We start from the raw sequence: 46,649 nt of genomic DNA on the forward strand, positions 1-46,649 counted from the left end.
GCCACCGGCGGCATGGAGCTCGGCGCCACCACGATCATGATCTACGGATTCCGTGATCGTGAACTCATTCTCGACATCTACGAACTGATCACCGGCCTGCGGATGAACCACGCGTACATCCGGCCGGGCGGACTCGCCCAGGACCTGCCCCCGGGCGCGGTCGACCAGATCCGCGAGTTCGTCAAGAAGATGTGGAAGAACCTTCCCGAGTACGACAAGCTCGCCACCGGGAACCCCATCTTCAAGGCCCGTATGCAGGACGTCGGCCACCTCGACCTGACCGGCTGCATGGCCCTCGGGGCGACCGGCCCGATCCTGCGCTCGGCCGGCCTCCCGCACGACCTGCGCAAGGCGCAGCCGTACTGCGGCTACGAGACGTACGACTTCGACGTCCCGACCGCCGACACCTGCGACTCCTACGGGCGGTTCCTGATCCGCCTGGAGGAGATGCGCCAGTCGCTGCGGATCGTCGAGCAGTGCCTGGACCGGCTCGCCCCCGGCCCGGTCATGGTCGAGGACAAGAAGATCGCCTGGCCCGCCCAGCTCGCGCTCGGCCCCGACGGCCTCGGCAACTCCCTCGACCACATCAAGAAGATCATGGGCACCTCCATGGAGGCCCTGATCCACCACTTCAAGCTGGTGACCGAGGGCTTCCGCGTCCCGCCCGGCCAGGCGTACGCGGCGGTCGAGTCACCCAAGGGCGAGCTGGGGGTGCACGTCGTGTCCGACGGCGGCACCCGGCCCTACCGGGTCCACTTCCGCGACCCGTCCTTCACCAACCTTCAGGCCATGGCGGCGATGTGCGAGGGCGGCCAGGTCGCCGACGTCATCGTCGCCGTCGCGTCCATCGACCCCGTGATGGGAGGCGTCGACCGGTGACCACCACCCCCTCCGAGGGCGTCAGCCTGGGCATGCCGCAACTGCCCGCGCCCGCCTATCCGGACGACGTCCGGGCCCGGCTCGAGGCCGACGCCCGCGAGATCATCGCCCGCTACCCGGACTCCCGCTCCGCCCTGCTGCCGATGCTGCACCTCACGCAGGCGGAAGAAGGGCACGTCACGCGCACGGGCATGCAGTTCTGCGCCGAGATCCTGGGCCTCACCACGGCCGAGGTCACCGCGGTCGCCACCTTCTACACCATGTACCGGCGCAAGCCGAGCGGTGACTACCAGGTCGGCGTCTGCACCAACACCCTGTGCGCGGTCATGGGCGGCGACGCCATCTTCGAGGCCCTCCAGGACCACCTCGGTGTCGGCAACGGCGAGACCACCGGCGACGGCAAGGTCACGCTGGAGCACATCGAGTGCAACGCGGCCTGCGACTTCGCCCCGGTCGTGATGGTCAACTGGGAGTTCTTCGACAACCAGACCGTGCAGTCCGCGAAGCGCCTGGTCGACGACCTGCGCGCGGGGACACAGGTCGAGCCGACCCGCGGCGCCCCCCTGTGCACCTTCAAGGACACCGCCCGCATCCTGGCCGGCTTCCCCGACGAGCGGCCCGGAGCCGTCGAGGCGACCGGCGGCGCCGGCCCCGCCTCCCTGATCGGGCTGCGGCTGGCCAAGGGCGAGACGTCCCCCGCGCGCGTGGTGCACCCGCGGGGCGCGGGCACCGCCCAGGACGCGGCGCACGACGCGCCCGCGCACGAGCCGTCGCCGACCGAGCACCTGAGCTCGCACGACGCGCCGCAGGACACATCGGCCTCCGACCCGTCCCACCCGGCGGGTCCTGTCGCCGAGGAGGGGGAGTGATGACCGTGTCCACCCAATACGGGGGTGCCTCCGGGCCGGAGGCCGGGGGCGGAAACAGCCCCGAGAAGCTGCTCGCGCCCGTGCTGTCGGCCTTCTGGGACGAGGACGAGTCCTGGACGCTGGACGTCTACCGCAGACACGACGGCTACGAGGGTCTGCGCAAGGCCCTCGCCATGTCGCCGGACGACCTCATCGCCTATGTGAAGGAGTCCGGGCTGCGCGGCCGGGGCGGCGCCGGATTCCCCACCGGAATGAAGTGGCAGTTCATTCCGCAGGGCGACGGCAAGCCCCACTACCTCGTGGTCAACGCCGACGAGTCGGAGCCGGGAACCTGCAAGGACATCCCGCTCCTCTTCGCGAACCCGCACAGCCTCATCGAGGGCATCGTGATCGCCTGCTACGCGATCCGGTCGTCGCACGCCTTCATCTACCTGCGCGGCGAGGTCGTCCCCGTACTGCGCCGGCTGCACGAGGCCGTCCGCGAGGCCTACGCGGCGGGCTACCTCGGCGAGAACATCCTGGGCAGCGGACTCGACCTCCAGCTCACCGTGCACGCGGGCGCGGGCGCGTACATCTGCGGCGAGGAGACCGCGCTGCTCGACTCGCTCGAAGGGCGCCGCGGCCAGCCGCGCCTGCGTCCCCCCTTCCCCGCCGTCGCGGGTCTCTACGCGTGCCCCACCGTGGTGAACAACGTCGAATCGATCGCCTCGGTTCCCGCCATCCTGCACAAGGGCAAGGAATGGTTCCGGTCGATGGGCAGCGAGAAGTCCCCGGGCTTCACGCTCTACTCGCTCAGCGGCCACGTCACCAACCCCGGCCAGTACGAGGCCCCGCTCGGCATCACGCTGCGCCAGCTGCTCGACATGAGCGGCGGGATGCGGCCCGGCCACCGGCTCAAGTTCTGGACGCCCGGCGGCTCCTCGACCCCGATGTTCACCGACGAGCACCTCGACGTCCCACTGGACTACGAGGGCGTCGGCGCCGCCGGATCGATGCTCGGCACCAAGGCCCTGCAGTGCTTCGACGAGACCACCTGCGTCGTCCGGGCCGTCACCCGGTGGACCGAGTTCTACGCCCACGAGTCCTGCGGCAAGTGCACGCCCTGCCGCGAGGGGACGTACTGGCTGGTGCAGCTGATGCGCGACATCGAGGCGGGCAAGGGCGTCATGTCCGACCTCGACAAGCTGAACGACATCGCCGACAACATCAACGGCAAGGCGTTCTGCGCCCTCGGTGACGGCGCCGCCTCACCGATCTTCTCCTCGCTCAAGTACTTCCGCGAGGAGTACGAGCAGCACATCACCGGCCGCGGCTGCCCCTTCGACCCGGCCAAGTCGACCGCCTGGGCGGACAAGCACACGGAGGTGAACGCATGACGGCCCCCACCAGCGCTCCTTCCGGGGGCGGCGAAGCCGCGGCCGCGCAGGAGGACCTCGTCTCGCTGACGATCGACGGCGCCGGGATCAGCGTGCCCAAGGGCACCCTGGTCATCCGGGCCGCCGAGCAGCTCGGCATCGAGATCCCTCGGTTCTGCGACCACCCGCTCCTCGACCCGGCCGGCGCCTGCCGCCAGTGCATCGTCGAGGTCGAGGGCCAGCGCAAGCCCATGGCGTCCTGCACGATCACCTGCACGGACGGGATGGTGGTGAAGACCCACCTCACCTCGCCCGTGGCCGAGAAGGCCCAGCACGGCGTGATGGAGCTGCTGCTCATCAACCACCCGCTGGACTGCCCGGTCTGCGACAAGGGCGGCGAGTGCCCCCTGCAGAACCAGGCGATGTCGCACGGCAACGCCGAATCCCGCTTCGACGGGAAGAAGCGGACGTACGAGAAGCCGGTCCCGATCTCCACCCAGGTCCTGCTCGACCGCGAGCGCTGCGTGCTGTGCGCCCGCTGCACGCGGTTCAGCAACCAGATCGCCGGCGACCCGATGATCGAGATGGTGGAGCGGGGCGCCCTCCAGCAGATCGGCACCGGCGAGGGCGACCCCTTCGAGTCGTACTTCTCCGGAAACACCATCCAGATCTGCCCCGTCGGCGCGCTGACATCGGCCGCCTACCGCTTCCGCTCCCGCCCCTTCGACCTCGTCTCCTCGCACTCCGTGTGCGAGCACTGCTCCGGCGGCTGCGCCACCCGCACCGACCACCGGCGCGGCAAGGTCATGCGGCGGCTGGCCTCCCCGGACCCCGAGGTCAACGAGGAGTGGCTGTGCGACAAGGGGCGGTTCGGCTTCCGCTACGCCCAGCGGCCCGACCGGCTGACGACGCCGCTGGTGCGCGGCGCGTCGGGTGAGCTGGAGCCCGCCTCCTGGCCGGAGGCCCTGCGGGCGGCGGCCGAGGGTCTGCTCGCGGCCCGCGGACGGACCGGTGTGCTCACCGGCGGCCGTCTCACCGTCGAGGACGCCTACGCGTACAGCAAGTTCGCGCGGGTGGCCCTCGACACCAACGACATCGACTTCCGCGCGCGCGTGCACAGCGCCGAGGAGGCCGAGTTCCTGGCCGCCCAAGTCGCCGGACGCGGACGGGACCTCGACGGGACGGGGGTCACCTACTCCTCGCTGGAGCAGGCGCCCGCCGTGCTGCTCGCCGGTCTGGAGTCCGAGGAGGAGGCGCCCGGCGTCTTCCTGCGGCTGCGCAAGGCCTGGCGCGGACACGGCCAGCGGTCGTTCGCGCTGGCCACCCACGCCACCCGGGGTCTGGAGAAGGCCGGAGGCACCCTGCTGCCCGCCGCGCCGGGCACCGAGACCGAGTGGCTGGACGCGCTCGCGAGCGGCGTCGGGCTGGACGGCGACGGGGCGAAGGCGTCCGAGGCGCTGCGCGCCGAGGGCGCCGTGATCGCCGTCGGCGAGCGGCTGGCCGCCGTGCGGGGCGGGTTCACCGCCGCCGTACGGGCGTCGGCCGCGACCGGCGCCCGGCTGGTGTGGATCCCGCGCCGGGCCGGTGAGCGGGGCGCGGTCGAGGCGGGCGCCCTGCCCGCGCTGCTGCCCGGCGGCCGTCCGGCCACCGACCCGCGCGCGCGGGACGAGGTCGCCGTCGCCTGGGGCGTCGCCGCGCTGCCCCACCGCTACGGCCGCGACACCGGCGAGATCGTCGAGGCCGCCGCCACGGGCGAACTGCGGGCCCTGGTGGTGGCGGGCGTGGAGGTCGCCGACCTTCCCGACCCGGCACGCGCGCGTACGGCCCTGTCCGAGGTCGGCTTCCTGGTGTCGCTGGAACTGCGCCCCGGTGACGTCACCGAGCACGCCGACGTCGTCCTGCCGGTCGCCGCGGTCGTCGAGAAGGCCGGAACGTTCCTCGACTGGGAGGGCAGGGCGCGGTCGTTCGAGGCCGCGCTGAAGCCCGACCAGATGACCCGCAGGCTCGCGCCGCCCGACATGCGGGTGCTGCAGATGCTCGCGGACGCCATGGACGTCCACCTCGGTCTGCCCGACCTGCGCACCGCGCGCGCCGAGCTGGACCGCCTCGGCGGCTGGGACGGGCCGCGCGCCACCGGGCCGCTGGAGACCGCGGAGCCGCTGCCGCGGCCCGCCGCCGGAGAGGCCGTCCTCGCGGGCCACCGGCTGCTGCTCGACCAGGGCCGCCTCCAGGAGGGCGACGAGGCGCTGGCCGGCACGCGGCACGCCGCACACGCGCGCGTGTCGCCCGCCACGGCCGCCGAGGCGGGCGTCAAGGACGGCGACGTCCTCGAGGTCACCGGCCCCACCGGGACGGTGGCGCTCCCGCTCCAGGTCACCGAGATGCCCGACCGCGTGGTCTGGCTCCCGCTGAACTCCGCCGGGGGAGGCGTCGCCTCGGACACGGGGGCGCTGCCCGGCGCCCTCGTCCGCATCGGCCCGGCGACGCTCGCCTCCGAGGCCCTCAAGGAGGTGGAGGCATGACTGCGAACCTCGCCGCGGAAGACCTCTCGCTGTTCGGCACCGACCCGTGGTGGCTGGTCGTCGTCAAGGCCGTCTTCTGCTTCGCCTTCCTGATGGTGACCGTGCTCTTCTCCATCGTGTGGGAGCGCAAGGTCGTCGCCTGGATGCAGCTGCGCATCGGCCCCAACCGGCACGGCCCCTGGGGCATGCTCCAGTCGCTCGCCGACGGCATCAAGCTGATGCTCAAGGAAGACGTCATCGTCAAGCGCGCGGACAAGGTCGTCTACGTCCTCGCGCCGATCGTCGCCGCGATCCCCGCGTTCATGGCGATCGCCGTGATCCCCTTCGGGCCCGCGGGCAACGAGGTCTCGATCTTCGGGCAGCGCACCACGATGCAGCTCACCGACCTGCCGATCGCGATGCTCTACATCCTCGCGGTCGCCTCGGTCGGCATCTACGGCATCGTGCTGGCCGGCTGGAGCTCCGGGTCGACGTACCCGCTGCTCGGCGGCCTGCGCTCGTGCGCGCAGATGATCTCGTACGAGATCGCCATGGGCGCCGCCTTCGCCTCGGTGTTCCTGTACTCGGGGTCGATGTCGACGTCCACGATCGTCGAGCAGCAGCACGACCGCTGGTACATCGTGCTGCTGCCGGTGTCGTTCCTGATCTACATCGTGACGATGGTCGGCGAGACCAACCGCGCGCCCTTCGACATGCCGGAGTCCGAGGGAGACCTCGTCGGCGGCTTCAACACCGAGTACTCGTCCATCAAGTTCGCGCTCTTCATGCTCGCCGAGTACGTGAACATGGTGACGGTCTCGGCGGTCTCCACGACCCTCTTCCTGGGCGGCTGGCGGGCCCCGTGGCCCATCAGCACCTTCTGGGAGGGCGCCAACCACGGCTGGTGGCCGATGCTCTGGTTCGTGGTGAAGGTCCAGCTGCTGCTGTTCTTCTTCATCTGGCTGCGCGGCACGCTCCCGCGCGTGCGCTACGACCAGCTGATGAAGCTCGGCTGGAAGGTCCTGATCCCGGTCTCCGTGGTCTGGCTGATGCTCGTCGCGACCGTGCGGACCCTGCAGAACGAGAACTACGACTTCGCCGACATCGCGCTCTACATCGGCGGCGGTGTCCTCGTCCTGCTGCTGCTCTCCTACGTCGCGGACGTGTTCCGCGACCGCGGCCGCAAGGACGGCCCCGAGCAGGAGGAGCCCGCCGCGTTCGACCCGATGGCGGGCGGATTCCCCGTACCGCCGCTGCCGGGACAGACGCTGCCACCGGTGCCCCGGCGGACCCCGCGTCGGGAGCGGGAGCTGATTGTCAGTGGTGGGTCCGATACTGAGAGTGACGGATCGCTTGGCGGATCTCGCGACGGAAAGGAGGGGTCCGATGGCTGAGGAGCCGAAGGACACCACACCCGGTTTCCTGAATCCGGTCGCCGGCTTCGGCGTGACCTTCAAGGCCATGTTCAAGAAGCGGCTGACCGAGCAGTACCCGGAGCAGCCGAAGACCACCGCCCCCCGGTTCCACGGCCGGCACCAGCTCAACCGTCACCCCGACGGTCTGGAGAAGTGCATCGGCTGCGAGCTGTGCGCCTGGGCCTGTCCCGCGGACGCCATCTACGTGGAGGGCGCGGACAACACCGACGAGGAGCGCTACTCGCCGGGCGAGCGGTACGGCCGCGTCTACCAGATCAACTACGCCCGCTGCATCCTGTGCGGGCTGTGCATCGAGGCGTGCCCCACGCGCGCGCTCACGATGACCAACGAGTTCGAGCTGGCCGACAGCAGCCGCGCCAACCTCATCTACACCAAGGAGCAGCTGCTCGCCGGTCTCGACGAGGGCATGGTCGACAGCCCGCACTCGATCTTCCCCGGCATGGACGAGCAGGACTACTACCGGGGCCTGGTGACCGAGGCCGCACCGGGTACGGAGCGGCAGGTGGCCCTCTCCAAGGGCGAGGTGCCGCAGGAGGCCTCCTCGACCTTCGGTGAGGACGAACCGGCGTCGGAGAAGGTGAACGGCCGATGACGCAGCTCGCCGCCTACGCGACCTCGACGGGCGAGGCCGTCCAGTTCTGGGTCCTCGGCACCGTCGCCGTGATCGGCGCCCTGTGCACCGTCTTCATGAAGAAGGCCGTGCACAGCGCGCTCTGCCTGGCCGGGACCATGATCGTCCTGGCCGTGTTCTACCTCGCCAACGGCGCCTACTTCCTGGGCATCGTCCAGGTCGTCGTCTACACCGGCGCGATCATGATGCTGTTCCTCTTCGTGGTCATGCTCGTCGGTGTCACCGCCGCCGACTCCCTGAAGGAGACCATCAAGGGCCAGCGCTGGCTGGCCCTGCTGTGCGGGCTCGGCTTCGGCATCCTGCTCTTCGCGGGCATCGGCAACGCCTCCGTCAGCGAGTTCAACGGCCTGAGCAAAGCCAACGCCGGCGGCAACGTGGAGGGCCTCGCGGCCCTCCTCTTCACGAAGTACGTGTTCGCCTTCGAGATCACCGGCGCCCTGCTCATCACGGCCACCGTCGGTGCCATGGTGCTCACCCACCGGGAGCGCACCGAGCGCGCCAAGACCCAGCGCGAGCTGGCCGAGCAGCGCGTGCGCGAGGGCAAGCACCTGCCGCCGCTGCCTGCGCCCGGCGTCTACGCCCGGCACAACGCGGTGGACATCGCGGGCCTCCTCCCGGACGGCACCCCGTCCGAGCTCACCGTCAACAAGACGCTGCGCCGCCGCGGGCAGATCCGTGACGTGTCGAGCGAGGCGCTGAACGACCTGAAGGCCCTGGAGCAGAGCGCGACCGACCGCCTCGGCCGGACCGAGGAGGCGAAGAAGTGAATCCCGTCAACTACCTCTACCTCGCCGCCCTGTTGTTCACGATCGGCGCCACCGGGGTGCTGATCAGGCGGAACGCGATCGTGGTGTTCATGTGCATCGAGCTCATGCTCAACGCGTGCAACCTCGCGTTCGTCGCCTTCTCCCGGATGCACGGCAATCTCGACGGCCAGATCATCGCCTTCTTCACGATGGTCGTCGCCGCCGCGGAGGTCGTGGTCGGGCTCGCGATCATCGTGTCGCTGTTCCGTTCCCGCCACTCGGCCTCGGTCGACGACGCCGGCCTGATGAAGCTGTAGGGGGTCGCTAGATCGTGGAGAATCTGATTGCGCTGCTGGTGGCGGCGCCTCTGCTCGGAGCGGCCGTACTGCTGTGCGGCGGCCGGCGGCTCGACGCCGTCGGCCACTGGATCGGTACCGCGCTGGCGGCCGCCTCCTTCGTGATCGGCGCGGTCCTCTTCGCCGACATGCTCGGCAAGGACGCGGCCGACCGGGCCCTCGGCCAGCACCTGTTCAGCTGGGTACCGGTCGAGAGCTTCCAGGCGGACGTCGCCTTCCACCTGGACCAGCTGTCGATGACGTTCGTCCTGCTGATCTCCGGGGTCGGCACGCTCATCCACGTGTACTCGATCGGGTACATGGAGCACGACGAGCGCCGGCGCCGTTTCTTCGGTTATCTCAACCTGTTCCTCGCGGCGATGCTGCTCCTCGTGCTCGCCGACAACTACCTGCTGCTGTACGTCGGCTGGGAGGGCGTCGGCCTCGCCTCGTACCTCCTGATCGGCTTCTGGCAGCACAAGCCCAGCGCCGCGACGGCCGCGAAGAAGGCCTTCCTGGTCAACCGCGTCGGTGACGTGGGCCTGTCCATCGCCATCATGCTGATGTTCACCACCTTCGGGACCTTCGCGTTCGGGCCGCTGCTCGGAACCCACGAGGACCCGGGCCTGGCCGCGGGCGCGAGCGAGGGCAAGCTCACCGCCGTCGCCCTGATGCTGCTGCTCGCCGCCTGCGGCAAGTCCGCCCAGGTGCCGCTGCAGTCCTGGCTCGGCGACGCGATGGAGGGCCCGACCCCGGTCTCGGCCCTCATCCACGCGGCGACGATGGTGACGGCGGGCGTGTACCTGATCGTCCGCTCCGGCACGATCTTCAACGCCGCCCCGGACGCCCAGCTGGTCGTCACGGTGGTCGGCGCGGTCACGCTCCTGTTCGGTGCGATCGTCGGTTGCGCCAAGGACGACATCAAGAAGGCGCTCGCCGGATCGACGATGTCGCAGATCGGCTACATGGTGCTCGCCGCGGGTCTCGGCCCCATCGGCTACGTCTTCGCGATCATGCACCTGGTGACGCACGGCTTCTTCAAGGCCGGGCTCTTCCTCGGTGCCGGTTCGGTCATGCACGGCATGAACGACGAGGTCGACATGCGCAGGTACGGCGGCCTCAGGAAGTACATGCCGGTCACCTTCGTGACGTTCGGGCTCGGCTACCTCGCGATCATCGGCTTCCCCGGACTGTCCGGCTTCTTCTCCAAGGACAAGATCATCGAGGCGGCCTTCGCCAAGGGCGGCACCGAGGGCTGGATCCTCGGCGGCGCGGCCCTGCTCGGCGCGGCCATCACCGCGTACTACATGACCCGCGTGATGCTGATGACCTTCTTCGGCGAGGAGCGCTGGCGCAACGCGCCGACGCCGTCACCGGCCGAGCCGAGCGTGGAGCCCGCGGCGGAGGCCGGCGGCGAGCACGCCGAGCCGCACCCGCACGAGTCGCCGAAGTCCATGACGATCCCCATGATCGTGCTGGCCTTCGGATCGGTCTTCGCCGGCGGTCTGTTCAGCGTCGGCGACCGGTTCCTGCACTGGCTGGAGCCCGTCACCGGACACGACCACGGCGACGCGCCGATCAGCGCGCTCACGGTCACCCTGGCCACCATGGCGGTCCTGGTCGTCGGCGTCGCCATCGCCTACGCCCAGTACGGCCGCAGGCCCGTCCCGGCCGTCGCCCCGCGCGGCTCCCTGCTCACCCGGGCCGCCCGGCGCGACCTGCTCCAGGACGACTTCAACCACGTCGTGCTGGTGCGCGGCGGGGAGCACCTCACCCGCTCCCTGGTCTACGTCGACCACACCCTGGTCGACGGCGTCGTCAACGGCACGGCGGCGTCGATGGGCGGGCTCTCCGGACGGCTGCGCACCCTGCAGAACGGCTACGTCCGTTCGTACGCGGTCTCGATGTTCGGCGGTGCGGCGGTCCTCGTCGCCGCGACCCTGCTGATGAGGGCGGTCTGATACCGATGTCCTTTCCTCTGCTGACAGCGACGGCGGTGCTCCCGGCTCTCGGGGCCATCGCCACGGCCGCCGTGCCGGCCGCGCGGCGCACCGTCGCCAAGTGGCTGGCGCTGCTCGTCTCGCTCGCCACGCTGGCGCTCGCCGGGATCGTCCTGGTCCGTTTCGAGCCCGGCGGCGACCGCTACCAGCTCACCGAATCGCAATCCTGGATCAAGGACTTCGGGGTGCGCTACGAGCTGGGTGTGGACGGCATCGGGGTGGCGCTCGTCGCGCTCACCGCGCTGCTGATCCCGTTCATCATCCTCGCGGGCTGGCACGACGCCGACCCCCACGAGACCGGAAGCAGGCGCTGGCGGCCGACTCAGGGCTACTTCGCCCTGATCCTGGTCGTCGAGGCGATGGTGATCCTCTCCTTCGAGGCCACCGACGTCTTCCTCTTCTACATCTTCTTCGAAGCCATGCTCATCCCGATGTACTTCCTCATCGGCGGCTTCGGGGACAAGGCGCACGAGCACGGAGAGGGCACGGCGGCGACCCAGCGTTCCTACGCGGCCGTGAAGTTCCTCCTCTACAACCTCGCCGGCGGTCTGATCATGCTGGCCGCCGTGATCGGCCTCTACGTGGTCGCCGGGAACTTCTCGCTCCAGGAGATCGCCGAGGCCCGCGCCAACGGCTCGCTGCACATGGCGCAGAGCACGGAGCGGTGGCTGTTCCTCGGCTTCTTCTTCGCCTTCGCTGTGAAGGCCCCGCTGTGGCCGCTGCACACCTGGCTGCCGAACGCGATGGGCGAGTCCACCACCCCGGTGGCGGTGCTGATCACGACGGTGATGGACAAGGTCGGCACCTTCGCGATGCTGCGCTACTGCCTCCAGCTCTTCCCGGAGGCCTCGAAGTGGGCCACCCCGGTGGTCATGGTGCTCGCCACGGTCAGCATCATCTACGGCGCGCTGCTCGCGGTCGGCCAGCGTGACATCAAGCGGCTGGTGGCGTACGCGTCGGTCTCGCACTTCGGGTTCATCATCCTGGGCATCTTCGCGATGACCAGCCGCGGCCAGTCCGGCGCGACGCTGTACATGGTCAACCACGGGCTGTCGACCGCCGCGCTGCTGCTGGTGGCGGGCTTCCTGATCTCGCGGCGCGGCTCGCGTCTGATCGCCGACTACGGAGGGGTGCAGAAGGTCGCCCCGGTGCTCGCGGGCACCTTCCTGATCGGGGTCCTCGCGACCCTGTCCCTGCCGGGACTGGCCCCGTTCGTCAGTGAGTTCCTGGTGCTGGTCGGCGCGTTCGAGCGTTATCCGGCGATCGGCATCGTCGCCACCGTGGGCATCGTCCTCGCCGCTCTCTACGCGCTCGTCCTCTACCAACGGACGATGACGGGCCCGGTGAAGCCCGAGGTTGCACGGATGCCCGACCTCAGGGTGCGTGAGCTCCTGGTCGTCACCCCGCTGATCGCACTGCTGATCTTCCTGGGTGTCTACCCGAAGCCGGTCACCGACATCGTCAACCCGGCGGTCAAGCAGACCATGTCAGACGTACACAAGACGGACCCCAAGCCCGAGGTGGAGGCGGCCAAGTGAGCGCATCAGCCGTCCACAGCCTGTGGACAACGGCGGCCACCGCGGCCGATCCGATCTCCAAGATCGACGCTCCGAAGATCGAGTACGGGCAGCTGTCGCCCACCTTGATCGTCATCGGCGCGGCGGTCGTCGGGGTGCTCGTCGAGGCGTTCGTGCCGCGCAAGCACCGCTACTACACCCAGCTGTTCGTGTCCGTCGTCGCGCTCGCCGCCGCCTTCGCGGCGGTGGTCGGCCTGGCGGCCGGCGGGTACGGCACGACCAAGGCGCACATCGCCGCGATGGGCGCCGTCGCCGTCGACGGACCCGCCCTGTTCCTCCAGGGCACGATCCTGCTCGCGGGACTGCTCGGCGTCTTCACCTTCGCCGAGCGGCGGCTGGACCCGGCGGCGCACGGCAACCGCGTGGACTCCTTCGCCGCGCAGGCCGCGTCCGTGCCCGGCAGCGACAGCGAGAAGGCCGCGGTCAAGGCGGGCTTCACCACCACCGAGGTGTTCCCGCTCCTGCTCTTCGCCATCGGCGGCATGCTGGTCTTCCCGTCGGCCAACGACCTGCTGACCCTGTTCATCGCCCTGGAAGTCTTCTCGCTCCCGCTGTACCTGCTGTGCGCCGTGGCCCGCCGCAAGCGGCTCATGTCGCAGGAGGCCGCGGTCAAGTACTTCCTGCTCGGCGCCTTCGCCTCCGCGTTCACCCTCTTCGGCATCGCCCTGCTGTACGGGTACGCCGGATCGGTGTCGTACGCGCGGATCGCCCAGGTCGTCGACGGCACCGTGCAGAACGTCGACCCGGCCCTCGCCGACACCATGGGCAACGACGCGCTGCTGCTCATCGGCGCCGCCATGGTCGTCATGGGTCTGCTCTTCAAGGTCGGCGCGGTGCCGTTCCACATGTGGACCCCCGACGTCTACCAGGGCGCGCCCACCCCGGTCACCGGCTTCATGGCGTCGGCGACCAAGGTGGCCGCCTTCGGCGCGCTGCTCCGGCTGCTGTACGTCGTCCTGCCGGGCCTGCGCTGGGACTGGCGCCCGGTCATGTGGGGCGTCGCCATCGTCACCATGCTGGGCGGCGCGATCGTCGCGATCACCCAGACGGACATCAAGCGGCTGCTGGCGTACTCGTCGATCGCGCACGCGGGCTTCATCCTGGCCGGTGTCATCGCGACGACACCCGACGGCGTCTCCTCGGTGCTCTTCTACCTGGCCGCGTACTCGTTCGTCACGATCGGCGCCTTCGCCGTGGTGACCCTGGTACGCGACGCGGGCGGTGAGGCGACCCACCTCTCCAAGTGGGCGGGGCTCGGGCGCCGCTCGCCGATGGTGGCGGCCGTCTTCGCCGTCTTCCTGCTGGCCTTCGCGGGCATCCCGCTGACCTCCGGCTTCACCGGCAAGTTCGCGGTGTTCAAGGCGGCGGCGGAGGGCGGCGCGGCCCCGCTGGTCGTGGTCGGTGTGATCTCCTCGGCGATCGCGGCGTTCTTCTACATCCGGGTGATCGTGCTGATGTTCTTCAGCGAGCCCCGGCCGGAGGGCCCGACGGTGGCCGTGCCGTCCCCCCTGACCACGACGGCGATCGCGGTCGGCGTCGCGGTCACGGTGGTCCTGGGTGTGGCGCCGCAGTACTTCCTGGACCTGGCGGGCCAGGCGGGAGTCTTCGTGCGCTGAGACGTCCGTCTCACACAACCGGCCCGGCACCCCACCTGGGGCGCCGGGCCGGTTGTGTTGTCACACGGGTGACCTGTGGACAACTCCGTGGCTGTCGGTGCGGGGCCCTATCGTTGCAGTCGTGGGCGGGTGCGACGGAGCACGCGGCCCGCGGCACGGGGCAGGGGGTCGGGCGATGGACGGGACAGGCGAGACGATGGTGATGGCCGGAGAAGGCGGAGTGGGCACGGCGGCCCCGGGACCGGCCGAGAGCGAGGCGCTGGCGACGCTGCGCCGGGTCTTCGGCTACGAGGCGTTCCGGGGCGACCAGGAAGCCGTCATCGACCATGTGGTGGCGGGCGGCGACGCCGTCGTGCTGATGCCGACCGGTGCCGGGAAGTCCCTCTGCTACCAGATCCCGTCCCTGGTCAGACCGGGCACGGGCATCGTGCTCTCCCCGCTCATCGCGCTCATGCAGGACCAGGTGGACGCGCTGCGCGCGCTGGGCGTGCGCGCCGGGTTCATGAACTCGACGCAGGACTTCGACGAGCGGCGGACGGTCGAGGCGGAGTTCCTCGCCGGCGAGCTGGACCTGCTCTACCTGGCGCCGGAGCGGCTGCGTCTGGACGCCACGCGGGATTTGCTCGCGCGCGGCAAGATCGCGGTCTTCGCGATCGACGAGGCGCACTGCGTGTCCCAGTGGGGCCACGACTTCCGCCCCGACTACCTGGCCCTGTCCGTGCTGGGGGAGCGCTGGCCGGACGTGCCGCGGGTCGCGCTGACCGCGACGGCCACCCGGGCGACGCACCGGGAGCTCACCGAGCGCCTCGGCATGCCGGACGCCCGCCACTTCGAGGCCAGCTTCGACCGGCCCAACATCCAGTACCGGATCGTGCCCAAGGCCGACCCCAAGAAGCAGCTGCTGGCCTTCCTCCGCGAGGAGCACGCGGGCGACGCGGGCATCGTGTACTGCCTCTCCCGCAACTCGGTGGAGAAGACCGCCGAGTTCCTGACGCGGGGCGGCATCGAGGCGGTGCCCTACCACGCGGGCCTGGACGCGGGCACGCGCGCGGCCCACCAGTCGCGGTTCCTGCGGGAGGACGGCCTTGTCGTGGTGGCGACGATCGCCTTCGGCATGGGCATCGACAAGCCGGACGTGCGCTTCGTCGCCCACCTCGACCTGCCGAAGTCGGTCGAGGGCTACTACCAGGAGACGGGCCGCGCCGGCCGGGACGGCCTGCCGTCCACGGCCTGGATGGCGTACGGGCTGCAGGACGTGGTCCAGCAGCGCAAGCTCATCCAGAGCGGAGAGGGCGACGAGGCCTTCCGCCGCCGTGCCGCCGCCCACCTGGACTCGATGCTCGCCCTGTGCGAGACGGCCCGGTGCCGCCGGGGACAGCTCCTCGCCTACTTCGGCCAGGACCCCTCCACACCGGCGTGCGGCAACTGCGACACCTGCCTGACCCCGCCCGAGACCTGGGACGGCACCGTCGCGGCGCAGAAGCTGCTGTCCACGGTGGTGCGGCTGCAGCGGGAGCGGGGGCAGAAGTTCGGCGCGGTCCAGATCGTCGACATCCTGCTGGGGCGCCGCACCGCCAAGGTGATCCAGTTCGACCACGACCAGCTGTCCGTGTTCGGCATCGGCGAGGATCTGTCCGAGGCCGACTGGCGTGGCGTCATACGGCAATTGCTGGCACAGCGGCTGCTCGCGGTCGAGGGCGAGTACGGGACGCTGGTGCTGACCGAGGAGAGCGGGACGGTGCTGCGGCGCGAGCGGGAGGTGTTGCTGCGCAAGGAGCCGCCGAAGCCGGTGGTCTCCCGCTCCTCGTCCGGCTCCGGGAAGGGCGAGCGCAAGACGAAGGCCGCGGCGGCGGAGCTGCCCGCCGGACTGCTTCCCGCCTTCGAGGCCCTGCGCGCGTGGCGGGCCGAGCAGGCGAAGGAGCAGGGCGTCCCGGCGTACGTCATCTTCCACGACGCGACGCTGCGGGAGATCGCCACGGTGTGGCCGGCGTCGGTGGCGGAGCTGGGCGGGATCAGCGGGGTGGGTGAGAAGAAGCGCGCGACCTACGGGGAGGGCGTGGTCGCGGTCCTCGCCTCCCTGGAGCGGCCCACCGAGGCGGGCACGGACGCCGGCACGGGCACGGGCACGGACGCCGGCACGGGCACGGACGCGGCGGGTGCCGGGCGCGGTGCCACAGGGGCCTTCGGTGGCCGGAGCACGCGCGGGCCCGCTCCGGCCGGCGCCCGCGCCGACGACGTACCGCCTCTGGACTGGTCAGGCACGGAGCCCGAGCCCGAGCCGGACGACTGGATGTAGCCGCCCGGCGCGGGGGCCGTGGGCGGGTCAGCGGGCCGGGGTGATCCGGCCCGTCACCTCGCCCAGGCCGACGCGGCTGCCGTGCGGGCCGGGCGCCCACGCCGTCAGGGTGACCTCGTCGCCGTCCTTCAGGAAGGTGCGCTTGCCGTCCGGGAGTTCGAGGGCGTCGCGGCCGTTCCAGGTGAGTTCCAGGAGGGAGCCGCGTTCGCCCTCGGTGGGGCCGCTCACGGTGCCGGAGCCGTACAGGTCGCCGGTGCGCAGCGACGCGCCGTTCACCGTCATGTGGGCCAGCTGCTGCGCGGCCGTCCAGTACATGGTGGAGAAGGGCGGCTCGGAGACGACGTGGCCGTTGATGGCGACGGAGATCCGCAGGTCGTAGCCGCCCGGTTCCTCGGTGGCGTCGTCCAGGTAGGGGAGCAGGGGGTGGGTGCGGTCCGGGGGCGCGACCCGGGCGTCGTCCAGCGCGTCGAGCGGGGTGATCCAGGCGGACACCGACGTGGCGAAGGACTTGCCGAGGAAGGGGCCGAGCGGCACGTACTCCCAGGCCTGGATGTCCCGCGCCGACCAGTCGTTGAGGAGGCAGAGGCCGAAGACGTGGTCGCGGAAGTCGCCGAGCGGCACCGGCGTGCCCATGGCCGTGGGCGTGCCCACGACGAAGCCGACCTCCGCCTCGATGTCCAGGCGGACGGAGGGACCGTAGGCGGGCGCCGTCTCGGCCGGGGCCTTGCGCTGGCCCGAGGGGCGGACGACGTCGGTCCCCGAGACCACCACGGTCCCGGCCCGGCCGTGGTAACCGATGGGGAGGTGCTTCCAGTTGGGGGTGAGCGAGTCGGCGGCGTCGGGGCGGAAGATCTGCCCGACGTTGCGGGCGTGGTTCTCGGACGCGTAGAAGTCGACGTAGTCGGCGACCGCGAAGGGGAGGTGCAGGGTCACCTCGGAGAGCGGGATCAGCAGCGGCTCGACGGTCGCGCGGTGGGAGGGGACGGTCACCCAGGCCGTGAGGGCACGCCGTACGTCCGACCAGGCGGTGCGGCCCGCGGCGAGCAGCGCGTCGAGCGACGGCCGGGCGAGCAGGGAGACGTACGGGGAGCCGAGGGCGGCCGCCGCCGCACCGGCGTCGAGCACGTGGTCGCCGAGCCGGACACCGACGGTCCGCTCATCGGAGCCGGTACGGGAGAACACGCCGTACGGAAGATTGTGCGGACCGAAGGGATCGCCCTCGGGGACATCGAAGGGGGGCATCGGGTACTGCCTCGCTTTCCGTGTGGTTGCGGCACACGTTACGTGGGAGGACCCGCCTCGCGGCAGTGCCTGAAGAGTTCGTAATGTCCGTTCGGTACTGTTCGAAGCCGCTGGTTCGGTCCGGTCGGTCCGGGTCAACCGGGCGGCCCGGGACGCGACTTCGCGCGGTGGACGGCGATGCGGGCGGGATACCGGACGACGACCGGTTCACGCCGGGCCGCTGGGGCGTGGGATCCGTATTCTTCGGATCATGGCCGCTCCGACTGCATATTCACTCATCGCCACTGACCTGGACGGAACGCTGCTGCGCGGCGACGACAGGGTCTCCGACCGGTCGCGTGCCGCGCTGGCGCGGGCGGCCGGAGCGGGCGCCACGCATCTCGTCGTGACGGGGCGGCCGGCGCCGAGGGTGCGTCCGCTGCTCGACGCCCTCGGCTGCCGGGGCCTCGCGGTGTGCGGGCAGGGGGCGCAGGTGTACGACGCCGGCACCGGCCGGATGGTCTGGTCGGTCACCCTGGAGAGGGAGTCGGCGGAGACGGCGCTCGGCAAGATCGAGGCGGAGGTGGGGGAGTTGTACGCGGCGGTGGACCAGGACGGCGTGGACGGGCTGACACTCATCGAGCCGGGTTACGTCATGCCGCACCCGACCCTGCCTGCGGTCCGTGTGGAGCGCCGGGAGGCCCTCTGGGCGAAGCCGGTCAGCAAGGTGCTGCTGCGGCATCCGGTGCTGTCGGACGACGAGCTGACGTCGGTGGCCCGTGCCGTGGTCGGTTCTCTCGCCACCGTGACCATGTCGGGTCCCGGCACCGTCGAACTCCAGCCATGCGGCGTGACGAAGGCGACGGGACTGGCGCGCGCCGCACGTCACCTCGGTCTGGACGCGTCCGCGACCCTCGCCTTCGGTGACATGCCGAACGACATCCCGATGTTCGACTGGGCGGCACACGGCGTGGCCATGGCCAACGCCCATCCCGAACTGCGGTCCGTCGCCGACGAGATCACCCTCTCGAACGAGGAGGACGGCGTCGCGGTCATAGTGGAACGGCTGTTCCCCGGCCCCCGCGGCGAAGCGGGAACCGGGGAACAGCCGGGCACCGGGCGCCGGTCAGGTGGGCGCCGATCCCTGGGTGACGGTCAGTAGGCGCCGTTGACGTTGTCGATCGAGCCGTACTTGTCCGCCGCGTAGTTGCAGGCGGCCGTGATGTTCGCGACCGGGTCGTACGGGTCCATCGAGGTGCCCGCCACGTGGTAGGCGGCGAAGGTCGGGTCGATGACCTGCAGCAGCCCCTTGGAGGGGGTGCCGGCGACCGCGTTGGAGTCCCAGTTGTTGATGGCCAGCGGGTTGCCCGAGGACTCACGCATGACGTTGCGGTAGATGCCGTCGTACGAACCGGGGATGCCGTTGGCGGCCATGATGTCCAGCGACTGCCGGATCCAGCCGTCGAGGTCGTTCGTGTATGTCGTCGCCGCGACCGGAGCGGCCTCGATGGACGGCGCGGAGGTGGTCGCCGTGGCGCTCTCCGTCTTCGTCACGCCGCTGCCCGCCCTCCCGGTGGAGTTCTCGCCGGAGCTCTTGTGGGCGCTCGTCGGGTTCTGGTTGCTCGCGGTGCCCTTCGAGGCGTCCGCGCTCTTGGCGCCCAGCGTCAGCCGGAGTCCGGGGTGGATCAGGGACGGGTTCTCGCCGACGGCCTCGCGGTTGTCGGCGTAGAGCTGCTTCCAGCCACCCCGCGTGGAGTGGTCCCGCGCGATCTTCGCCAGAGAGTCGCCCTTGACCACCCGGTAGCTGTGGTGCTTGACCTGCGCCTTCTCGCCCGCCTTGGCGGTGGCGTGCTGGGTGGACGCCGCCGACGCCACGGATGCCGCGGAGGTCACGGCACCGGTGGGCTCGGCGGCACTGGCGACGGTCGCGCCCATGAGGGGGAGCGCGAGGGCGGCTCCGCCCGTTCCGGTGGCGACGATGCCACGGAGGAGGGGGCTGGAGGTTCTGGTGAGGCGGTGCTTGCCACGAGCGGACATGACTGAGTTCCTCTCCGCGCCTGCGAGGTGAGCTGTCGGGTTCGGGCGGGAGGTGCCCGGCCGCGCTGACGCGTGGCTTAACCCCGAGCCGTGCCGGCTGGACCGGTACGGCGACCTACCTGGGTCCCCCGCTCCTGCCGTACTGGGTCGGTGGGTTGGTGCCGGGCGGCGGCAGGATTGGGCGGTCCGTCCGGTTCGACCGAAACGTATGCGAGAGCACATGTGCGGAACAAGGTTTGAATCCATGACGCAACTCACCTGATCAGTATGGAGTGGGTGATGTGTCGTCAGATCAAACGGATTCACAGGTTCAACTTGCAGTGCGCAAAGGCAAATGCACACACCCGGCGATATGGATCTTTCTGTCCGGCGTGACCCAATTCACGTGCTGTGGGCGGGTGTTGATGTATATCCAACCCCTGCAAAGCGCCTCATTGAGTCACGTAAGTGCTCAGGTCGGAGCTTGGTGAGGTACGTGAGATAGCGCCTATGAAGGACAAGAAGGGGAGCTAACGCACGGAGGGGCGCAAAGCGGCAATACGGGCAAGAGTGCCGCCGTCGCCGTCGCCGTCGCCGTCGCCGTCGCCGTCGTCCCCGTCGCCGTCGCCGTCGTCGTCGGCGTCTCGGCGCCCGGTGGCGGCGCGCCGGGCGACGGGCTCGGTCGAGGCCGACGTCCGCACCCGACCGGTTATCGAACATGTGGCCGAATTTGCTGAGGGGTGCGAGGTGGACGAGGGGCCGCCGGTGGTGAAGTGCCGCCGCGCGCATTCAGGTGCGGGGTCTCCTCCCGTCCGGGGGAGACGCGGGCGGGGACGGTGGGCGCTCGTGGTGATCGAAACGTGACCGGATACGCTGACTTGAGTGATGGCAGCGACACATCGACAAACCGTGTCATCGACCGAATGATCGACCGAGTTCGCCATGTGATCGTCAGCAGACAGGAGAACCTCTCGTGACCGTCGTCGGGCCGTTCGGGCTGAGCGTGCGGGACCAGGCTCTCGAAGCCGATGTCCAGGCCGGATTGGCGGCTGTCGAGTCGGGTTTGCTCGAAGCCACCAAGAGCGGGGTCCCCTTCATCACGGAGGCCGCCCAGCATCTCGTCCGCGCGGGGGGGAAGAGGTTCCGCCCGCTGCTGGTGATGCTCGCGGCACAGTTCGGTGATCCCTACGCGCCGGGTGTCGTCCCCTCGGCCGTGGTCGTCGAGCTGACCCACCTGGCCACGCTCTACCACGACGACGTCATGGACGAGGCGGAGGTGCGCCGCGGGGTGTCCAGCGCGAACACCCGCTGGGGCAACTCGGTCGCGGTCCTCACCGGCGACTTCCTCTTCGCGCGCGCCTCGCACATCCTCGCCGACCTCGGGCCCGAGGCGGTCCGCATCCAGGCGGAGGCGTTCGAGCGCCTGGTGACCGGCCAGATCCTGGAGACGGCCGGCCCCCGCGACGGCCGCGACCCCGTCGACCACTACCTGGACGTCCTCGCCGGCAAGACCGGGTCCCTGATCGCCGTCGCCGGCCGCTTCGGCGCGATGATGTCGGGCGCCGACGAGACGGTCGTGGACGTGCTCACCCAGTACGGGGAGCGGCTGGGCATGGCGTTCCAGCTCGCCGACGATGTACTGGACATCGCCTCCGACTCGCACGAGTCCGGGAAGACCCCGGGGACCGACCTGCGCGAGGGCATCGCCACGCTGCCGGTGCTGCGGCTGCGCGAGCGCGCGGAGCGGCTCGGGCTGCCCGAGGACATCGCCCTGTGCGAGCTGCTCGACTCGGATCTCACGGACGACGCCCGGCACGCCGAGGCGCTCGCCCGGCTGCGCGCCCACCCGGCGCTGGAGCAGGCCCGCCGGGACACCGTGCGGTACGCGGAGGAGGCGCGGGCCACGCTGGCGCCGCTGCCCGACTGCGACGCGAAGGTCTGCCTGCTGGAGCTGTGCGACGCGGTGGTGCACCGGGCGGGCTGACCCCCGCCCCCCCGTCCTCGGAGCGGCGGCGCTCTCCTCACGACCCCTACGGGTCGGGGGAGGCGCCGCCGCTTCGTGTCATACCGCAGCAGTACACGCAGTTGCGTCCCCGGTCTGACGCTTCCGCGGGTCCGATTTGGTCAGATGGAGAACACCACTCCTCACCGATTCGGGTGAGAATGGCGGCTCGGGGTGGAAAGCGCAGGACGGTAGGAAGGCCGCCGCCGACGACGGAGGTAAGGCACACATGGCACCGTACGAATCCGACAGGACCGCCGGGGCGGACGGCCTGCCCGACGACGCCGACGAGATGCGCGGCGGGCGGCGGAGGGCAGCGCGTTACGTCGTCCCGGTCGCGGTGGTGGGGGTGGCGGCGGCGACCATCGGGCTCGTCCCGGCGCTCGCCGACTCGGGCGACCCGGATCTGCCCGAGGTCAGCGCACAGCGGCTCATCGAGAGGATCGCCGCGTCGGACACCGAGCAGCTGTCCGGCACCGTGAAGATCAGCACCGATCTGGGGCTGCCCGACCTGGGCGGGCTCGCCGGCGGTTTCGCGTCCGGCCCGGCCGGGGACGACGGCGGCTCCTCCGCGGACCCGACGTCCAAGCTGACGGAGCTGGCCTCCGGCACGCACACGCTGCGGGTCGCGGCCGACGGTCCCGACCGGTCGAAGGTCTCGCTGCTCGACAAGACGTCCGAGTACAGCCTCGTCCACAACGGCGACGACGTCTGGGGGTACGACAGCAAGTCGAACCAGGTCTACCACGCCACCGCGTCCGGCTCCGGTCACGCGGACGGCCGGAAGGGCGAGGCGCCGAAGGGCGTCCCCGCCACCCCGAAGGAGCTGGCCGAGCAGGCGCTGAAGGCCGCCGACGGCACGACGTCCGTGACCGTCGACGGGACCGCGCAGGTCGCCGGCCGGGACGCGTACAGGCTGCTGATCAAGCCGAAGCAGTCCGGGACCACGGTCGGCGCGATCACCGTCGCCGTGGACGCGAAGACGGGCACGCCGCTGAAGTTCACGCTCACTCCGGCGGGCGGGGGCGCGGCCGTCGTGGACGCCGGCTTCACCGAGGTCGACTTCTCGAAGCCGGCCGCGTCGACCTTCGACTTCACCCCGCCGAAGGGCGCGAAGGTCACGCAGGACGGCGAGGCCGGGGCGTCCGAGGGCGTCCCGAAGGGGTCCCCGCAGGACCTCGCCTCAGGGCTGGAGGGCCTGAAGGTCGTCGGCGAGGGCTGGAACACGGTCGCCGAGTTCGACACGGGCGGCCAGGGCATGCCCTCCGCGTCCTCGGGCAACGGTGACGTCAGCGGCTTCCTGAACTCCCTCGGCGACCAGGTCCACGGCACGTTCGGCTCCGGCACGGTCTTCTCGACCCGCCTGGTCAACGCGCTGATCACCGACGACGGCAAGGTCTACGTGGGTACGGTCACCAAGGACACACTGGTGAAGGCGGCCGACGCGGCGGGGTGACCCGGCGGGACGGCCCGTGACGTGGTCCCGTTCGAGCGAGTGAACGGGGCGAGTGAACTGGGGGAGAGCCCATGGAGGAACGGTCCGCCGCGGAGCCCGGCACGGGGGACACGGTGATCGCCACCCGCGCGCTCACCAAGCGGTACCGCGGCGGACAGCTCGCCGTGGACGGTCTGGACCTGACCGTCCCGGCGGGCAGCGTCTTCGGCTTCCTCGGACCGAACGGCTCGGGCAAGACCACCACCATCCGCATGCTGATGGGGCTGATCGAGCCGACCTCGGGCTCGGCGCGCGTGCTGGGGCAGCCGATGCCCCGCGCCGCGCGCGCCGTGCTCCCGGAGGTCGGCGCGCTCATCGAGGGCCCCGCGCTGTACGGGTTCCTCTCCGGCCGGGACAACCTCCTGCGGTACGACGCCGCCGACCCGAGCGCCGATCCGCGCACCCGGCGGGCCCGCGTCGCGGCGGCGCTGGACCGGGTCGGGCTGACGGCGGCCGCGGGCAAGAAGGCCAGGGCGTACTCGCTCGGCATGAAGCAGCGGCTCGGTCTCGCCGCCGCGCTGCTGCGGCCCCGCCGTCTGCTCGTCCTGGACGAGCCGACCAACGGGCTCGACCCGCAGGGGATGCGGGAGATCCGTTCGCTGGTCAGGGAGCTGGCCTCGGACGGGACCACGGTCTTCCTCTCCTCACACCTGCTCGACGAGATCGAGCAGGTGTGCACGCACGCGGCGGTGATGGCCCAGGGCCGGCTGATCACCCAGGGCGCGGTGGCCGAGCTGGCGGCCGGGGCGCGCGGGCGGCTGGTCGTCACGACCCCGGACACGGCGGACGCGGCCCGGGTCCTCAAGGAACAGGGCGTGGCGGACCTCGTCGTCACCGGCACCGGGGTGAGCGGTGAGCCACCGGACCGCGAACTCGCCGAGCTGAACGCGGCGCTGGTCACGGCGGGCGTCCGGGTCCGCGGCTTCGGGGTCGAGCGGGCCTCGCTGGAGGACGCCTTCATGGCGCTGACGGGGGAGGGCTTCGATGTCGCGAGCTGAGGCGCCGCGGGCGGACGCGCGGACGGACGACGGGTTCGCGTCCGGGGCCGGGACCCCGGCGGCGGACGCGGCCCGGGCGAGCGTACGGAGGCCGAGCCCGCTGTGGACGTTCGGGCTGTTCCGCGACGAACTCGTCACCACGTTCCGGCGCTGGCGCACGCTCGCGCTGCTCGGAGTGCTCGTCGCCGTGCCGGTGCTCATCGGCATCGCCGTCAAGGTGGAGACGAGCGACGGTTCGGCGGCGGGCGGCGGGAGCGGCGAGGGGCCCGCGTTCATGGCCCAGATCACCAACAACGGCCTGTTCCTCGTGTTCACGGCGCTGGCCGCGACGCTCCCGTTCTTCCTGCCGATGGCCGTCGGCGTCGTCGCGGGCGACGCGATCGCGGGCGAGGCGAACGCGGGCACGCTGCGCTACCTGCTGGTCGCGCCGGCCGGCCGGACCCGGCTGCTGCTCACCAAGTACGCGACCACGATGACGTTCTGCCTGGTCGCGACCCTGCTGGTGGCGGTGTCGGCGCTCGCGGTCGGGGCGCTGCTGTTCCCGCTGGGCGAGCTGACGACGATCTCCGGTACGCGGATCGGCTTCGGCGAGGGGCTCGCGCGGGCCCTGCTGATCGCGCTCGTCGTGGCCGCGTCCCTGGTCGGCGTCGCGGCGCTGGGGCTGTTCGTCTCGACCCTGACGAACAGCGGGATCGCGGCGATGGCGACGACCGTGGGCCTGCTCATCACCATCCAGATCCTGGACCAGATCCCCCAGCTCCACGCACTGCGGCCGTACTTCTTCTCGCACTACTGGCTGTCCTTCGCCGACCTGATGCGCGACCCCGTCTACTGGGACGACCTCGTCCGCAACCTCGGCCTGCAGGGCCTGTACGCGGCGGTGTTCGGCTCGGCGGCGTGGGCCCGGTTCACGGCGAAGGACATCACCGCGTAGAGGTGCCCGCCGGGCTCAGGCCGTCTCGTGCGGGAAGCGGGCGAGCGGCGGTTCCTGGGCGAAGAACGTCTTCGCGCGCGTCAGGGCCGCCGCGTCCTCCAGTACGTCCCCCGGCTTGCTGCCGTTGCCGAGGAGGACCCCGCCGAAGCGCATCCCCAGATACGCGGCCGTGTGGTGCAGGGTGCCCACCAGCGGAGCGGCGACCGCGTCCTCGGGGGCGGCCAGCGCGGTGACGCCCCACAGGCGGCGGCCCGCCATCGTGGCCTTGAAGTCCACGCCGGGGGTGCGCAGCCAGCCCGACCAGTGGTCGAGGTAGCGCTTGGTGGAGGCGGACACCGAGTACCAGTACAGGGGCGAGGCGATGACGATGTCCGTGGCCGCGAGCGTGGCGTCGAGCAGCATCGCGGTGGTGCCGGAGGTGGGCCGCGCGAAGTCGTCGTGGCGCCGGTCGGTGAAGTCGGGCAGCGAATGCTCGGCGAGGCTCACCCACCGCCGGCCGACGTCGCCGGGCAGCTGCTCGGCGGCCTTGCGGGCGAGCAGTTCGGTGTTGCCGTCGGGACGGCTGCTGCCGAGCACGAAGAGGAACTGACGGCTCATGGGGACCTCCGGGACGTGACGGTGGACAACTACTTGCACGTACATTAGATGCGTACGCAAGTAGCTGTCCATCGGGTTCGAGGAACCCCCAGGTCAGCGCCCAGGCCACCGCCCAGGTCAGCGTCCGGGTGCGCCGCCTCCGGACGGTTTCGGCGCCCTGGGAACGCGCGGCGGCTGGGCGGGGGCCCCGCCGGCTCCCGCCGGACCGGACGCCGGGCGCCCGGACGCGGCGGCCCGCCGCCCGGAGTGCAGCCGGGCCGCGCCCGCGACCGGGTTGCCGGCGGCCGGTGCGGCGGCGGCCTTCGCCGGCGCCGGTCCGCCGGGCGTGGCCCCGGCCGGGGTGGCCCCGGGGGTGGCACCGGCCGGGGTGGCCCCGGGGGTGGCCCTGTGCGGCGCGGTCCCGCCGGGCGTGGGCGCACCCGGAGCCGGCCCGCTCGGCGCGGGGGTCCCCGCCGCCCGGGTGCCGGCCGTGGGAGTACCGGCCGTGGGCCCACCTGCCGCGGGCCCGCCCGCCGTGGGCGCCCCGGACGCGGGGCCGCCCGTCGCCGGCCCCGTCGCAGGCCCTGTCGGCGGGTTCGGAGCGGGCGGGGTGGAGGCGGGCGGTCCGCCCGGGCCGCCGCCCGCCGCGCGGTGCTGGGCGAGGTGGGAGCCCTGGAGGGCGGTGGCCATGAAACCGGCGGCGACGTTGCCGCTCTCCGGGGGTGCGGTCTTGGCGTCGAGGACGGCGAGACGCGCCATGTCCTCCTTGCCGAAGACGTTGCCGGGCAGCATCCGGGACGCGGCGCCGGTGACGTCGACCGTGTGCTGCCGTCCGTCGGCCTCGAACGCGAGCCGGTAGCCGAGGTACTGGCGGTCCTTGTCGAACATCAGCTCCCCGCGGACCTGTCCGCTCGACTCCCGGGCCCAGGACTCGACGGAGTCGAGGGCCTGCGGCAGCCGGGAGACCCGCCCGAGGCAGGCGACGTACGCGTCCCCCTCGACGCCGAGCGAACGGCCGTGGTCGTCCAGGGCGGCGAGCCGGACCCGCCCGTCCGGCGCCGTCACCGTGCCGACCTCGCCGAGCCGCCGGTCGGAGTACGTCACCAGCCGCCCGTCACCACCGAGCGCGGCGTCGTGCGCCTGGCGCAGCGCCAGATACTGGGCGTCGTTCTTGAGGACGAACGGCGCGTCCTTGCCGACCATGGACACCGTGGCGTCGGGGTTGGCCTGCAGAATGATCTCCGCGTTGGCGATGGCCGCGCCGCCCACGCCCGCGATCAGCCACTCGTTGGCGACCTGCGGGTCGTAGTCCCCGTCCCCGACCTCGTCGCCCATCAGGACCCGGCCGGGCGCCGCGGCGCGGGCACCCTCCCAGGCCGCCGTCGCGCGCAGGGTGTCGGTCGCCCCGGCCACCCGGGGATCACCGGCCGCACCCAGCGCGCCGGCCACCGCCGGGTCGGCGAGCACGTCGAGCGAGGCAGCCGCGCGGCCCTCGCCCTCCGGCAGCGCGAGCAGCCGGTCGCGGGCCCCGAGCGCCTCCGGCGTGCCCGCGGCGGCGAGCTGCTCCGCGAGGACCCCGGTGGCCTCGGGCACCGTGGGTATCCCCCGGTCGGCGCCCGGGACGATCTCGGGCGGGATCCCGGTGGCGACGAGCGGGGACCCCTGGACCTCGACCCGCACCGGGGGCGAGCCGTCGGCCGGGCTGATCTCCGCGATCAGCCGCCCCTCCTCGCCGATGCTCAGCCCCGCCCGGCCGTCGACCAGCGGCCCCCGGGCCGCCGCCGTGTCCTCCCACAGCTGCAACGCCGGGAGCGGTACGCGCTGCTGGGGGTCCGCGAACTGGTAGGGGTCGCCCATCCCGCTCTCCCGCAGATGGCGCACCTGGTCCGCCGACTGCACGATGGCCTCGATGGGGTCCACGTGCCAGCGGCCCCGCGCGTCCACGAGCAGGACGTCGGGGTCGCGGCCGGCGAGCGAGGCGCCACCGCCGATCATGATCTCCCGCTGCGGATACCGGCCCTCGGGCAGAGTGGCCTGCTCCGCGCGGAGCTGATCGAGGGTGTGAGCGCTGAGCGCCGTGCGCTGTTCGGCGGCCGCGGCCACCGCCTGGCCCAGTTCCTCGCGCGGGATGGGCGTACCGTCGGCCCGCCGGCCGGGCATGGGGAAGGCAGGGGCGGTGCCGAGCGCGGCGGCCTCCCGCGGGTCCTGCGCCCGGGCCGTCCGTGCCGCGGCCAGCGCCTGGGCGTCACCGGGAGCCAGCTGCTCCGCCGGCCGGGCGAGCTGGTCCATCGCGTCACGGGCGTCCGGCGTCAGATGCTGCCGGGCGAGGTCGAGCCGGATGTTGGCCGCGTACTGTTCGAGGGCGTGCGCGGCGGTGTCGGTGGCGGGCGCGCCGGTGCGCAGGCCCGACTCGTCGATCAGGGCGGAGAACCGGTCGCGGGCCTCCTGGCGTTCGGGGCCGCCGGCCGCCGGGTCGGTCATCAGGGACGCCAGGTAGTTGAACTCGCCCACGCGCCCCAGGTCCGCGTCGGACAGCTCCCGGCCGGTGGGCGGTGTGGCACCGGCGGCCAGCAGGTTGTCCAGAGGCGCTCCGCGGCCCACGGCCGACCGGTCGCGTACAGCGAGCAGTTCGCCCACCTCGCGGCTCAGCACCTGGCCGGTCATCTCGGGCGGCATACGGTCGGAGAGCTGGACCACGTACCGGTCGGAGGTGGTGTTGGTGAACGTCCGGGACAGCCGGGGCTCGGGCAGCGGCGCCGTCTCCAGGCGCAGTTCGACGCGCTTGCCGGCCGTGTCGTTCAGCGCGAAGAAGCGCCGCCCGTCCTCCTCGGTGATGCCCTGGTCGCGCAGTCGTCCGGCGTAGAGCTTCCGCAGCACCGCCGGCAGGGCGGCCTCCGCGTCGGCAAGCAGCCGTGTCTCATCGGTGTTCGGATTCACTGACGTTCCCCCGTCCGGCGTCTGGATTCCCGTAGGATCATGGCATGTTGATCGCTCGTTCGATGCAGGAAGCGCACCTCTACATGGATCTCCACGCCTGCGTCTGCGGCGCGGAGGAGTTCGACCGTCAACATCGTCTGGAGAACCACGACGGTGCGGTGGTCAGCGTGTACGAGGGCCCGTGCGCGCAGTGCGGCCGTACGCGGTCGTTCGCGTTCGTCGTCCCCGCCGAGGACCCGCCCGCGCCGCCCGCGTTCGGCGGCGCGGAGCCGTCACGGATCATCGACCCCGGCGAGTTCCTGTTCATCGGCGACCGGGTGTCGACCGACGCGGGACTGCGTCTGCTGAACACACCGCCGGCCGAGCACCGCGAGGTCCGTCCGGCCACCGCGTACGCGCTCGCCGCGTTCGAGGAGGTCGCCAAGTTCCTTCCGGAGGGCGCGGACCGCGTCCCCGAGGCCCGGTTCACCTCCGACCGGGGCCGCGAGGTGTACGCTAAGGACCCCTCGCGCTTCACGCGTAAGGAGATCACCGCCGCTCTCGAGCTGAAGCGGAAGATCCTCGCGGACATCGACCGCTTCAGCCCGCCGCAGGACTGACCCGCACGGGTCCGGGTACGGCCCGCGGCCCTCTTCCCCGGCTCCGGCGAGCTCAGTCGCCGAGGAGCGTCGCCCACGTGCCCAGATCCAGCAGCAGTGCCATGACGCCGACCAGGGTCGCGCTGCTCACGATCTCCCGTCGCGAGATCATGCCCGGGATGTCGGCCAGCGGGATCCACTCCAGCCGGTCGGACTCGTTGCGTTCGGTGGGTTCCCCGATCAGTACCGCGTCGTTGACGCGGTACACGAAGTGCTGGGAGTCGGTGATCCCGCCCGCCGGCTGTGCGTAGACCAGCTCCCGTACCGATCCCGGGCGCCATCCCGTCTCCTCCTCCAGTTCGCGTGCGGCCGCGTCCTCGGGCCGCTCACCGTCCTCGACGAGCCCCATGGGCAACTCCCACCCCCAGGTGTCCGTGACGAAGCGGTGACGCCACATCATCAGGACGCGCTGCCTTGCGTCGACCGTCACGGCGACGGCGAGGTCACGCAGCCTGACGACGTGGTAGTCGACGCGCGCACCGTCGGGCTGTTCGACGTCGAGGCAGCGCAGCCGGACCCAGGGGGTGTCGTGCAGGGTGCGTTCGCCATGGATGGTCCACTGCATGCGGGGGGTCCTGTTCTCTCGCCGGCGTGAAGACGGAGCGGGCCGACGGCCGGGCCGTGCGGGAGCCGCTCACCACAGGCTCGTGTCGTAGGGGCCGGGCTCGGCCGCTTCCGGGGCGCCGTGCCCGGTGGGCGCGTCGGCGCCCGGCTGCGCGAGCACCTCGTACGGCTCGGTGACCGGGTGCTGTTTGTCCCGGTGGCTGCCCTCCTTGCACCCGGCGAACGGCCCCGACGGAGAGCGCAGTTCGGCCAGTACGGGACCGAGGTGGTCCCGGTGCCAGACGGCCGGCCCCGACGCGCCCGCGGCCGGGTCGGTGAACTCCTGCCAGGCCAGCCACAGCCCGTGCAGCCGTGCGACCGCCTCCATGTGTTCCCACCAGCGGGGACACCACGGCTGCTGGGAGGTGACCTCGCGCCCGTAGACGGGCAGCAGCAGATCGCTCACCCAGAGGGCGAGCCGGCCCATCTCCTCCAGGTACTCGCGGCCGTCCAGGTAGAGGATGAACGGCGGGGCACCCTCCGGGCCGGCGGCGGTCTGTTCGGTGTCGGGGGTGGTCATCGCAGCGTGATCCCTTCGGCGGCGCGGGCGGTGATGGCCTTGACCTCGGCCTGCGCCGCGGTCGCGATACGGTCGGCGCCCGGCTCGGAGTACCACGGCCGCAACCGGACCAGCGCGGGCTTGATCCCGGTGGCCAGCAGCAGCGCGGTGCCCTTGGGCAGGGCGCGGATGCGGTCGGCGGGCAGGATGCGTTCGAGGCGGTACGAGGTCGAGCGGGACCGTCCGTCCTTGCTCCTGGAGTAGCTGACCGTGGAGACGTCGTGCTCACCGACCAGCCGCGACACCTTCTCCACGAAGTCCGCGTCGTCCAGGCCCGCGCCGAGCAGCTTGATGGTCGCCGCGCCCCACAGCGCGTCCATGCCGGCCTCGCCCCAGACGCGCGCCCCCTGCCGGTAACTCTGCAGCAGCGTCACGATGTTGATGCCGCGCGAGCCGAAGTGCGAGTACAGGTCCGGCAGATCGGAGATCCGGCAGACGTTGGCGGCCTCGTCGAGCACCGCCGTCATCGGCGGATCGAGCCGGCCGCCCATCCGCTCCGCGGCGACGACGCCCGCCCGCAGCACGGAGTCCGCGGCGGCCGCGATGACACCCGCGGCCGAACCGCCGCCGTCCTTGGACAGCAGGTACAGCGTGTCGGTGGACAGGACGTGCCGCTCCGGGAGGAACTGCGGCAGCCCGGGGTCGGGGCTGACCCAGGCCGCGATCTTCGGGTCCAGCAGACAGGCCACGCACTGGCGGGCCGTCTCGTAGATGCCGTCACGGGTCTCCACCGCGCCCTGCACGGTGCCCTGGAGCTGGTCGGCGAGCGCCGCCATCCCGGCGTCCCTCAGCAGGTCGACGGGCGTACGGTCGGCCGGGTCGGCCAGCCACGCCAGCACCTCGCCGACCTGCCGTCCGCCCCGGTTGGCGGCGTGGAACAGGGCGGTCAGGGTGTTCTGCGCGGCGGAGATCCAGAAGTCCCGCTTGGACGCGTCGTCGTTGACCGCGCCCACGAAGTGCCCGGCGAGACGGCGGGCGCCCTCGATGGTGGCGGCGTCGGCGAGCATGTCCCACCACAGGGCGCGGGGCGAGTGCGCGATGGCCTGCGGGTCGAAGGTCCACACCTGGCCCGCGCGCTCGCGTTCCGCGCGCGTCACGCTGTACACGTCGGCCTTGTTCGAGGTGAGCAGCACGCTGCCGCGGGCGCGCAGCACCCGGGGCACGGCGATGCCGGTGGACTTGCCGGCGCGCGGGGCCATCAGGTCCAGCTCCACGTCCTCGTAACTCGACCGCAGCTCCGGGCCGTTCGGCTCCAGGTTGCCGAGCAGGTTGCCGGTGTCGTCCGGGGCGAGCCGGCCGCCCGTCTTGGCGAGGGAGGGGCGCAGCTGCCGGGCGCGCTCCGCGGCGCCCTTCGGGAGCATGCCGGCCAGTTCCCGGCGCCCCGCGAGCCCGGAGGGCTTCGCGACCCGGCGCCGTACGAGCGTGATCAGGACGACGACCAGGGCCACGACGGTGCCGAACACGCCTGACATGCCCGCCGCGACCGCGCCCGTCGAGGCGTCCGGCCACAGGGTGGCCGGGCCGTCCTTGACGAGCGTGGACAGCGTGGAGAGCCCGAAGGGGGGCGGGTCCCAGCCCGCGCCGGACACGGCTGCGCCCAGGCTGCCGCCGAGCCAGGCGCCGAAGAACAGCGTGCCGATGAGGAGCGCGGCGCCGGGGACGACCCAGGGCAGCAGGTCGTCGCCGGTGGATCGTCGCGTCGTGCGTGTGGTCATCTCAGGTTCCCCCCGTGGTCTGGCCGCGGCCCGCTGTGGTCCTACGGCTCGTCTCGCCCCCTCCGCCGCCGGCGGGAGCTCAGCGCATGCCCCCCTTGGTCAGCGAGGGCCCCTCGGCCTGCGACCACCGCGTGTTCGTGTTGTGCAGCGCCCGCTCCGTGTCCGTGATCGACACCTTGATCGGGATGCCGGGCCGGCCGCCCACCTTGATGAGGAACCTGCCGCGTCCGGGCGGTTCCTCGTTGCCGCCCGTGCTCGCCCATCCCGGCGGCGACGACCACGACGACACCAGTTCGATCTCCCGCTCCGACATGCCCACGATCTCGCCGAGTTCGCGCATCTCCGTACGGGGCAGCCCGGCGCAGACCACCATCCCGGCCCGCTCCACGAAGCCGCGTGCCTTCGCCCGGTCGGCCTCGGAGCCCAGGGCCTCGGCGTCCTTCAGGGTGTGCGTGATCTTCGCGTCGCCGAGCCCGAGGGAACGGTTGAGCCGGGTCAGCGCGTCGATGCGCTCGACGATGCCGGAGGCGGCCCGCAGCGGGCGCCACAGCTCGTCGAGGACGGTGAAGAACCACCGCTGCGGCGCGAGCCCGGCGTCGGCGAGGGCGTGCGCGGCGGCGACCGTGCCGAGCCCGTCGGACCAGGCGGCGAGCATCGCCGCCGCGGTCAGCTGGGTGTCGGCCTCACCGATCCGGGAGATGTCCACGCAGACCGCCGGCGAGGCCGGGTCGATCCGGGTCGACGTCTCGGTGGCGAACGTGTCGCCGAGGGGCCCGTCGAGGACACCGAGCAGCGAGCGGTGCAGGGGGTCCACGGCCTCCTGGTAGCGGGCCACGTCGCCCCGGTCGAGGGTGACGGCACGCACCCGGTCGGGACCCTCGTCCAGCACCTTCAGCAGGTCCGGCAGGAGCGGCGCCCGCCCCGGCTTCGTACGGTCAGCGAGGTGGTGCAGACAGGCCGAGAGCACCGACTGCTCGTGGTCGTCCATCGGCCGTCCGCGCACGATGGTGATCAGCGCGGCGACCATGTTCAGGACACGGCCGTGCGCCTCCGCGGCCAGGACGCGCCCCCGCTCCCCGCCGATCCGTACCGCCGCCTCGCCCATCGCCCCCGGGTCGAGGACGTTGATGCCGCCGACGCCGCGCCCGATGGAGATCACCTGGCCGCCCAGCGCCCGTACGGTGTCGGCGTAGTCGGGCTTCAGGTCGCCGAGGACCAGCGGGGTGATGCCGGTGGCGGACATGCCGATCAGCATCCGGTTGACCAGAGTCGACTTGCCCAGGCCCGGCATGCCGAGCATGAACAGCGACGGGTTGGAGATGTAACGGGCCCGGGTGAACCACGAGATGGGGTCCCCGCACACGGTCGCGCCGGTGTGCAGGTGCTGTCCGAGCGGGACGCCCGTCATCGGCGCGCCCGAACCGGCCGCGAACGGCCACAGCCCGCAGGCCTGCACGGTGGTCGCCCGCCACATGGCCGGCGGGTCGACATGGGCGACCTGCCCGCCGCCGGGCCCGAACCATCCGCGCGGCGGCGCGAGCCGGGGTCCCTGCGAGGACGGCGAGGGGGACGAGGAACGCTTGCTCACAGCGCCTCCCGGATCTGGTACGGAACGAGGGTGTGCTCCCACGGCAGCAGGCCGACGGGGAGGGTGCAGGTGAACGCGGAGGCCTGCATGCGGTCAGCGGGCCGCATCAGGATCCGCGACGACGCCTGGAGGTTGCGCACGGTGATGCCCGCGTCCTGCAGCTCCTCCTCGTCGTCGACGGTGACCGTCACCATCATCGAGAACTCCACGAGGCCGGCGCCCGCCGCCTCCTCGGCCGCGGTCTGCTCGGCCGCCTGCATCTCCGAACTGGCCCGCGCCTGGACGAGACCGCGCCGCGAGCCCGCCATGAAGTGCGCGGAACGGCGGTCGGACTCCACGATGCGCGCGGAGGTCGCCGGGTCGATCGGGCGGTAGATCAGCGAGACCCGCTTGCGGCGCGTGCCCGCCGCGGGCTCCAGCAGACCGCGCAGCACGCTGGAGCGGACGGTCCCGCGCGGGGCCAGCGTCAGCATCCAGGTGCGCGAGACACCGGAGTCGTGCCGGTAGGTGTTCACCGTCTCCACCGCGGCGGCGGGGCCGGCGTCGGCCCATTCGAGGCCGGTCGTGGTGTGCTCGGCACGGGCGCTGAGGACGTCGGGGGCGATCGCCGGGTCGTAGGCGACGCGCACGATCTCCGCGAGCCGCTCGGCGGACAGCGGGTAGGCCGAGCCGCCGCCGGCGGCGACGAGTCCGGCCAGCAGACCGGGCAGCCGCATCGACAGCTCGGTCACCACGTCGGCGGTCTTCCGCTTGGGACCGGCCGTCGGACCGTAGGTGAGGGCGATGTACGTGTGCATCTCCGAGGACGCCGACGGGTAGCGCTGGACGACCTCTTCCATCACCGCGCGGGCGGCGGGCGGCGCGTCGGGGGAGATCCTCGGCAGCACCTCGGCGGCGAGCCGGGTCCCGGTGTCCGGGGCGGTCTCGACGACGACCTGGGCGCCGCGCAGCCCCGGCTCGTGGGAGAGCCGGGAGAGCCAGTCGCCCCAGGACGCCACCCAGATGTCGACCTGCTCCGGGTCGACCAGGGAACCGCCGTCCGGCTCACAGGCCAGGACCACCGTGTAGAGGCCGCGGCCGGGGTGGTGCAGCACGCCGAAGGAGCGGTTGTAGGCGTCGCGGCCCTCGTACATCCTGGTCCGCGCGAGCAGCCCGGGCGGCTGGAAGCGGCCGCCGGGACGCTTGGACAGCGGCCCGGAGACGTAGGTGTGCGAGCCGTTCGCCTTGCGCCGCATCCAGCCGATGCGGATCGCGACGACCTGGTAGACGTTGCGGCCGTCGACCGTGCGCAGCGCCAGCGGGGCGAGGAAGAGGCCCACCGGCACCAGGACGGCGATGGCCAGCATGAGGGAGAGCAGCGAGGCGAGCAGCGCCACCAGGAGTCCGCCGAAGGCGACGACGGTGCCGAGCAGACCCAGCGGACCGAGTCCGGGACGGCGGGGCCTGCGCCAGTTCCCGTAGGTGGGACGCGTCATGGCGTCGGCTGACATGGGGTTCCTTCTTCCGGCTGTGAGCTTCGGGACAGCTCGGTGCGAGCGGGGATGTGGGGGCTCGGGGCGTGAGGCGCCCCGGGCCCCCGGGGGCGGCGGGCCGGGCCCCGGTCCGCCGCCGACGGGCCTTCGGCTACTGGTTGTGGCCCTTCATGCCGTCGTTGTCGTCGAGTGAGTTGGCCACTTCGGACGCCGCCGCGACACCGGTCTGCACGGCGACCGCCGCGGCCTGCACCGCGAGGGCCGCACCACCGGTGGCCGCACCCGCGGCCGCGGTACCTCCCGCGGCCGCCGCGCCACCGCCGCCGGCACCGGCACCGGCGCCGCCGCCGGCCGAGGCGCCCGCGCCCGAGGACGGGGAGCCCTGCGGTCCGCCGCCGCCTCCGCCGCCACCACCGCCGCCTCCGGCACCGCCGGCGGCGATGCTGACGGCGCCGCTGGCGACGTTGTTGACGGCGTTGAGCGTGACCGTGCCGCCGGACGTGGAGCCCAGCGCGGCGGTGGCCGGGACGATCAGCTTGAGCAGGGCGGGCAGCGCGAACACGGACAGGATCAACATGCCCATGCCGGCGATGGTCTGGTTGAGATGACCGGCCTCGTTCTGCTGGTCCTCGGCGCTCTGCGTCATCGCCGTGGCCGCGTAGATGATCAGCGCCGCCGCCGGTTTGTAGAGCAGCCAGGCCGCGAGCCAGCCGATGTGCTTCTTCCACCAGCCCTCGCCCCATCCGGTCATCGAGGAGGCGGCGGCCAGCGGCAGCGTGCCGACCAGCATGATCAGTACGCCGATGCGGATGTACATCAGGCAGATCTGCACGAAGCTCGACAGCATCACCAGCAGGCCGAAGATCAGGACGAGACCCGGCGAGTTCAGGATCATGACGCCGAGGATCGTGTCCGCCGTCGAGCCGAGGTCGGACTTGGCGTAGACCTCGGAGGCGTACGCGTCCGAGGCGTCGGCCAGCAGTTTCACCCCTGTCGTGGCCACCCCCGCCACCAGGAGCACTTTCCACATGCCGTTGAACGCCTGGCGCATGGACTGGCCTTTTCGGTCGATGGCCATGCGGATCGCCGCGATCAGCAGCGAGGCCACGGCCACGTAGCCCACGATCCAGTCGGTCTCGGTCGAGATCTTGGTGGCGGCGGTCTCCGGGTTGCCGAGGCTGACGTCCATCCACACGCCGTTGAGCGCCTTCAGGACCTCGGAGGCGGCCTCGCCGATCGCCTTGGCGAACGTCTCGACGGCACCGTTGGCGAGGGCCTCACCGGTCTCGCCGAGGCCCCACTTCAGTCCCTCGCCGACACAGTCGTAGACCTTCCAGGTGCACCCCATCTCAGGCCTCCCAGCTGACGAAGCCCTGAGTACCGGTCACCTTCGACATCCCCGCGTAGATCGTGCCGTCCGTGTCGGGTGCCAGCTTCCAGTCGCCGTCCTGCCAGCGCATGCTGACCGAGGTGCTGCCGTAGCTCGAACCGGGCCCGCGCAGCAGGAACATCAGCGTGGCCTCCTTCTTGTTGTAGGCCAGGACGGAGAACCCCGCGTAGCCGCCGACGTCCGGCTTGCCGGAGGTGGGCTTGTCCTCGGCCTTCGAGCGGTCGCTGATCAGCGCGTCGCGCCCCGCGCCGGGCACCACCTGGCGGTCGACGACCTCGCGCCAGCCCGGGTAGCTCAGGTGGTCGGTGATGGCGTGGGCCGCCAGCACCGCGCCCATCGGGGTGTGCGCGAAGCAGGACCAGACAGGGCCGTCGTACTTCAGCGGTCCCGCCGTCTTCGACACCGGGACCAGCCCGGTGCCGTCCGCCTTCCAGCGGAAGTCCTTCGGCGCCTTGGTGGGCTTGTCCTGGTCGCTGTCGTCGGTGTGACAGCCGGCGGGGCGGCCGTCCGCCTCCCGGCCCTTGCCCTTGCCCTTGTCCTTGTCTTTGCCGGAGGTGGCGCCGGGCTTGGGGCTCGGGTCGCCGGACGCGCCGGTGGACTCGTCCCCGTCACCGCCCCGCACCAGGACGACGGCCGCGATGACGAGCAGCACCAGCAGGAACCCGGCCGACGCGATCCAGCCTCGCTGCTGCCAGAACGGCTGCTCCCACTCGCCGCTGCCCCCTCGGGACCGGCCGGATCTCAGCATGGTGCGCTCCCTTCGTCTCGGTCGTTCGGCGGGTCAGGCGAAGACGAACGTGACGACGGGGCCCGCGGTGGCCACCAGGACACAGCCGCCGAGGACCATGCCGAGCCGGCCCATGTGCTCCGAGCCCTCGCCGCGGCGCATCGAGATCGCCATCATGGCGCCGGTGATCAGCACGCCGGCGACGCCCGCCGCGGTACCGGCCCAGGCGAGGATGCCGAGGACGGTGTTCACCTTGCCGGTCAGCTCGCCCGGCGCGTTGCGGGTGGGCTTGGGGACGTTTCCGTCCGCCAGGTAGACATGGGCCTTGGCCAGTTGGACGTGGGCGTTGGCGATGGCGTTCAACATCTGGCTTCTCCCCGATTCGGTCGGCTGCCGGGCCGACAACCTGCTTGCTGCGATGGGTGGTTCGGGTGTCCGAGGGCTGAGTGACGCCCTGGGTTCCCGGTGGCACTGTGAGCTTGGCGACTCCTGGGGGGGTGAGCCAAGCGATGTAGTGATCCAGCACCTGACGGTGACGTGTCCGTGACACACGGGAAGTTCTCGTCATGTTCCGTGGGCTGACGGGACGTCACGGACCCGTCGCCACGCGACGGAAGGCGGGCGCCGGTCGGGCGATGTGAGAGGCACGTCAGATCCGGGGCATGACAAACGAGGGCCTTCGTCGGGCCGCCGGACCGTCAGGCTCGTGCCGTCGTGCCGTCGTGCCGTCGTGCCGTCGTGCCGCACCGTGGCGGCGGGCCTGTGCCCGCCGAGGCGTCAGATCCAGGGCATCACGAACGAGACGATGGGACCGGCCGTCGCGCCGATCACGCAGGCGCCCATCACCGTCAGGAACTGGCTGAGGTGCTCCTCGCCGTCACCGGTCCGCACGGCCAGCGCCATCCGCGTGCCCACGATCAGCAGCCCGGCCACCCCCGCCGCGGTCACCAGCCAGGCGATCCATCCGAGCACCGTGTTGAGCGGTCCGGTGACCGCCCCGCTCGGCGCGGCGAGCGGGGCGGCCGTCATCGCGGTGTCGCGGACGGCGCCCACGGTGTGCAGCACGTCCGTGCCCATGCTCATCGTCGTACTCATGGTCGTGATCAGGGTCATCGGGAACTCCCTTTCCCGGTCGGCGATGCCGCCGCCCCGGTGAGACGGGCCAGCCGGTCGCATTCGCGCGGCGGAGGGGCGGCCAGGTCGCCGGTGCGCCACGCGGGCACCCACGGCACCCGGTAGACGTCGATCACCGAGGCGATCACCTTGATCCGCTGGGCGAGCTGGCGGGGCAGCCGCCCCGGTGCGTCGGCGACCAGGACGATGGCGTCCAGGTCGAGGCCGGGCGGCGCGTCACCCCGCCGGAAGATGTCCAGGGTGTGCGAGGCGGCGTCGAGCCCCGAGGCGTGGGTGCGGGCCACCAGCAGCACCGACGCCGGATCGCCCTGTTCGGGCCGGGGCCAGTCGCGGCCCGCGTCATGGCCGCCGAAGACGGCGGCGAGCGTCGAGGTGCCGGCCCCGCCGTGCGTGGCGATCCAGGAGAACCGCCGCGCCGTCACGGTGACGTGGGCGGCGCCCTCGGGCTCCTGCTGCTGCACCCCCGGACCGCCGACCGGCCCGCGTATCCAGATCTCGGGCCCACTCGGGGCCCCGGGCCCGCTCGGCCCTTGTGCGGCCATCCCCTGCATCTGCTCTCTCCTCCGTCGTCTGCCCCACAGATCCTCACGGCGACCGGCCCGGTTCGGTAACGGGGCGTGAGTTCCTGGGACGAGTCTGTGACGCACCGGTGACGCGCGGAGCGGCTGTGAACCGGGAGACTCGACTCGCGGCGCTGCGGCGGAGGTTGGGCCCGGCGGGGCGGCGGGAACCGCGCCGTCCGCCGACCGCGTACGGACGGGAAGCACACGGAATCGCGAGGCTGAGGGGAGCCGATGTCCAACGGGGGTGGATCCACCATGACCTGGGTGGTCGGCGGCTGCGTGGCGGCCGTGATCATGCCGGTCGTCATGATGGTCGCGGTGAGCGGATCGCCGAGCGAGGCGGACACGCCGTCAGGCGTGGGAGGCGGGCTCAAGGAAGGCGAGGTTCCGGCGCAGTACGTGCCCTGGGTCCTGAAGGCGGGCGGCCTCTGCGAGGTCATCAAGCCCGCCGTGATCGCCGCGCAGATCGAGGCGGAGTCCGGCTGGAACCCGAACGCCGTGTCACCGGTCGGCGCCGAGGGACTGTCGCAGTTCATGCCGGGCACCTGGACCACCTGGGGCCGCGACGACGACGGCAACGGCCGGATATCCCCGTACGACCCGGGGGACGCGATCATGGCGCAGGGCCGTTACGACTGCGCCCTGGCCAAGCAGGTCCAGGGCTACAAGGACCGCGGCAAGGCCAGCGGCGAGACGCTCGACCTGGCCCTGGCCGCGTACAACGCGGGGCCGGGCGCGATCGAGCAGTACGGCGGGATGCCCCCGTACACCGAGACCCGGAACTACGTGGCACGCATCAAGTCCCTGATCGCCAAGTACGAGTCGGTGGACGACCCGCCCGGGACGATCCCGGCGGGCCAGAAGATGGCGATGCCGCTGTCGGGCAACCCGCCCGTGACCTCGCCGTACGGCATGCGGATGCACCCGATCCTGCACGTGTACAAACTGCACACGGGCATCGACTTCGGCGCCGCCGCCGGTACGCCGTTCAAGGCCGCGCGGGACGGCAAGGTGACCTTCGCCGGCTGGTCCAACGGGTACGGCAACCGCGTGGTCATCTCCCACGGCACGATCGGCGGCGCCCAGATCTCGACCACCTACAACCACATGAGCGCGCTCAGCGTCAGTGTCGGGCAGGAGGTCAGGGTCGGACAGCGGGTCGGCGCCGTCGGCTCCACCGGCTACTCGACCGGCCCGCACGCGCACTTCGAGGTCATGAGCAACGGCAAGTACGTGGATCCGGCGCCCTGGCTGGGCATGAAGTGAGGAGGGAAACCATGCTGCTCACGAGGGCGGCCGCCGTCGCGGTCGCATCCGTCACGGCTCTCGCCGCGCTGACCGGCTGCGGCCTGGCGGACCACCGCGAGGCGGGCGCCGCCGCGCCGAGCACGTCCGGCACACCCTCGGTGTCCCCGAAGGCACCGCTGCCGCCCGGGAAGCCGCTCGGCGGCGACGCCCACGTGCCGAGCGTGCTCGGGGTGGACCGCACGGACGCCGGCGAGCTGGCTCGGGCGTGGGCGCGGGTGGCGTACGGCTTCGACACCAAGTACGACTCCGGCCCGCACGACGCCCTGCTGCGCTCGGCCCGCTGGTTCACGCCGAAGAAGGCGGCCGCCGAGCGTTCGTACCGGCCGGCGGCCGGAGCGGGCGACGACTGGAACGCCTGGGCCTCGCACAAGGCGTGGACCACGGTGAAGGTCGAGGCCGACGAGGACGGCGACGCACCCACCGACACGCGTACCCTCGCCTACCGGGGCCTGTTCGTGGACGGCACGGCGCACGGCCGTGACGGCTGGACCGGAACGGGCCCGCGTGCCAACGTCTTCGTGAAACTGGTGCGTTCGCAGGACGGGAAGCCGTGGCGCATCGCCGACGTCATCACGGTGGACGCCGCGACGCCCCCGTCGCCCTCGCCCTCGTCCTCCTCCACTGACCGACCCGAGTGAGGGAACCGATGTCTCGACTCAGCCGCGAACAGAAGCGGGAAGCGCAGCGCGCGGCACGACAGGCCGCCTCGGCTCCACCGGGAGCGACGCCGATCGAGGTGTACGTACCCGCCTCGGCGCAGCCGGCGCCCGGCGCCGGGGGCGCGACGGTCGGCGGGATGCCGGTGGTCGCCGCGCCCGGCGAGTCGACGCAGGCCGCCGTCCTGAACTACCTCCACCGCCTCGCCCTCGCCACCGGTCACCCCGTCCTCGCCACGGTCCACGACGAGCGCATCGGATACGTCGTCCCGCTCCAGGTGCGCGTCGACGGCTCCAGCGGACTCGCGGGCGACCCGGTGCAGGTGGCACCCCCGGCGGCCTACGTTCCGGAGCCCGTGACGCCTGCGGTGCCTGTGACGCCTGCGGTGCCCGCGGCGCCGGTGGCACCCGTGACGCCTGCGGTGCCCGCTACGCCTGCGGTGCCCGCGGCGCCGGTGGCACCCGTGACGCCCGCGTCCCGGACCACGGAGGCCGCGCCTGCCGCGCCTGCCGCGCCTGCGATGCCCGCGGTGCCTGCGATGCCCGTGGCGCCCGCTGCCTGGGCCGCGGAGGCCGGGGGTGCGCCGGGGGACAAGGCCACGTACCTGCTGCGGGCGGTGCCCGAGCAGGCGACCGGTCCGGTCGCTGAGCCGACGCCCGCGCCGGCCCCCGGCTCGGAGGCGCGAACCGTGACCCCGAGCCCGGCGAAGCCCGCCGAGGCGATGCCGCCGGGGGGCACGGCCCCCACGTTCGCCCTGCGCGCGGTGCCGGAATCAGCCGCACCGTCGCTCCCGGCACCTTCCCTCCCGGCACCTTCCCTCCCGGCACCGGAGCCGGTCGCTGCGCCGGTCCCGGTCCCGGAGCCCGCCGCCGATGTGGCGCCCGCGCGACCGGAGCGGGCCGAGCCGCCCCGGCAGCCTGAGCGGCCCGTCGCAGCGCCCGCACCCGCGCCCGCCCCGGTGCCCGCGCCCGCGTCCGCGCCGGTCCCGGCACCTGTTCCCGCCTCCGCGCCGAGCCCGGCCGCTGCGGCCCGTGGGGTCACCCCGGCGACGCACGTCCTGCGTGCCGTGCCGGAGTCGGCGGCGATCCCCGCGGCCGAGCCCGTGACATCCCAGGCCCCCGCACCCCGGACTCCCGCACCGGAGCCCACCGCGCCCGAGCCCACCGCGCCCTCCCAGGCTGATCCCGTGCCGACGGAAGGCACCTTGGCCACGTTCGTGCTGCGCGCGGTGCCGGAGCCCGTGGCGTTGCCCGCGGGGACGCCCGGACTCGCTCAGACCCTGCCGGGTGTTCCCGCACCGGCGCCGTCCGACGCCGTGCCCGCCGGTACCGTCTCCGCGCCGACGGGGGAGTTCGGCCCGCTCACGGACCCGGCCCCGGCGTCCGTCGACCCGGACCCCGTTTCCCGGTGGGAGTCCCCCGACGAGCCGTACTCCGCCCCGGCGTGGAACGTGCCCGCGGCCGCGCACGGCACCCCCGCCCCGAAGCCGGAGGCGGAGGCGGAGGCCGAGCCCACCCATGAGCCCGCGCCCGGACCGGCGTCCGCGCCCGAGTCCGAGCCCGTACGCAGTCCCGAGCCCGCGCCCGAGCCCGCGCCCGTACTGCCTCCCGCTCCGAAGCCCGCGCCCGTGATCTCGCCCCTCCTCGGCCTGGGCCCCGTGGAGGAGCCCCATCCCGAGCCCAAGCCCACTCCCGCACGCGGCTTCGACGCCGTCGCGGAGGCCGTGCTGGCCCCGGCGGACGAGGCCGGGGAGGGTTCCGGTGCCGTGCTGCTCGCCGAGCCCGTGGCACGGATCAACGAGGCCGTGAAGATGGGCCGGATCGAGGCGGCCGCCGGGATGGCGGAGGTGGCCGTCGCCGAGGCGACCACGACGCTCGGCCCGGACCACCCGGAGGTGCTGCGGCTGCGCGAACTGACCGCGTACATCGCCTACTTGGCAGGAGACGCGCTGAGGTCGTTCCACCTGTCCCTCGACCTGGCCCGGCTCCGCGCCCGGCTGCGGGACCAGGGCGCCGCGTACGGCAACGTCCAGAGCGCGGCCGCCGCCTGGCGCGCGGTGCGGGACCCGCTGCAGGGCCTGCACCTCGGACGGGACCTCATCGGCCTGTGGAGCGAACTCGCGGCCGACGGCGGCCCCGCCGCCGACGACATCGAGCAGCTCGAATCGGCCAGGAACCGCATGAACCGCCTCGCGGAACGCGCCCGTGTCCTGGCCGACAACCCCTACGCCCAGAGCCCTCATGCCCATGGCCGGTGAACGCGGCGAGCGCCCGGGACGCGCAGGGGAGGGGGCCTTCGGCGACCGGTCCGGCGACCGGGTCCGCCTCCGGGGCCGTGACCTTGCGGACGCCGCCCGGGACCGTGGCAGCGACCGTGCGGACGCCGCCCGGTCGCGGCCACCGCGCCGTCCGAGGGTCGAGGTGCACATCAACGAGCTGACCGGCACCATGAGCTGGCGCACCCTGAGGCCGGGCCCTCGCCCGGGGGCCTCACGCCAGGAGCCCGCCGCACCCGGCGGCCGCGCGGAGGCCGCCGCCCTGCGCGCCGCCGGCCTCGACCCGTCGCGTGTCAGGGCCAGGGGCGCCGCCCCGATTCCGGCGAACCCGACGGCCGTACGGGCGGCGGTCGACGTCCACGTCGAGTCGCTCACCCCCGAGCAGCTTCAGCACCACCTAGCCCGGGTGGGCGCCCTGCGCTCCCGGGTCGCGGGCGACGCGGCACGGGGGACCGGGACGCCGGCCGCCGTCGCGGCCCGCGTCCGCTCGGGCGGTTCCGCGGCGCGCGTCCACGCCCTGTCCGCCGAACACGCGTCGGCCGCACGGGAGGCGGGCCGCCGGGGCCCTGCCGCCGCTCCGGGCGCCGCCCGCCCGGGAGCCGCACCGCCCGCGCCGGGACCCCGCCCTCACCGATGACGGCGGCGAGCACCCGGCAGGTGTCAGGAGGCCGTGGAAAGCGGCCCCGTCGACGCCTCCGGTGCCTCGGCGTCCGCCTCGGCCGTCTCCTCGGCGAGCACCGCCGTCCGGGCGGCGGCCGCGGCCCGCAGCGCCCGCGCCGACCGCCGCGCCGTCCGCAGCGCGTCCCAGGTGAGCAGCGACAGCGCGAGCCAGACCAGCGCGAACCCGGCCCAGCGCTCGGCGGGCATCGCCTCGTGGAAGTACAGGATGCCGAGCAGGAACTGGAAGACGGGGGCCAGGTACTGCAGCAGACCCAGCGTGGAGAGCGGCACGCGGATCGCGGCCGCGCCGAAGCAGACCAGCGGGATCGCGGTGACCAGGCCGGTCGCCGCGAGCAGCGCCCCGTGCCCGGCGCCCTCCGTGCCGAAGGTCGCGTCGCCGCGCGAGCCCAGCCACACGAGATAGCCCAGCGCGGGCAGGAACTGGATGGCGGTCTCTGCGGCCAGTGACTCGATGCCTCCGAGGTTGACCTTCTTCTTCACCAGTCCGTACGTCGCGAAGGAGAAGGCGAGGCAGAGGGAGATCCACGGCGGCCGGCCGTAGCCGATCGTCAGGACCAGCACCGCCGCGAAGCCGACGCCGACCGCCGCCCACTGGACCGGCCGCAGCCGTTCCTTCAGCAGAAGGACGCCCATGGCGATGGTGACGAGCGGGTTGATGAAGTACCCGAGGGACGCCTCGACGACGTGTCCGCTGTTCACGGACCAGATGTAGACGCCCCAGTTGACGGTGATGACGGCCGCCGCGACGGTCACCAGCGCGAGCCTGCGCGGCTGCCGGACCAGCTCGCCGAGCCAGGCCCAGCGGCGCATCACCAGCAGGGCGACGGCGACGACGGCGAGGGACCACACCATCCGGTGGGCCAGGATCTCGACGGCTCCGGCGGGCTTCAGCAGGGGCCAGAAAAGGGGGACGAGTCCCCACAGCCCGTACGCGGCGACGCCGTTGATGAGCCCGACCCGCTGCTCGGCCTTCGCCTGCCCGGCCGGACCCATGTTCTGTATGCCCTCTGACTGCCCGGCCACCGGCCCCTCCTTCGCACGAGGCTGCCCGCGCAGCCTCCAAGAAGGTAACGCCGGGACCCCCGCCCTGTCATGCCCGTATCGCCATACGGTCATGACAGGTTCGGGAGCGGCCCGTGGGCACTTCAAGGGCGGTACGGGGGTGGCCCGGGGATGGTCGGAGAGGGCGGGGGTGACCGTCGCGCGGTCAGCCCCTGACGTTCTCGAGGCCCACCGCGATCGCGTCGGAGAGCGGTGTGGTCGGCCGGCCGGTCAGCCGGGACAGCGTGCCGCTGGTCCCGGCGAGCCGACCGCGCCCGATGGCGGCGTCCACGTCCACGAGGATCGCGGCGAACGGCTCCGGCAGGCCCGCGCCCGTGAGGACGGTCAGGTGCGTCTCGGCGGGCACGTCGCTGTAGACGATCTCCTTGCCGGTCTGCCGGCTGAGCTCGGCCGCGTACTCGGCGAAGCTCCACGCGGTGTCACCGCTCAGCTCGTACACCGCGTTCTCGTGGCCCTCGCCCGTCAGCACGGCGACGGCCGCCGCCGCGTAGTCCGCCCGCGAGGCCGAGGCGAGCCGGCCCTCGCCGGCGCTCTGCACGACGGCACCGTGCTCGAGGACCGGCGCCAGGTTCTCGGTGTAGTTCTCGTGGTACCAGCCGTTGCGCAGGAAGGTGTACGGCAGCCCCGAGTCGAGGATCACCTGCTCGGTCACCTTGTGCTCGTCCGCGAGCCGGAAGTCGGCGGCGGGCCCGCCCAGCACCCCGGTGTACGCGAGCAGCGCGACGCCCGCCTCCGCGGCGGCGTCGACGACGGCCCGGTGCTGGGCCTCGCGCCGCCCGACCTCGCTGCCGGAGATGAGCAGTACCCGGTCGCCCGCGGCGAAGGCGCCCTTCAGGGTCGCGGGGTCGCCGTAGTCGGCCACGCGCAGGGTGACGCCCTGGGCGGCCAGACCGGCGGCCTTCTCCTGGTCGCGGACGACGGCCACGACCTCGGCGGCCGGGACCTTCTCCAGCAGGCCGGCGATGACGAGACGGCCCAGGTGCCCGGTTGCTCCGGTGACGACGATGCTCATGTCTGACAGCTCCTTGTGCGCGGTGGGGTATGACACTCACCGTACGACTAGCGCTAACTTTTGGAAAGTACCCACTTTGAAGTAAGGTACTGCCATGACGGTAAGTGCAACGCGCGGGAACTCCGGCAGGTGGAACGCGGAGGGCGAGGCCATGTGCCCGCACCGCCTCGTCCTGGAGCATGTGACCAGCCGCTGGGGCGTCCTCGTCCTCATCGAGCTCCTCGACCGCCCCTACCGCTTCAGTGAGCTGCGCCGCGCGATCGGCCGGGTCAGCGAGAAGATGCTCACCCAGACCCTGCAGACCCTGGAGCGCGACGGCCTGGTGCACCGGGACGCCAAGCCGGTCATCCCGCCCCGCGTCGACTACTCGCTCACCGGCCTCGGCCGCGAGGCCGCCGAGCAGGTGCGGGCCCTGGCCGGCTGGACCGAGAAGCGGATGGCCGATGTGCTGAAGGCCCGCGAGGCATACGACAGGGCCCGGACCTGACGGCCCGGGCCCTGTTCACGTGCTGTGACTGCTGTGACTGCTGTGTTCTGTCTGATCTACCCGCTGTGACTGCTGTGGCTGCTGTGGCGCACGGCCTTAGCCGACGACCGTCCACGTGTCGCCGCCCGCGAGCAGCGCCGACAGGTCGCCCTTGCCGTTCTGCTCGACGGCGGTGTCGAGCTGGTCGGCCATGAGCGTGTCGTAGACCGGCCGGTCCACCGAGCGGAACACGCCGATCGGGGTCTGGTGCAGGGTGTCGGGGTCGGCGAGGCGGGAGAGGGCGAAGGCGGTGGTCGGGGACGTGGAGTGCGCGTCGTGGACCAGGATCTGTGCCTCGTTCTCCGGCGTGACGGCCACG

40 protein-coding genes, 1 pseudogene and 1 riboswitch (1 of these 42 running past the window's edge) are annotated in these 46,649 nt (G+C 72.4%); of the genes and pseudogenes, 23 read left to right on the top strand and 18 right to left on the bottom strand.

Features of this window, described 5'->3' with window-relative positions:
• The 12 genes from ACFY93_RS24040 to recQ all read left to right on the top strand — a co-directional run.
• Positions 1 to 879, top strand: partial view of an NADH-quinone oxidoreductase subunit D gene (locus ACFY93_RS24040; protein WP_391362563.1) — the 3' portion only. It extends 450 nt beyond the left edge of the window; 879 of the gene's 1,329 nt are visible here — the last part of the coding sequence; the start codon falls outside the window, past its left edge; it ends in the stop codon at positions 877 to 879.
• The gene (nuoE, locus tag ACFY93_RS24045) at positions 876 to 1,748 is read left to right on the top strand and encodes an NADH-quinone oxidoreductase subunit NuoE (protein WP_391362566.1); all 873 of its coding nucleotides are present in this window, start codon (positions 876 to 878) and stop codon (positions 1,746 to 1,748) included. The genes ACFY93_RS24040 and nuoE overlap by 4 nt, the downstream gene beginning before the upstream one ends.
• Positions 1,748 to 3,124: an NADH-quinone oxidoreductase subunit NuoF gene (nuoF, locus tag ACFY93_RS24050; RefSeq protein ID WP_391362569.1), complete on the top strand. Its 1,377-nt coding sequence runs from the start codon at positions 1,748 to 1,750 to the stop codon at positions 3,122 to 3,124. Before nuoE ends, nuoF begins: the two co-directional genes overlap by 1 nt.
• Positions 3,121 to 5,625, top strand: coding sequence for an NADH-quinone oxidoreductase subunit G (locus ACFY93_RS24055; RefSeq protein ID WP_391362572.1), 2,505 nt, complete (start codon positions 3,121 to 3,123; stop codon positions 5,623 to 5,625). Before nuoF ends, ACFY93_RS24055 begins: the two co-directional genes overlap by 4 nt.
• Positions 5,622 to 6,998, top strand: coding sequence for an NADH-quinone oxidoreductase subunit NuoH (nuoH, locus tag ACFY93_RS24060; protein ID WP_391362575.1), 1,377 nt, complete (start codon positions 5,622 to 5,624; stop codon positions 6,996 to 6,998). The genes ACFY93_RS24055 and nuoH overlap by 4 nt, the downstream gene beginning before the upstream one ends.
• Positions 6,991 to 7,632, top strand: a complete 642-nt coding sequence (nuoI, locus tag ACFY93_RS24065; protein WP_391362577.1) for an NADH-quinone oxidoreductase subunit NuoI — start codon at positions 6,991 to 6,993, stop codon at positions 7,630 to 7,632. Before nuoH ends, nuoI begins: the two co-directional genes overlap by 8 nt.
• Positions 7,629 to 8,438, top strand: a complete 810-nt coding sequence (locus ACFY93_RS24070; RefSeq protein ID WP_391362580.1) for an NADH-quinone oxidoreductase subunit J — start codon at positions 7,629 to 7,631, stop codon at positions 8,436 to 8,438. Before nuoI ends, ACFY93_RS24070 begins: the two co-directional genes overlap by 4 nt.
• Positions 8,435 to 8,734 (top strand): NADH-quinone oxidoreductase subunit NuoK, encoded by a 300-nt coding sequence (gene nuoK / locus ACFY93_RS24075; RefSeq protein ID WP_391362582.1) that lies wholly within the window; start codon positions 8,435 to 8,437, stop codon positions 8,732 to 8,734. Before ACFY93_RS24070 ends, nuoK begins: the two co-directional genes overlap by 4 nt.
• A gap of 14 nt (positions 8,735 to 8,748) precedes the next feature.
• Entirely contained in the window at positions 8,749 to 10,713 is a 1,965-nt protein-coding gene (gene nuoL, locus ACFY93_RS24080; RefSeq protein WP_391362585.1) for an NADH-quinone oxidoreductase subunit L, read from the top strand.
• Positions 10,714 to 10,718: 5 nt separating this feature from the next.
• Positions 10,719 to 12,290 carry an NADH-quinone oxidoreductase subunit M gene (locus tag ACFY93_RS24085; protein WP_391362588.1) on the top strand — a complete coding sequence of 524 codons (1,572 nt, stop codon included), beginning with the start codon at positions 10,719 to 10,721 and terminating at the stop codon, positions 12,288 to 12,290.
• Positions 12,287 to 13,945 carry an NADH-quinone oxidoreductase subunit NuoN gene (nuoN, locus tag ACFY93_RS24090; protein WP_391362591.1) on the top strand — a complete coding sequence of 553 codons (1,659 nt, stop codon included), beginning with the start codon at positions 12,287 to 12,289 and terminating at the stop codon, positions 13,943 to 13,945. The genes ACFY93_RS24085 and nuoN overlap by 4 nt, the downstream gene beginning before the upstream one ends.
• 196 nt (positions 13,946 to 14,141) lie before the next feature.
• Positions 14,142 to 16,241, top strand: coding sequence for a DNA helicase RecQ (gene recQ / locus ACFY93_RS24095; protein WP_391362678.1), 2,100 nt, complete (start codon positions 14,142 to 14,144; stop codon positions 16,239 to 16,241).
• Between the two features lie 27 nt (positions 16,242 to 16,268).
• Here recQ and fahA read toward each other — a convergent pair whose 3' ends face one another.
• Positions 16,269 to 17,483 (bottom strand): fumarylacetoacetase, encoded by a 1,215-nt coding sequence (gene fahA, locus ACFY93_RS24100; RefSeq protein WP_391362595.1) that lies wholly within the window; start codon positions 17,481 to 17,483, stop codon positions 16,269 to 16,271.
• Positions 17,484 to 17,733: 250 nt separating this feature from the next.
• Here fahA and ACFY93_RS24105 point away from each other — a divergent pair, with 250 nt between their 5' ends.
• Positions 17,734 to 18,624 carry a Cof-type HAD-IIB family hydrolase gene (locus ACFY93_RS24105; protein WP_391362597.1) on the top strand — a complete coding sequence of 297 codons (891 nt, stop codon included), beginning with the start codon at positions 17,734 to 17,736 and terminating at the stop codon, positions 18,622 to 18,624.
• Here ACFY93_RS24105 and ACFY93_RS24110 read toward each other — a convergent pair.
• Both ACFY93_RS24110 and ACFY93_RS24115 read right to left on the bottom strand, forming a co-directional pair.
• On the bottom strand, positions 18,618 to 19,499 hold the full coding sequence (locus ACFY93_RS24110; RefSeq protein ID WP_391362600.1) for a transglycosylase SLT domain-containing protein: 882 nt from the start codon (positions 19,497 to 19,499) through the stop codon (positions 18,618 to 18,620). The genes ACFY93_RS24105 and ACFY93_RS24110 overlap by 7 nt on opposite strands.
• 5 nt (positions 19,500 to 19,504) lie before the next feature.
• Positions 19,505 to 19,662: riboswitch (cyclic di-AMP (ydaO/yuaA leader) on the bottom strand.
• Between the two features lie 346 nt (positions 19,663 to 20,008).
• Positions 20,009 to 20,179, bottom strand: coding sequence for a hypothetical protein (locus tag ACFY93_RS24115; protein ID WP_391362603.1), 171 nt, complete (start codon positions 20,177 to 20,179; stop codon positions 20,009 to 20,011).
• Between the two features lie 272 nt (positions 20,180 to 20,451).
• On the opposite strand from ACFY93_RS24115, the gene ACFY93_RS24120 reads away from it, so the two are divergent.
• From ACFY93_RS24120 to ACFY93_RS24135, 4 genes are all read left to right on the top strand, one after another.
• A complete protein-coding gene (locus ACFY93_RS24120; RefSeq protein ID WP_391362606.1) occupies positions 20,452 to 21,462 on the top strand; it encodes a polyprenyl synthetase family protein in 1,011 nt (336 codons plus the stop codon).
• Between the two features lie 247 nt (positions 21,463 to 21,709).
• Complete coding sequence (locus ACFY93_RS24125; protein WP_391362609.1) at positions 21,710 to 22,936, top strand: outer membrane lipoprotein carrier protein LolA; 1,227 nt, start codon at positions 21,710 to 21,712, stop codon at positions 22,934 to 22,936.
• 71 nt (positions 22,937 to 23,007) lie between these two features.
• Positions 23,008 to 23,973, top strand: coding sequence for an ATP-binding cassette domain-containing protein (locus ACFY93_RS24130; RefSeq protein WP_391362612.1), 966 nt, complete (start codon positions 23,008 to 23,010; stop codon positions 23,971 to 23,973).
• Positions 23,960 to 24,907 carry an ABC transporter permease subunit gene (locus ACFY93_RS24135; protein WP_391362615.1) on the top strand — a complete coding sequence of 316 codons (948 nt, stop codon included), beginning with the start codon at positions 23,960 to 23,962 and terminating at the stop codon, positions 24,905 to 24,907. The genes ACFY93_RS24130 and ACFY93_RS24135 overlap by 14 nt, the downstream gene beginning before the upstream one ends.
• Positions 24,908 to 24,922: 15 nt before the next feature.
• On the opposite strand, the gene ACFY93_RS24140 is transcribed toward ACFY93_RS24135, so the two are convergent.
• Both ACFY93_RS24140 and ACFY93_RS24145 read right to left on the bottom strand, forming a co-directional pair.
• Positions 24,923 to 25,504 carry an NAD(P)H-dependent oxidoreductase gene (locus ACFY93_RS24140; RefSeq protein WP_391362618.1) on the bottom strand — a complete coding sequence of 194 codons (582 nt, stop codon included), beginning with the start codon at positions 25,502 to 25,504 and terminating at the stop codon, positions 24,923 to 24,925.
• A 117-nt stretch (positions 25,505 to 25,621) separates the two neighbouring features.
• Positions 25,622 to 28,420 (bottom strand): hypothetical protein, encoded by a 2,799-nt coding sequence (locus tag ACFY93_RS24145; protein ID WP_391362621.1) that lies wholly within the window; start codon positions 28,418 to 28,420, stop codon positions 25,622 to 25,624.
• A gap of 44 nt (positions 28,421 to 28,464) precedes the next feature.
• On the opposite strand from ACFY93_RS24145, the gene ACFY93_RS24150 reads away from it, so the two are divergent.
• A complete protein-coding gene (locus ACFY93_RS24150) occupies positions 28,465 to 29,019 on the top strand; it encodes a hypothetical protein (protein ID WP_391362624.1) in 555 nt (184 codons plus the stop codon).
• Between the two features lie 52 nt (positions 29,020 to 29,071).
• Here ACFY93_RS24150 and ACFY93_RS24155 read toward each other — a convergent pair whose 3' ends face one another.
• The 10 genes from ACFY93_RS24155 to ACFY93_RS24200 form a co-directional block, all read right to left on the bottom strand.
• Positions 29,072 to 29,623, bottom strand: a complete 552-nt coding sequence (locus ACFY93_RS24155) for an NUDIX domain-containing protein (protein WP_391362627.1) — start codon at positions 29,621 to 29,623, stop codon at positions 29,072 to 29,074.
• Positions 29,624 to 29,692: 69 nt separating this feature from the next.
• On the bottom strand, positions 29,693 to 30,181 hold the full coding sequence (locus ACFY93_RS24160) for a DUF4913 domain-containing protein (protein ID WP_391362630.1): 489 nt from the start codon (positions 30,179 to 30,181) through the stop codon (positions 29,693 to 29,695).
• Positions 30,178 to 31,935 (bottom strand): TraM recognition domain-containing protein, encoded by a 1,758-nt coding sequence (locus ACFY93_RS24165; protein ID WP_391362633.1) that lies wholly within the window; start codon positions 31,933 to 31,935, stop codon positions 30,178 to 30,180. Before ACFY93_RS24165 ends, ACFY93_RS24160 begins: the two co-directional genes overlap by 4 nt.
• A 79-nt stretch (positions 31,936 to 32,014) precedes the next feature.
• Positions 32,015 to 33,523, bottom strand: coding sequence for an ATP/GTP-binding protein (locus tag ACFY93_RS24170; protein WP_391362636.1), 1,509 nt, complete (start codon positions 33,521 to 33,523; stop codon positions 32,015 to 32,017).
• Positions 33,520 to 35,013 carry an SCO6880 family protein gene (locus ACFY93_RS24175; protein ID WP_391362639.1) on the bottom strand — a complete coding sequence of 498 codons (1,494 nt, stop codon included), beginning with the start codon at positions 35,011 to 35,013 and terminating at the stop codon, positions 33,520 to 33,522. The genes ACFY93_RS24170 and ACFY93_RS24175 overlap by 4 nt, the downstream gene beginning before the upstream one ends.
• A gap of 133 nt (positions 35,014 to 35,146) precedes the next feature.
• Positions 35,147 to 36,343: a hypothetical protein gene (locus ACFY93_RS24180; protein WP_391362642.1), complete on the bottom strand. Its 1,197-nt coding sequence runs from the start codon at positions 36,341 to 36,343 to the stop codon at positions 35,147 to 35,149.
• 1 nt (position 36,344) lies between these two features.
• Positions 36,345 to 37,133: a hypothetical protein gene (locus ACFY93_RS24185; RefSeq protein WP_391362645.1), complete on the bottom strand. Its 789-nt coding sequence runs from the start codon at positions 37,131 to 37,133 to the stop codon at positions 36,345 to 36,347.
• 33 nt (positions 37,134 to 37,166) lie between these two features.
• The gene (locus tag ACFY93_RS24190; RefSeq protein ID WP_391362648.1) at positions 37,167 to 37,478 is read right to left on the bottom strand and encodes a hypothetical protein; all 312 of its coding nucleotides are present in this window, start codon (positions 37,476 to 37,478) and stop codon (positions 37,167 to 37,169) included.
• 411 nt (positions 37,479 to 37,889) lie between these two features.
• The gene (locus ACFY93_RS24195) at positions 37,890 to 38,225 is read right to left on the bottom strand and encodes a hypothetical protein (RefSeq protein ID WP_391362649.1); all 336 of its coding nucleotides are present in this window, start codon (positions 38,223 to 38,225) and stop codon (positions 37,890 to 37,892) included.
• A complete protein-coding gene (locus tag ACFY93_RS24200; RefSeq protein ID WP_391362652.1) occupies positions 38,222 to 38,797 on the bottom strand; it encodes a DUF6668 family protein in 576 nt (191 codons plus the stop codon). Before ACFY93_RS24200 ends, ACFY93_RS24195 begins: the two co-directional genes overlap by 4 nt.
• A 267-nt stretch (positions 38,798 to 39,064) precedes the next feature.
• On the opposite strand from ACFY93_RS24200, the gene ACFY93_RS24205 reads away from it, so the two are divergent.
• The 4 genes from ACFY93_RS24205 (at position 39,065) to ACFY93_RS24220 (ending at position 43,686) form a co-directional block, all read left to right on the top strand.
• Positions 39,065 to 40,075 (top strand): peptidoglycan DD-metalloendopeptidase family protein, encoded by a 1,011-nt coding sequence (locus ACFY93_RS24205; RefSeq protein WP_391362655.1) that lies wholly within the window; start codon positions 39,065 to 39,067, stop codon positions 40,073 to 40,075.
• An 11-nt stretch (positions 40,076 to 40,086) separates the two neighbouring features.
• Positions 40,087 to 40,755: a hypothetical protein gene (locus tag ACFY93_RS24210; RefSeq protein WP_391362657.1), complete on the top strand. Its 669-nt coding sequence runs from the start codon at positions 40,087 to 40,089 to the stop codon at positions 40,753 to 40,755.
• An 8-nt stretch (positions 40,756 to 40,763) separates the two neighbouring features.
• Positions 40,764 to 43,031 carry a hypothetical protein gene (locus ACFY93_RS24215; RefSeq protein ID WP_391362660.1) on the top strand — a complete coding sequence of 756 codons (2,268 nt, stop codon included), beginning with the start codon at positions 40,764 to 40,766 and terminating at the stop codon, positions 43,029 to 43,031.
• Positions 43,032 to 43,194: 163 nt separating this feature from the next.
• On the top strand, positions 43,195 to 43,686 hold the full coding sequence (locus ACFY93_RS24220; protein WP_391362663.1) for a hypothetical protein: 492 nt from the start codon (positions 43,195 to 43,197) through the stop codon (positions 43,684 to 43,686).
• A gap of 23 nt (positions 43,687 to 43,709) precedes the next feature.
• Here the strand turns inward: ACFY93_RS24220 and rarD are convergent, their stop codons facing one another.
• Both rarD and ACFY93_RS24230 read right to left on the bottom strand, forming a co-directional pair.
• Positions 43,710 to 44,723, bottom strand: coding sequence for an EamA family transporter RarD (gene rarD / locus ACFY93_RS24225; protein WP_391362680.1), 1,014 nt, complete (start codon positions 44,721 to 44,723; stop codon positions 43,710 to 43,712).
• Between the two features lie 214 nt (positions 44,724 to 44,937).
• Complete coding sequence (locus ACFY93_RS24230; RefSeq protein ID WP_391362665.1) at positions 44,938 to 45,804, bottom strand: NmrA family NAD(P)-binding protein; 867 nt, start codon at positions 45,802 to 45,804, stop codon at positions 44,938 to 44,940.
• A gap of 94 nt (positions 45,805 to 45,898) precedes the next feature.
• Between ACFY93_RS24230 and ACFY93_RS24235 the strand changes: the two genes are divergently transcribed.
• Positions 45,899 to 46,291, top strand: coding sequence for a winged helix-turn-helix transcriptional regulator (locus ACFY93_RS24235; protein ID WP_391362667.1), 393 nt, complete (start codon positions 45,899 to 45,901; stop codon positions 46,289 to 46,291).
• Between the two features lie 96 nt (positions 46,292 to 46,387).
• Here ACFY93_RS24235 and ACFY93_RS24240 read toward each other — a convergent pair.
• A pseudogene (locus tag ACFY93_RS24240) lies at positions 46,388 to 46,649 on the bottom strand (2-oxoacid:ferredoxin oxidoreductase subunit beta); the annotation flags it as partial.

The sequence above is a fragment of the Streptomyces sp. NPDC008313 genome (assembly GCF_042956125.1).
Taxonomy (GTDB): domain Bacteria; phylum Actinomycetota; class Actinomycetes; order Streptomycetales; family Streptomycetaceae; genus Streptomyces.

Bases quoted from the DNA above. Each gene is read 5' to 3' on its own strand.
- nuoF (WP_391362569.1), top strand. From the start codon at position 1,748: ATGACCGTGTCCACCCAATACGGGGGTGCCTCCGGGCCGGAGGCCGGG.
- ACFY93_RS24055 (WP_391362572.1), top strand. From the start codon at position 3,121: ATGACGGCCCCCACCAGCGCTCCTTCCGGGGGCGGCGAAGCCGCGGCC.
- nuoH (WP_391362575.1), top strand. From the start codon at position 5,622: ATGACTGCGAACCTCGCCGCGGAAGACCTCTCGCTGTTCGGCACCGAC.
- nuoI (WP_391362577.1), top strand. From the start codon at position 6,991: ATGGCTGAGGAGCCGAAGGACACCACACCCGGTTTCCTGAATCCGGTC.
- ACFY93_RS24070 (WP_391362580.1), top strand. From the start codon at position 7,629: ATGACGCAGCTCGCCGCCTACGCGACCTCGACGGGCGAGGCCGTCCAG.
- ACFY93_RS24085 (WP_391362588.1), top strand. From the start codon at position 10,719: ATGTCCTTTCCTCTGCTGACAGCGACGGCGGTGCTCCCGGCTCTCGGG.
- recQ (WP_391362678.1), top strand. From the start codon at position 14,142: ATGGTGATGGCCGGAGAAGGCGGAGTGGGCACGGCGGCCCCGGGACCG.
- fahA (WP_391362595.1), bottom strand. From the start codon at position 17,483: ATGCCCCCCTTCGATGTCCCCGAGGGCGATCCCTTCGGTCCGCACAAT.
- ACFY93_RS24105 (WP_391362597.1), top strand. From the start codon at position 17,734: ATGGCCGCTCCGACTGCATATTCACTCATCGCCACTGACCTGGACGGA.
- ACFY93_RS24110 (WP_391362600.1), bottom strand. From the start codon at position 19,499: ATGTCCGCTCGTGGCAAGCACCGCCTCACCAGAACCTCCAGCCCCCTC.
- ACFY93_RS24125 (WP_391362609.1), top strand. From the start codon at position 21,710: ATGGCACCGTACGAATCCGACAGGACCGCCGGGGCGGACGGCCTGCCC.
- ACFY93_RS24130 (WP_391362612.1), top strand. From the start codon at position 23,008: ATGGAGGAACGGTCCGCCGCGGAGCCCGGCACGGGGGACACGGTGATC.
- ACFY93_RS24135 (WP_391362615.1), top strand. From the start codon at position 23,960: ATGTCGCGAGCTGAGGCGCCGCGGGCGGACGCGCGGACGGACGACGGG.
- ACFY93_RS24140 (WP_391362618.1), bottom strand. From the start codon at position 25,504: ATGAGCCGTCAGTTCCTCTTCGTGCTCGGCAGCAGCCGTCCCGACGGC.
- ACFY93_RS24150 (WP_391362624.1), top strand. From the start codon at position 28,465: ATGTTGATCGCTCGTTCGATGCAGGAAGCGCACCTCTACATGGATCTC.
- ACFY93_RS24155 (WP_391362627.1), bottom strand. From the start codon at position 29,623: ATGCAGTGGACCATCCATGGCGAACGCACCCTGCACGACACCCCCTGG.
- ACFY93_RS24160 (WP_391362630.1), bottom strand. From the start codon at position 30,181: ATGACCACCCCCGACACCGAACAGACCGCCGCCGGCCCGGAGGGTGCC.
- ACFY93_RS24165 (WP_391362633.1), bottom strand. From the start codon at position 31,935: ATGACCACACGCACGACGCGACGATCCACCGGCGACGACCTGCTGCCC.
- ACFY93_RS24175 (WP_391362639.1), bottom strand. From the start codon at position 35,013: ATGTCAGCCGACGCCATGACGCGTCCCACCTACGGGAACTGGCGCAGG.
- ACFY93_RS24180 (WP_391362642.1), bottom strand. From the start codon at position 36,343: ATGGGGTGCACCTGGAAGGTCTACGACTGTGTCGGCGAGGGACTGAAG.
- ACFY93_RS24185 (WP_391362645.1), bottom strand. From the start codon at position 37,133: ATGCTGAGATCCGGCCGGTCCCGAGGGGGCAGCGGCGAGTGGGAGCAG.
- ACFY93_RS24190 (WP_391362648.1), bottom strand. From the start codon at position 37,478: ATGTTGAACGCCATCGCCAACGCCCACGTCCAACTGGCCAAGGCCCAT.
- ACFY93_RS24195 (WP_391362649.1), bottom strand. From the start codon at position 38,225: ATGACCCTGATCACGACCATGAGTACGACGATGAGCATGGGCACGGAC.
- ACFY93_RS24200 (WP_391362652.1), bottom strand. From the start codon at position 38,797: ATGCAGGGGATGGCCGCACAAGGGCCGAGCGGGCCCGGGGCCCCGAGT.
- ACFY93_RS24205 (WP_391362655.1), top strand. From the start codon at position 39,065: ATGACCTGGGTGGTCGGCGGCTGCGTGGCGGCCGTGATCATGCCGGTC.
- ACFY93_RS24210 (WP_391362657.1), top strand. From the start codon at position 40,087: ATGCTGCTCACGAGGGCGGCCGCCGTCGCGGTCGCATCCGTCACGGCT.
- ACFY93_RS24215 (WP_391362660.1), top strand. From the start codon at position 40,764: ATGTCTCGACTCAGCCGCGAACAGAAGCGGGAAGCGCAGCGCGCGGCA.
- rarD (WP_391362680.1), bottom strand. From the start codon at position 44,723: ATGGGTCCGGCCGGGCAGGCGAAGGCCGAGCAGCGGGTCGGGCTCATC.
- ACFY93_RS24230 (WP_391362665.1), bottom strand. From the start codon at position 45,804: ATGAGCATCGTCGTCACCGGAGCAACCGGGCACCTGGGCCGTCTCGTC.
- ACFY93_RS24235 (WP_391362667.1), top strand. From the start codon at position 45,899: ATGACGGTAAGTGCAACGCGCGGGAACTCCGGCAGGTGGAACGCGGAG.